This is a genomic window from Streptomyces sp. NPDC046859, assembly GCF_040645135.1.
In the GTDB taxonomy this organism is placed as follows: domain Bacteria; phylum Actinomycetota; class Actinomycetes; order Streptomycetales; family Streptomycetaceae; genus Streptomyces.
This window is the reverse complement of the sequence record NZ_JBEYXR010000017.1, coordinates 115,343-156,042: the sequence shown is the minus strand read 5'-3', so window position 1 is coordinate 156,042 and position 40,700 is coordinate 115,343. Positions and strand designations below refer to the sequence as shown.

At 67.8% G+C, this 40,700-nt stretch carries 40 protein-coding genes and 7 pseudogenes (1 of these 47 cut by a window edge); 19 read left to right on the top strand and 28 right to left on the bottom strand.

All coding sequences use genetic code 11. The annotated features are described in order from the left end of the window. On the top strand, positions 1–382 hold a 382-nt coding region (locus ABZ899_RS24815; RefSeq protein WP_361350035.1), incomplete at its 5' end, for a zinc ribbon domain-containing protein. A gap of 107 nt (positions 383–489) precedes the next feature. On the opposite strand, the gene ABZ899_RS24810 is transcribed toward ABZ899_RS24815, so the two are convergent. Beyond that, positions 490–906, bottom strand: coding sequence for a DUF1232 domain-containing protein (locus tag ABZ899_RS24810; protein ID WP_361350033.1), 417 nt, complete (start codon positions 904–906; stop codon positions 490–492). Between the two features lie 75 nt (positions 907–981). Here ABZ899_RS24810 and ABZ899_RS24805 point away from each other — a divergent pair, with 75 nt between their 5' ends. The 3 genes from ABZ899_RS24805 to ABZ899_RS24795 all read left to right on the top strand — a co-directional run bounded on the left by ABZ899_RS24805 (position 982) and on the right by ABZ899_RS24795 (position 3,892). Next, complete coding sequence (locus tag ABZ899_RS24805) at positions 982–1,482, top strand: PepSY domain-containing protein (RefSeq protein ID WP_361350031.1); 501 nt, start codon at positions 982–984, stop codon at positions 1,480–1,482. A 176-nt stretch (positions 1,483–1,658) separates the two neighbouring features. Next, the gene (locus ABZ899_RS24800; RefSeq protein WP_361350029.1) at positions 1,659–2,435 is read left to right on the top strand and encodes a response regulator transcription factor; all 777 of its coding nucleotides are present in this window, start codon (positions 1,659–1,661) and stop codon (positions 2,433–2,435) included. Next, positions 2,432–3,892 (top strand): HAMP domain-containing sensor histidine kinase, encoded by a 1,461-nt coding sequence (locus ABZ899_RS24795; protein ID WP_361350027.1) that lies wholly within the window; start codon positions 2,432–2,434, stop codon positions 3,890–3,892. The genes ABZ899_RS24800 and ABZ899_RS24795 overlap by 4 nt, the downstream gene beginning before the upstream one ends. 258 nt (positions 3,893–4,150) lie before the next feature. Here the strand turns inward: ABZ899_RS24795 and ABZ899_RS24790 are convergent, their stop codons facing one another. Beyond that, on the bottom strand, positions 4,151–4,615 hold the full coding sequence (locus ABZ899_RS24790; RefSeq protein ID WP_361350025.1) for a hypothetical protein: 465 nt from the start codon (positions 4,613–4,615) through the stop codon (positions 4,151–4,153). Positions 4,616–5,152: 537 nt separating this feature from the next. Here ABZ899_RS24790 and ABZ899_RS24785 point away from each other — a divergent pair. After that, positions 5,153–5,687: pseudogene (locus tag ABZ899_RS24785) on the top strand (AAA family ATPase). A 364-nt stretch (positions 5,688–6,051) separates the two neighbouring features. Continuing rightward, entirely contained in the window at positions 6,052–6,360 is a 309-nt protein-coding gene (locus ABZ899_RS24780; protein WP_361350023.1) for a hypothetical protein, read from the top strand. On the opposite strand, the gene ABZ899_RS24775 is transcribed toward ABZ899_RS24780, so the two are convergent. Next, positions 6,344–6,568, bottom strand: a complete 225-nt coding sequence (locus tag ABZ899_RS24775; RefSeq protein WP_361350021.1) for a hypothetical protein — start codon at positions 6,566–6,568, stop codon at positions 6,344–6,346. The two genes, ABZ899_RS24780 and ABZ899_RS24775, sit on opposite strands and share 17 nt — an antisense overlap. 915 nt (positions 6,569–7,483) lie before the next feature. After that, on the bottom strand, positions 7,484–8,413 hold the full coding sequence (locus tag ABZ899_RS24770; protein WP_361350019.1) for a YafY family protein: 930 nt from the start codon (positions 8,411–8,413) through the stop codon (positions 7,484–7,486). A 105-nt stretch (positions 8,414–8,518) separates the two neighbouring features. Between ABZ899_RS24770 and ABZ899_RS24765 the strand changes: the two genes are divergently transcribed. Continuing rightward, complete coding sequence (locus ABZ899_RS24765; RefSeq protein ID WP_361350017.1) at positions 8,519–9,076, top strand: NIPSNAP family protein; 558 nt, start codon at positions 8,519–8,521, stop codon at positions 9,074–9,076. A gap of 216 nt (positions 9,077–9,292) precedes the next feature. Here ABZ899_RS24765 and ABZ899_RS24760 read toward each other — a convergent pair. Beyond that, a pseudogene (locus ABZ899_RS24760) lies at positions 9,293–9,394 on the bottom strand (IS5/IS1182 family transposase); the annotation flags it as partial. 241 nt (positions 9,395–9,635) lie between these two features. Here ABZ899_RS24760 and ABZ899_RS24755 point away from each other — a divergent pair. After that, positions 9,636–10,103, top strand: coding sequence for a hypothetical protein (locus ABZ899_RS24755; protein WP_361350015.1), 468 nt, complete (start codon positions 9,636–9,638; stop codon positions 10,101–10,103). 668 nt (positions 10,104–10,771) lie between these two features. Then, on the top strand, positions 10,772–11,617 hold the full coding sequence (locus tag ABZ899_RS24750) for an RNA polymerase sigma factor SigF (protein WP_361350013.1): 846 nt from the start codon (positions 10,772–10,774) through the stop codon (positions 11,615–11,617). 61 nt (positions 11,618–11,678) lie between these two features. On the opposite strand, the gene ABZ899_RS24745 is transcribed toward ABZ899_RS24750, so the two are convergent. From ABZ899_RS24745 to ABZ899_RS24730, 4 genes and pseudogenes are all read right to left on the bottom strand, one after another. Further along, positions 11,679–11,918, bottom strand: a complete 240-nt coding sequence (locus tag ABZ899_RS24745) for a hypothetical protein (RefSeq protein ID WP_361350011.1) — start codon at positions 11,916–11,918, stop codon at positions 11,679–11,681. Between the two features lie 173 nt (positions 11,919–12,091). Then, positions 12,092–12,817 (bottom strand): annotated as a pseudogene (locus ABZ899_RS24740) (TIGR03943 family protein). After that, entirely contained in the window at positions 12,814–13,755 is a 942-nt protein-coding gene (locus tag ABZ899_RS24735) for a permease (protein WP_361350009.1), read from the bottom strand. The pseudogene ABZ899_RS24740 and the gene ABZ899_RS24735 overlap by 4 nt, the downstream one beginning before the upstream one ends. Before the next feature lie 411 nt (positions 13,756–14,166). Continuing rightward, positions 14,167–14,600: pseudogene (locus ABZ899_RS24730) on the bottom strand (GTP-binding protein); the annotation flags it as partial. A gap of 945 nt (positions 14,601–15,545) precedes the next feature. Here ABZ899_RS24730 and ABZ899_RS24725 point away from each other — a divergent pair. The 6 genes from ABZ899_RS24725 (at position 15,546) to ABZ899_RS24700 (ending at position 20,955) form a co-directional block, all read left to right on the top strand. Continuing rightward, the gene (locus ABZ899_RS24725) at positions 15,546–16,175 is read left to right on the top strand and encodes a hypothetical protein (protein WP_361350007.1); all 630 of its coding nucleotides are present in this window, start codon (positions 15,546–15,548) and stop codon (positions 16,173–16,175) included. Next, on the top strand, positions 16,168–17,115 hold the full coding sequence (locus ABZ899_RS24720; RefSeq protein WP_361350005.1) for a hypothetical protein: 948 nt from the start codon (positions 16,168–16,170) through the stop codon (positions 17,113–17,115). The genes ABZ899_RS24725 and ABZ899_RS24720 overlap by 8 nt, the downstream gene beginning before the upstream one ends. Further along, on the top strand, positions 17,112–18,860 hold the full coding sequence (locus ABZ899_RS24715) for an AAA family ATPase (RefSeq protein ID WP_361350003.1): 1,749 nt from the start codon (positions 17,112–17,114) through the stop codon (positions 18,858–18,860). Before ABZ899_RS24720 ends, ABZ899_RS24715 begins: the two co-directional genes overlap by 4 nt. 95 nt (positions 18,861–18,955) lie before the next feature. Continuing rightward, the gene (locus tag ABZ899_RS24710) at positions 18,956–19,216 is read left to right on the top strand and encodes a multiubiquitin domain-containing protein (RefSeq protein ID WP_361350001.1); all 261 of its coding nucleotides are present in this window, start codon (positions 18,956–18,958) and stop codon (positions 19,214–19,216) included. A 4-nt stretch (positions 19,217–19,220) separates the two neighbouring features. Further along, on the top strand, positions 19,221–19,628 hold the full coding sequence (locus ABZ899_RS24705) for an E2/UBC family protein (protein ID WP_361349999.1): 408 nt from the start codon (positions 19,221–19,223) through the stop codon (positions 19,626–19,628). A 4-nt stretch (positions 19,629–19,632) separates the two neighbouring features. Next, entirely contained in the window at positions 19,633–20,955 is a 1,323-nt protein-coding gene (locus ABZ899_RS24700) for a ThiF family adenylyltransferase (protein ID WP_361349997.1), read from the top strand. 447 nt (positions 20,956–21,402) lie between these two features. Here the strand turns inward: ABZ899_RS24700 and tyrS are convergent, their stop codons facing one another. The 10 genes from tyrS to ABZ899_RS24650 form a co-directional block, all read right to left on the bottom strand. Continuing rightward, the gene (gene tyrS, locus ABZ899_RS24695) at positions 21,403–22,806 is read right to left on the bottom strand and encodes a tyrosine--tRNA ligase (RefSeq protein WP_361349995.1); all 1,404 of its coding nucleotides are present in this window, start codon (positions 22,804–22,806) and stop codon (positions 21,403–21,405) included. A 98-nt stretch (positions 22,807–22,904) separates the two neighbouring features. Continuing rightward, positions 22,905–23,816: a glycosyltransferase family 2 protein gene (locus tag ABZ899_RS24690; protein WP_361349993.1), complete on the bottom strand. Its 912-nt coding sequence runs from the start codon at positions 23,814–23,816 to the stop codon at positions 22,905–22,907. Next, positions 23,813–24,904 (bottom strand): hypothetical protein, encoded by a 1,092-nt coding sequence (locus ABZ899_RS24685; protein WP_361349991.1) that lies wholly within the window; start codon positions 24,902–24,904, stop codon positions 23,813–23,815. Before ABZ899_RS24685 ends, ABZ899_RS24690 begins: the two co-directional genes overlap by 4 nt. Continuing rightward, the gene (locus ABZ899_RS24680; protein WP_361349989.1) at positions 24,901–25,611 is read right to left on the bottom strand and encodes a methyltransferase domain-containing protein; all 711 of its coding nucleotides are present in this window, start codon (positions 25,609–25,611) and stop codon (positions 24,901–24,903) included. Before ABZ899_RS24680 ends, ABZ899_RS24685 begins: the two co-directional genes overlap by 4 nt. Positions 25,612–25,625: 14 nt before the next feature. Beyond that, positions 25,626–26,642 carry a hypothetical protein gene (locus ABZ899_RS24675; RefSeq protein ID WP_361349987.1) on the bottom strand — a complete coding sequence of 339 codons (1,017 nt, stop codon included), beginning with the start codon at positions 26,640–26,642 and terminating at the stop codon, positions 25,626–25,628. Beyond that, a complete protein-coding gene (locus ABZ899_RS24670) occupies positions 26,639–27,535 on the bottom strand; it encodes a radical SAM protein (RefSeq protein WP_361349985.1) in 897 nt (298 codons plus the stop codon). Before ABZ899_RS24670 ends, ABZ899_RS24675 begins: the two co-directional genes overlap by 4 nt. Next, positions 27,529–28,680 carry a hypothetical protein gene (locus ABZ899_RS24665; RefSeq protein WP_361349983.1) on the bottom strand — a complete coding sequence of 384 codons (1,152 nt, stop codon included), beginning with the start codon at positions 28,678–28,680 and terminating at the stop codon, positions 27,529–27,531. Before ABZ899_RS24665 ends, ABZ899_RS24670 begins: the two co-directional genes overlap by 7 nt. 18 nt (positions 28,681–28,698) lie before the next feature. Beyond that, positions 28,699–29,700, bottom strand: a complete 1,002-nt coding sequence (locus ABZ899_RS24660) for an alcohol dehydrogenase catalytic domain-containing protein (RefSeq protein WP_361349981.1) — start codon at positions 29,698–29,700, stop codon at positions 28,699–28,701. After that, the gene (locus ABZ899_RS24655) at positions 29,697–30,506 is read right to left on the bottom strand and encodes an HAD family hydrolase (protein WP_361349980.1); all 810 of its coding nucleotides are present in this window, start codon (positions 30,504–30,506) and stop codon (positions 29,697–29,699) included. The genes ABZ899_RS24660 and ABZ899_RS24655 overlap by 4 nt, the downstream gene beginning before the upstream one ends. A 179-nt stretch (positions 30,507–30,685) precedes the next feature. Further along, positions 30,686–30,883 (bottom strand): hypothetical protein, encoded by a 198-nt coding sequence (locus tag ABZ899_RS24650; protein ID WP_361349978.1) that lies wholly within the window; start codon positions 30,881–30,883, stop codon positions 30,686–30,688. Positions 30,884–31,094: 211 nt separating this feature from the next. Between ABZ899_RS24650 and ABZ899_RS24645 the strand changes: the two genes are divergently transcribed. Next, complete coding sequence (locus tag ABZ899_RS24645) at positions 31,095–32,135, top strand: AAA family ATPase (RefSeq protein WP_361349976.1); 1,041 nt, start codon at positions 31,095–31,097, stop codon at positions 32,133–32,135. Further along, positions 32,132–32,692, top strand: a complete 561-nt coding sequence (locus ABZ899_RS24640; protein WP_361349974.1) for a guanylate kinase — start codon at positions 32,132–32,134, stop codon at positions 32,690–32,692. The genes ABZ899_RS24645 and ABZ899_RS24640 overlap by 4 nt, the downstream gene beginning before the upstream one ends. A 37-nt stretch (positions 32,693–32,729) precedes the next feature. On the opposite strand, the gene ABZ899_RS24635 is transcribed toward ABZ899_RS24640, so the two are convergent. From ABZ899_RS24635 to ABZ899_RS24605, 7 genes and pseudogenes are all read right to left on the bottom strand, one after another. Beyond that, a complete protein-coding gene (locus ABZ899_RS24635; protein WP_361349972.1) occupies positions 32,730–33,587 on the bottom strand; it encodes a DUF1932 domain-containing protein in 858 nt (285 codons plus the stop codon). Beyond that, on the bottom strand, positions 33,584–34,261 hold the full coding sequence (locus ABZ899_RS24630; protein ID WP_361349970.1) for an HAD-IA family hydrolase: 678 nt from the start codon (positions 34,259–34,261) through the stop codon (positions 33,584–33,586). Before ABZ899_RS24630 ends, ABZ899_RS24635 begins: the two co-directional genes overlap by 4 nt. A gap of 130 nt (positions 34,262–34,391) precedes the next feature. Next, positions 34,392–34,997 (bottom strand): hypothetical protein, encoded by a 606-nt coding sequence (locus ABZ899_RS24625; protein ID WP_361349969.1) that lies wholly within the window; start codon positions 34,995–34,997, stop codon positions 34,392–34,394. Continuing rightward, positions 34,994–35,938: pseudogene (locus tag ABZ899_RS24620) on the bottom strand (DUF6545 domain-containing protein). The gene ABZ899_RS24625 and the pseudogene ABZ899_RS24620 overlap by 4 nt, the downstream one beginning before the upstream one ends. A gap of 27 nt (positions 35,939–35,965) precedes the next feature. Then, a complete protein-coding gene (locus ABZ899_RS24615) occupies positions 35,966–36,418 on the bottom strand; it encodes a DUF6238 family protein (RefSeq protein ID WP_361349967.1) in 453 nt (150 codons plus the stop codon). Positions 36,419–36,452: 34 nt separating this feature from the next. Further along, positions 36,453–36,698: pseudogene (locus tag ABZ899_RS24610) on the bottom strand (SCO6880 family protein); the annotation flags it as partial. Positions 36,699–36,713: 15 nt separating this feature from the next. Beyond that, entirely contained in the window at positions 36,714–37,325 is a 612-nt protein-coding gene (locus ABZ899_RS24605; RefSeq protein WP_361350049.1) for an IS5 family transposase, read from the bottom strand. A 375-nt stretch (positions 37,326–37,700) separates the two neighbouring features. Between ABZ899_RS24605 and ABZ899_RS24600 the strand changes: the two are divergent. Further along, positions 37,701–38,238 (top strand): annotated as a pseudogene (locus ABZ899_RS24600) (GNAT family N-acetyltransferase). Positions 38,239–38,295: 57 nt separating this feature from the next. Further along, complete coding sequence (locus ABZ899_RS24595; RefSeq protein WP_361349965.1) at positions 38,296–39,027, top strand: A24 family peptidase; 732 nt, start codon at positions 38,296–38,298, stop codon at positions 39,025–39,027. Positions 39,028–39,042: 15 nt separating this feature from the next. Here the strand turns inward: ABZ899_RS24595 and ABZ899_RS24590 are convergent, their stop codons facing one another. Then, entirely contained in the window at positions 39,043–39,702 is a 660-nt protein-coding gene (locus ABZ899_RS24590; protein ID WP_361349963.1) for an HNH endonuclease family protein, read from the bottom strand. Positions 39,703–40,027: 325 nt separating this feature from the next. Then, on the bottom strand, positions 40,028–40,700 hold the 3' portion of the coding sequence (locus ABZ899_RS24585; RefSeq protein ID WP_361349961.1) for a tetratricopeptide repeat protein. 1,880 nt of this gene lie beyond the right edge of the window; only the last 673 of its 2,553 coding nucleotides appear in the window; its start codon lies off the right edge, out of view; the stop codon is at positions 40,028–40,030.

Genomic DNA, 40,700 nt, shown 5'->3' with positions numbered 1-40,700 from the left:
CCTCTCGGTGGCGGGACTGGCCCGCACCAGGCTGGCCAAGTCCGTGCACGACGCCGGATGGTCATCCTTCATCAGCATGCTGGAGTACAAAGCCGTCCGGTACGGCCGCATCCTGGTCAAGATCGGCCGGTTCGCACCGACCTCCCAGACCTGCCACGCCTGCGGCACCGTCGACGGGCCCAAACCCCTCAACGTCCGGGAATGGACCTGTAGCGCCTGCGGCACCGTCCACGACCGGGACACCAACGCCGCGATCAACATCAAACAGGCCGCCGGACTGGCGGTATCAGCCTGCGGAGCGCCGGTAAGATCAGGAGCAATCCCGGCACAGCGCGAAGAAACAGGAAGCCACGGAATCCCCACCGGAAACCGTGCCGCATAGCGGCACAGCAACCGGTCAGGAAGGCCAGAATCCCCGGGCTTCAGCCCGAGGTGCAAGTCAATCGTAGCTATTGCTGTCTGGCGTTGGTGCCGGTTCAAATGCTGCTGTCAGTCCGTGGCGGCGGGTAGTCCGGCGAGTCGCCGCACGGCAGAGAGCCCGTCTTCTGTGCCGGGCCAATGGCTGTCCAGGGCGTCAGTTCCGGCATGGCGAACGACGGAGCGTAGGACGACGGCGACGACGATGACGTCGTCGGCGTACCCGAGGACGGGGATGAAGTCCGGCACAAGGTCGAAAGGCAGCGCCAGGTAGCCCAGCAACAGCCACAGCTGGATACGTATCCGCTGAGGCAGAGCCCGGTCGCGGGCGAGACGGGGGATGAGTCGCAGCAGGTCGGGCAGCAGCCGGATCGACTCGACCAGCAGGTTCCCGCGCGGACGGACAAGCGCCAGGCAGACAAGGACGAGCAGCCACAGCATGAGCAGTCCGCCGATCACGGACAGCACGAAGGGCCACCAGGTGTTCATGCTCGGAATTCTCCCACGGCTGAAGGTTGGGCGTTTCTTATCGGTTTCCTGGCTGCTCTCTGGCTTCTTGCTTGAGTGCCTGATTCTAGGGTCGTTGACGTCCCCGAAACGGCCCGGACCTCCGGTGTTCTGCTGCTGTCCGGCCGTCTGTACGTCCCCGACCTCTTGGAGAACCTCGACATGAACGCTCCCCAGCGCGCCCTGGCCGCCGCTGCGATCACCGCCGCCCTGCTGGCCGGACTGGCCGCCTGCGGCGGCTCGGACTCCGGTGATTCCGCTTCGTCCTCGAACAGCGCTGCGGCCGGCCAGGCTGCGGACGGCAGTGCGCAGGCCGAGGGTGAGGAGAGCGGCGACCCGGTGGAGACCCCGTTGACCGGTGAAGTCAAGCAGAAGGCGGAGGCCGCGGCGGTGGCAGCCTTCCCCGGAACGGTGGTCAAGTCCGAGGAGGACGCCGAGAACCCCGGTATGTACGCGGTGGAGATCAAGAAGGCTGACGGCAGCGAGGTGGAGGTCTACCTCGACCCAAAGACCTACAAGGTCGTCAAGACCAAGGACGAGGCCGGCGACGACGACTGACCCGCCTCACGGCGGGCCCGGCTCCGTCGGCCGCGGAGCAGGTGCCCGCAGCCGACGAGCTCGGCTGTCTTCGTTGAGCGGATGCGTCCCCGAACGCGTAACAGAGACTGTCCGGACGACCGGGACGGGCTGGTGTGATCATGACCGCTCAGCAGTGGGGGTGTGAGCCTGACGCCATGAAGGTGCTGCTCATCGAAGACGACGAACGGATCGCCGGCCCACTGGCCGAGGGCCTGGCCCGCTACGGGTACACCGTGGAGCGGGCGCGCACCGGCTCGGCGGCGCTGGCCGCGCCTGAGCCGGAGATGGTGCTGCTCGACCTGGGCCTGCCGGACATGGACGGCCTCGATGTCTGCCGTGCCCTGCGTCGGCGCTCGGACGTACCGATCATCATGATCACCGCCCGGGGCGAGGAGATCGATCGGGTCCTGGGCCTCGAGCTGGGTGCCGACGACTATATGGCCAAGCCATTCGGCGTCCGCGAACTGGTCGCCCGCATCCGCGCCGTCACCCGCCGCATCCGCCCACAGGCCATGACAGGCGTCGGCACCTCCGGCGGCGCGGCCGACCCGGGCCGCCCCGTCCCCACGCCCGCCCCCGATCCCGCGCCGGCGGACGCACCGCAGGCGGTGGGACCGCTGGTCATCGACCGCCGCACCCGCCAGGTCCGCCTCCACGGCGTCCCCCTCACCCTGGCCCCGAAAGAGTTCGACCTGCTGGCCTACCTCGCTCTGGACCCGGGCGCGGTCTGCTCGCGCCAGCAGATCGTCGACCAGGTGTGGGATCCACACTTCTTCGGCCCCACCAAGACGCTGGACGTGCACGTGGCCGCCCTGCGCCGCAAACTGGGCGATCCCGCCTGGGTCGAGAACGTCCGCCGGGTCGGCTTCCGCCTCCACGCCCCTGAGGCCGCAGCACCGCCTCACAGCGCAAGACAGGAGGCACGGACATGACCCGGCGTCTGTTGGCCAGCTATCTCGGACTCGTCCTGCTCGTCCTGCTCGGTCTGGAGATCCCTTTCGGTCTCCTGTTCGCCCGCGCTGAAACGTCCCGCCTGTCCAACAGCATCGAACGGGACGCCGGAATGCTGGCCGAACTCGCCGAGGAACACATTGAGGAGGGCAGAACCGACCAACTGCCCGAGCTGGCAGCCGACTACGCGGAGCGGACGGGAGCCCGGCTGGTCGTCGTGGACCGCACTGGAGCCGTCCTGACCGACTCCGCCTCCACCACCCCCGTCGGCACCGACCTGTCCGCACAGCCTGACATCGCCACCGCCCTGCGCAACCAGACCACCCTCGGCATCGGGCCCGACGCGGACAGCGGCATCGGGACCCGCTACGTCACCGTCCCCGGCTCCTCCGGCGAGACCATCCGCGGCGCCCTGCGCCTCAGCTATTCCACCGACGTCCTGGACGGCCGGGTCCGCGACATCTGGCTCACCCTCGCCCTGACCGGCCTGGGCGTCCTGGCAGCCACGACACTGATCGCCCTGGCGCTGGCCCGCTGGATCATCCGCCCCGTCCGTGCCCTGGAACGAGCCACCACCCAGCTAGCCGACGGCACCCTCACCAACCCGCCCGCCACCGACCTCGGTCCGCCCGAACTACGCCGTCTGGCCGCCTCTTTCACCCACACCGCGACCCGTCTGCAACACCTCCTCGCCTCTCAGCGCGCCTTCGCCGCCGAAGCCTCCCACCAGCTCAAAACCCCCCTGACGGCGTTGCGGATCCGGCTGGAGAACTTCGAGCCCCACCTCGACCCGGCCGCCCACGACAGCCTGGACGAAGCAATCGGTGAGACCGAACGCCTCGGACGCATGATCCAGGGGCTGCTTTCCCTGGCCCGCCTCGAATCCGCCGCCACCACCCCGGAAGCCGTCGACCTCGGCACCGTCGTCGCTGACCGGGCCGCCACTTGGGCTCCCTTCGCCGCCGAACACGACGTTCGTATCGCCACCACCGGGCGACCGGTCGGCCAGGTGTGGGCCATCCCCGGCGCGCTGGAACAGATCATCGACAACCTGCTAGCCAACGCCCTTCGCGTCTCACCCCCCGGCGGCACCATCACCCTGGCGGTCCACCACGTGCCCCACGGTATCGAGTTGCACGTCATCGACCAGGGCCCCGGCATGAGCGAAGCAGAACGCCAACGTGCCTTCGACCGCTTTTGGCGCGCCTCCGACACCCACCATGACGGCACCGGTCTCGGCCTGCCCATCGTTCGCCACCTCGTCGACACCTCTGGGGGGACCGTCACCCTCCATCCCGCCCCCGACACCGGCCTCGACGCCCGCGTACGGCTGCGGCCCGTCACAACCCCCCTGGCACGGGACCCTCACGCAGCGGCCGGCGACGTGAGCGCATCTTGGAGCCTCGACCGCTGGCCCCAGACAACCGGACGGCGTTGAAGGTCCTGTATCCACGCACCAGGGCGGGTGGCTTTCCCAGAACCTGTGGCTCATCCTTATCAGGTCGATCACAGGGGACCGTCGACGTCGGTCAACCCCGCCTGCGCCTCGGCCGATCTTCCACTGAGGTCCGCCGCCGAACGCTGCTGTTCGTGCTTGTTGGTGTCAGCCGCTGGTGTCAGTCACCGCACCCAGCCGTGACTAGCACGGCCATTCTCTCGGGCTTGGACGTGTGTCGGGCTCTGTGCTCTCGCCGCCTCAATCCCCGTTTGCCTCCTGATTTGGGCGAACGCTGCCGAGGTCCACCGTCTCGGCGACGATCACGGCAAGGGCGTCTTGGAGTCGGCGGACGGCATCCTCCGCCTCTGTGTATTCCTCAGGCCTGGGGAGGAGAGTGCCAAAGCTGCCGCCATGGTCGGCTGGCATGGCGCGCCAGCGCAGGACCGGTTCGAGGGCGTTGAGAGCGCCGGAGAGAAACCAGGCCAGACGGCCGTGAGTACGTGCGAGGGAGATGGCCAGGACGGCGAGAGTTTCCCGCAGGTGTTCGAGCCGCTTGATCTGCGGCAAGTCCTCTTGGACGTTCGGCGGGCCGACAGCGTCGCGCAGGCCGGCTTCGGTATCAAGGGCGAGTGCGCGGTCGCTCGGGTCCAGTCTCCACACCTGGCCGTGGATCTGCTGTTCAGCTTCCTCGGCCAGCACTGCGACGATCCTGCGCATGTCCATGCAGATCATGTTAGAAGCACGGGCTTGAAACCGTCGCGGCGGCGACGTCACCGTGGCTTCAAATCCCACACCCACCGCAGGCGAAGGGCCCCTGACCAGGAACATCGGTCGGGGGCCTTCGCCGTCGCCGCCTTCACAGTGACGTCTGTAGGAGTGCCGCAGAACGAAGGACGCGTCCCTCCTCCCATGAGGCCAGCATTCCCGGCTTGGCCCGCCGTCGCTTTATAAAAATGCTCGCGCCGCCTTCCGACGATCGCAAACCGCCGTTGCGGGACCCAGCGTGTCTCAGGGGTGCGACAGTTCTTGATCTTTGACCGGTTCATGCCGGCCGGGACCTTCCGAAGAGCACGTCCTCGAGGAAGCTGCCACCTGATCATGAGCGTTTGCGGAGACTACACGGGCCCCGGCCACCGATCCGGCTGAAGCCGCGATCACACCTGGGCCGGCCCGATCACCACCCCTCGACCACGCGCTATAACTGATCGGCTCGGAACACCCCCGGCGCTGTGACCGGTCGTCGGTAGCGTGATTGCCGTGATGGTGGGTTCCGAAGAAACCCGGCTGGTCGTGCTCCGCGGCAACAGCGCCTTCGGGGAAGTCGTCCGTCGCGGCCGGCCTGCGTGAGCGGTTCGGGCGCGGCCTGGCCCTGGTCGGCCAGGACAACCTCCGCCGCATCGTGCTGCGGGAGCGCGACCGGCCGGGAGCGGCGAACATCGGCCTGATCGACCTGACCGCCCGCTATGCCCTGGACGCCGGATTCCATGTCGTGGTCGAAGGCATCCTCTACGCCGACCGCTACGGTGACATGCTTGCGCAACTGCGTGCCGACCACCGCGGCCCGACCCACGGCTACTACCTGGACGTGCCGTTCGGTGAAACCCTCGCCCGCCACGCCACCAAGCCGATCGCAGACGACGTCAACGAGACGCAACTGCGCGACTGGTACCGGGCGCGCGATCTGCTGCCCGACGGTATCGAGACCGTCATCGGCGCCGACAGCGCCCTGCACGAGACCGTCGACCGCATCATGAACGACACCGGCCTGGCCCACCTACCCGCGGTTGACCGCTGAGTCGCGTGGCCCCGCCCCGACCACGAGGCCCACCACGGGTGCGGCCGCGCCGTACCCCACTCCGACCATGAGGTGGGTCGCGTCGCTCTCACCCCCAACCACAGCAAGCAAGCCTGTGCTGTTTGCGCCGGAGATGGATTCCGCTCACGCGGTGCTCGGCTTCGATGTCGACGCGGACCGTGTGGTGCTTCTCGCTGACCCGCGCTTCACGAGGTCGTAGCAGTCCTGGTGGCGTCGCCCTTGTCGTTGCCCGAAGTCCGGAGGGCTGGCGGAGTCGGGAACTACGTAGGCTGCAGCAGTGATTGTCCGATGCGTCAAAATCATCCAGCCTGGGACCTCGACGGTCGTCAGCGAGCATCCGGGCGTGCGGATCGGTGAGGAGTACCCGGTCCTCGAAGTGCTCACTGCCCGGCCGCGGACCCTGTTTCGCCTCCCTGACCGCAGTGCGCGGCGGGACGAGATCGACTCGCCCGGACTGTGGGACGCCGACATGTTCGAGATCGTCTCGGATCGGATGCCGACCTGTTGGGTCACCGGACTGGACGACGGCCGACTGACCCTGGCGCCCCGGGAGTGGCAGCGGCCGGGTTTCTGGGACGACTACTTCGATCATGAGCCGGACGCCGTTGTCGAATACGAACGGCTGAAGGCCCGGATCATCGCGGAGGCATGATCGCCCAACCAAGAGCGGCGACGCCGTCCTCCCCTTGGTCGGTTTCGGCCTGCTGCCTCTTGTCGGCGATGTGCCGCAGGCTCTCCCGCAGACCGGCGACCTCACCTGTCCACTGCCTTCGTTGAGCCTCTCCAAGACGTTGCCGGGTGTTGGCCTCGATCTCCAGCAGCCGGGACTCCTGGGCCAGGTCGAGGCGGAGCATAGGCACTGCTGCAGGCTTCTCTGAACCTGCCGGGTGGGGCCCCTGGACCGCCTCCGGGGACTCGACAGAGTCGGGGTGATGACTGGGGACCGAGACCGTTGGCCGAAAATCGATGAGGAATGCGGTGTCGAGGACGTAACGCTTCTGATTTTGGAGTGGTTGGGCGAGCAGGGTGTGAACGCCATGATCAGGATGGACGCCGAGAGACTGGCTGGCAACGCGCCAACGTGGACGTTCGCCGCCAGCGGTGGCCCGTTGGCGCATGGGATGCGAGCCGACGGCAGGACTGTTCAGCAGTGCATGTCCGTTGCTCTGGCCCGCCCGCGCGACTCCGGTCTGTCGGTTCCGTTCTGATCTTCGTCCGCCTTCATTAAAGCTCGCCTTGAAGAACTCAGTTGAAGCGATCCGATTGCTGGAGGGCAAGGCAGGAGCGGTCGGGCTGCGGTCCAGGTGACGAGTCGGTCGCGGACCGGGCCGGGTGCCAGGTAGCCGACCACGCTTTCCACGCACCCGATTAGACCGACACCCAGGTGAACCCGGCAGTTGCAGCTGTTCGCCGGGGCTGGGTCAACGTCCAGTAGACATCGGGCGGTTGACGCGGGTGCCGGCGGCGGCCGGGTTCGAGCGCCTGGAGCGTGCCGATGAGCGCGCACGATGGTGGGGTCGACCGCGTTGTCCCATGCCCATATGACGCCTGAGTGCGAGCAGTCACCCGTTCGGCCGGACACGTCCTGACCTCGCGCTTTCACGAGCGTGGTTGGCCGACGCTTGACCAAAGAAATGAGGAGTACCGCTGACCTGGCGCGATGGGATTTGTTCAGCGTCTTGGTGCGGTCAGGACCTCAGGTGACGGGGCACATCGAGTCCTCTACGCGTGTGCGGGTGGCCGGTGCCCGGTTCGGGAAAGACTTCTGCCCAAGGTCACCGTTCGTAGCGGTTGGCTAGGGTTCGTGCCGTCTCGGCAATGCGGTTGCGTAGTTCGGCCGGTGCCAGGACCTCGACATCGGCGCCCAGTCGCAGGAACTCTCGGTGAGCGTGGTCGATCGACTCGATGGGCACGCGGGACTCCGTCCATCCCTGACCCGTGGGTGTCACGCCGAGGCGGCGTGCGCCCTCCGCGGTGAGCCGCACTAGGGCCTCCGATGTGTGCAGTCGTGCTCGGAAGTCGGCCAGATAGCCACTCCAGTACCCGCCCAGGTCGAACCCCTCCGGAATGACGAACTCTTCTTCCAGCGGCCGGATTTCGAGGATCTGGTCGACTCGGTAGGTGCGGATCCCGGACGGCCCGTTGGCGACCAGGTACCAGCGGCCGGCCTTGAGGACGAGCCCGTACGGCTCCACCCGTCGCTCGATCTCCTCCGGCGCCCGCCAGCGCCGGTACCGCAGTACCACCTCCCGCCGCGCCCACACCGCGGCGGCGACCGCGGCTAGGTGAGGCACCTGCTCGGCGTCGCCGTACCAGCCGGGTGCGTCGAGCAGGAAGTGTTTCTGGATCCGCTCGGCGTGCTCGCGCAGCTCGGTCGAAAGGGCGGCTCGCAGCTTGAGCTGGGCGGTGGCGAGCGCATCGCCGAGGCCGAGTTCGGCGGCGGTTCCGGGGAGTGCGGCGAGGAACGCGGCCTGCGCCTCTTTCGCGGTCAGCCCGGTGAGCCGGGTCCGGTAGCCGTCGACCAGCCGGTAGCCGCCGGCGTGGCCGGCGGCGCCGTACAGCGGGATACCGGCGGCACCGAGCGCCTCGACGTCCCGGTAAACCGTCCGGACGGAGACCTCGAGTTCGTCGGCCAACTGCCGGGCCGTCATCCGGCCCCGGTTCTGGAGCAGCAGAAGCAGAGTGACCAGCCGACTCGCACGCATGCTGTCAGTATCCACTGACAGCAGATGTCAGCAGACCGGCCCTAGCCTGCGGCGCATGGACGACAACTGGACCATGGACTTCACGCGCACTAGGCAGGCCACCGCATGAGCATCGTTGAATTCCGGCAGTACACCCTGCATCCCGGCGCCCGGGAGACGCTGATCGAGCTGTTCGAGCGCGAGTTCGTGACCGGTCAGCAGGCGGTCGGCATCACCGTCGGTGGCCGGTTCCGCGACCTGGACGACCCGGACCGCTTCGTCTGGCTGCGCGCGTTCCCCGACATGGCGCACCGCCGGCGCGCACTGGAGGCGTTCTACACCGGCCCGGTTTGGCGGGAGCACCGCGAGACCGCCAACGCCACCATGATCGATAGCGACGACGTCCTGTTGCTGCGCGGCCCGGGCTTCACGCCGGAGCCGGGTGCGAGGCAGGTGTCCGCGACTGTCTGCCACCCCACGGACCCGGCCGATTTCGAGGCGTATGCCGCCCGGAACCTGGGCCCGGGCCACGCGCTGCACCGCACGGAGCACGCTGACAACGACTTTCCCCGCTTGCCCGTCCGCACGGGGGAGGACGTCCGGATCTGGTTCGGCCAGGCCGAGCCGGCGCCTTGGCCGACCCGACGGCTGCGGCTGGAGCCAGTGAAGCCTTGGAATTCCTGACCACGCGCTCGTGAAACGTGTTGTCCGGCGGGTGCTCAGGCAAGCGAAAGCGCCTCTGGCCAGCGAGAATGGGGATTTTTTCGTGGTCCCTGTTCTCCCCCTGTCGGAGTCACTTCCCAGGTGAAGCAGCCTATCGGCTCCTACCCGCGTGTCCGCATCGAGAGAGGTGCAACCCACCGGCACGTCTGGAGGCTTTGCCAGGTTCTGTCTCTTTGGTCGGTGTCGGGTCCGGATGAGGATGCCAGCAAGGCATAGCGCGGCCTGGTAAGCAATGGCGAGCTTGTCGGTTCGTGTGGAAAGGCCGCGCCACTGCTTGAGTCAGATCCGTGACGCGGGACCACAACCGAAGCACCTCCGCGTGGGAGTGATTCAGTCCGCGCACCGCGTGACCGTCCGATCGCGAGGTAGGCCGGCTCACCGGCCTGGCCGCCTGCCGCGGGCCCTGGCATCTGATCTGTCTGCTTCGCTTCGAAGTTGTGGCACTGACATCACGCAAAGCCTCGTACGCTGCATCTGGCCCTGGTGTGAACGGCACAACCCCTGAGGCTAACGTGAACGGGTGAATCAGTTCTGGGCGTCGTTGATCGGTGTCGTACTCGGCGGGGGCATGTCCTTCCTGGCACAGCTCATCACCACCCGACAGGCCACCCGTACCGAGGACAAGCGCCAGGTCACGCAGCTTGCAGAGGCCCGCCGCGTCGAACGGCTCGAAGTGATAAGGGAGTTCATCCAGCTCACGCAGCAGGGAATACGCCTCGCCGAGGAACGCTATGAAGCACCCGACTGGTCCTCCGGTCGCACGCCGGAGTGGGCCGCAGCCGAGCGGCTTCTCATCGAACGTCTCTGGATCTGCGAACGGATGATCTTGGTCCTCATCGGTCCAGAGCTGTACCAGGTTGCCTGGAACTACGCGGGCGCGGTGCACCACGTCCTGTGGGAGGACCTCGGCGGCTCCGAAGCCGCATGGGACCACCTGCGCAGCCCCATGAACATCTTCCTCAACGCGGCCCACGAGAAGCTGGGCTGACCGCGTCCCAGAAGCTGTCACGGGCCGTAAACGCTACTACCGGGCCACCCGATCCCTCATCGAACCGGACACGCAGAGAATGGACGGAGCCTTGGGCGGCGTCAAGGTGGCGACGCAGCCTTCCTACGGGCGCTTCCGGCCGAGTCGGAGTGCGCCTCGCGGTAGCGGAGGGACCGGACGCGGTGGAGCGTGGCCAGGTCGTGCAGCATGGCGAGGTGAAGCGGGTTCGGCCGCGTCACCGTCGGGTTGGTGTGATGGGAACAGCAGGGCCGTCGGCGGATCGCGGTTCCCGTCCATGAGCGGGGCGGCTGAAAGGTCACCGGTCTCCTTCGCAACGGCACATCACCGAGGTGACGCTCCGCGACTGCTCCCCAAGATCTGTGCCAGAACCTACACCTGAGGGAAAGCCGAGAAGGCCGATAACCCGGCCAAGGGCCGCCGCCCCGGTCCGCTCGCCCGCCAAGGCCTCAACCTGGCCCATACCGTTCGCGGCCACCCCCTCTCCGCCCGGGCTGGCGTGCCCCCGTCGGATGTCCTGCGGGCTGCGGTCCGCTCGAGCAGGAGCCCTTCTTCGTTCGGAACCCAGGTGTTAATACAGGAGGAGGGGGTATCCGCGCATCGGCGGCGGCCGGATGCGGCTGACTCTGGGGATGTGGGAGGGACATGTGATGGCGTTCATGAGCGCGACGGCTTCGGACCTGCAGTCGGTGGAGCTGCCGGAGATCGCCGATCCCTCCAGCGTGGCGCCGCGCGACGCCCGCGCACTGTCGAAGCTCTTCTTCGGGCAGCTGGCGGTGCTGGAGGAGGGTACGCCCGCCTACAGCTACGCCCGCAACACACTGATCGAGATGAACATGTCCCTGGTCCGCTACGCGGCCGGCCGGTTCCGCAGCCGGGGGCCGGAGGAGATGGAGGACATCGTCCAGGTCGGCATGATCGGCCTGATCAAGGCCATCGACCGGTTCGAGCTCTCGCGGGAGGCGGAGTTCACCTCCTTCGCCATCCCCTACATCGTCGGCGAGATCAAGCGGTTCTTCCGCGACACCACCTGGGCCGTCCACGTGCCCCGCCGCCTGCAGGAGGCCCGCACCCAGCTCGCCAAGGCAAGCGAAGAGCTCAGCAGCCGGCTGGGCCGCACCCCCACCACCAAGGAGCTCTCCGAGCTGATGTCCCTGCCCGAGGAGGAGGTACGCGAGGCCCGTCTGGCTGCCAACGGCTACACCTCCTCTTCTCTGGACGCCGCCGTCAGCGCGAGTGCTGACGGCGAGGCGGTGCTGCAGGACTTCATCGGCGCCGAGGATGCGGCGCTGGGGTTGGTGGAGGATTTCCAAGCCTTGGCTCCACTGATCGCCGACCTCGACGAACGTGATCGGCAGATCATCCACATGCGGTTCGTGGAAGAACTCACACAGGGCCAGATCGGTGAGCGCCTCGGCGTCTCGCAGATGCACGTCTCCCGGCTGCTCTCACGCTGCCTGGCCCGTCTGCGCGACGGCCTGCTCACCACCCGCTGAGCGGGCACGCGCCGACAGCGGTCGCTGACGCGCCCTCGTCTGCTCCCGGATGGGGTGCCGCTTAGCCGGATGTCTCCCAGGCGGTGGTGAACAGCGCGCATTCACACGGAGTGATGTGCGCCCGCCGGCCGGGCGTGTACCGGATCATGTGCGCGCCGGGTGCGTCCGCGTATGCAGCCGCATTCGTCTCCCACCAGCGGTCCAGCGCCCGTACAACGGGACCGGGCAGCAGGCGTGCGGCCATCTCGCGGTCCACCGCGTCCGCACGGTCCTGGCGGCCCCGTCCGTCCTGTCCGTTCACGAGCCGCTCCCTGCCCGACGTGCCGCTGAGCCGGGGGAAGAGGTGGTGGATTCCTTCGGGTCGGACTGCTTCGGTACGCCCCCGCCCGGCACAAGGAGACCGCCACCTCCTACGGAGCAGCGGACACACTCACGTCATTCCTGCTCCGGGCAAGATCCGTTTGAAGACGGACCCTAGTTCGGGAGTTCGTCATACGGATCGCGCGGCGCCGGTACTAGTCTCGCCTCGGTGACGCGCAGGTACGGGACCGGGCGTCCGTTCACCGGGTCCTTGATCTGCTGCGGGGTGTACACGCCGGTGACCCGCAGCCAGGTGTCCGGTCGCAGGACCGGCGGGACGTCGCCCGTCAGGGCCAGCTTCACCGGCTGGGCGTCCGCGGCGCAGCAGTTCAGCGTCATGCGGACCAGATACGGCGCTCCGCGCGCGTCCAGCGCGACGAAGCCGGTGATCCGCACCCTCCGGTGGTCCAGCGACCGGCCGTGGTCGTACACCGCGCGGCCCGCGTAGTCGGCCAGGCCGATCGGGAGCGGGTCCGAGGCCGGCAGCCTCGCGTAGCCGTAGGGCTGCTGCAGCGCCGTACCCGCGCGCATCGCGCTGTAGGAGCCCGGCGCCGGCGGCGCCACGAGGATCAGGGCGAGGAGGGGGATCAGCAGCAGTCACGAGACACGTGGTTCGCGGTGCCCGTGGACATGGTCGTGGTCGTCGTCGGGGCGGTGACCGCGCCGCTTCAAGCCGTACCACACCGGCGCCAGCGCTCCGGCGATCAGCACCGCTCCGGCCGCCAGCAGCAGCGGCCGCAGTCCCGCCTTCAGGTACCGCAGATACAGATCCGTGGCCCCGGCGTGCAGGAGGACCGCGCCGACGAGCAACATGATGACCACCTGGGCCTGCCGGTTCACCAGAGCACCGCCCCGGTCAGGACCGCTGCCGCGATCGCCAGCACGAACGTGGCCGGGGCGAAGCGGAGAGCGAAGCCGCGGCCGAAGGTACCGGCCTGCATCGCGAACAGCTTCAGGTCGACCATCGGACCGACCACCAGAAACGCCAGCTTCGCCGTCAGAGAGAACTCCGTCAGCGAGGCCGCCACGAAGGCGTCCGCCTCGGAACAGATCGACAGCAGCACGGCCAGGACCGCCAGTGCCCCCACGGCCGCCAGGGGACTGCCAGCCACGGTGCCCAGCCAGTCCGCCGGGACCACCGCCTTAAGCGTCGCGGCCGCCATCGCGCCCAGCACCAGGAATCCGCCCGCGTGCATCACGTCGTGCCGGACGGAGTCCCAGAACGCAGCGCCCCTGCTCTGCCCCGCCTGCCGCACGCGGGCCGGTGGACGCAGCCAGTCGGTACGGCCGAACCGTTGCCACAACCAGCCCATCGCGCACGCGACGAGCAGGCTGGCCGCGAACCGGGCCGGAACCATCTCCGGATGACGGGGGAACGCCACCGCTGTCGCCGTCAGTACGACCGGGTTGATCGCCGGCGCGGACAGCAGGAACGCGATGGCCGCCGCAGGCGCCACACCGCGCCGCATGAGCGCCCCCGCCACCGGGACCGACGCGCACTCGCAGCCCGGCAGCACCGCACCCGCCATCCCCGCGACCGGCACGGCGAGCCCCGGCCGGCGGGGCAGCGCGCGGGCGAAGAACGAGGAGGGAACGAAGACCGCGAGCGCCGCGGACAGCAAGACGCCCAGCACCAGGAACGGCAGCGCCTGGAGCACCACCGCCACGAACACCGTCATCCAGCTCTGCGCCACCGGAGCGGCGAGCGCCTCGCGGATCGGATCCTGCGCCATGACGGCCCCGAGCAGGACTATGATCATCAGCAGGGAGGAGTCCACGCGCCGGCCTTCACCGGCGCCACGGTCCCCGCGAGCGTGTTCCGGCGCGGTGTCCGCCGGTCCCGGGGCGACGTCCCGCGCCGTTGTCCCCGTGTTCCGGTCGTCCGTCCCTGCGGTGAGGGCTGGTCTCGTGGTGGTCACGGGTGGGACTCCTCCGGCGGCCGTGCTGGATCGGTAGAGCTCCTATGACTACGGCGGCCGCGCGTCGGCCGTTCATCAGGCCGGAGATCGGGTGCGGCGTCCTTCCGCCGCATCCCCGGCCCAACGGCCGCTGTCGCGGACGAATTCAGCCACGGTAGGCTCTGGCGGCCCCACCGCGTACGCGCTCCCGCCACGGTCCTGAGTGCCTGAACGGTCACGGCCCCGCGCATGCCGTGAGTGTGCGAGAGATGTGGGCCGACCGACGAGCGTGGCGTCGGTGAGCAGGCAGGAGTCGAGCATTGTGCGAGCCTGTCGCGGTCGAGGCCGGGAGAGGTGAAGGCGAGGTGCTGGCAGCGGTCGCCGTGCTCTGGATGTCAGTCCAGGGCGGCCGCGGCCCGGCGTACGGGCGGGACCAGGTCCCAGGCGGCGTCGGGCAGTACAGCCAGCCAGGGGCCGGCGCTCTCCACGCACAGGGCTCCGCCGGTGGCGTCCCCGGAGAGGAGGGTGTCGGGGCGATCGGCGAGCCAGAACCGTCCGCGGCTGCGGGCCGCGGCGCAGCAGAGATCCTCCAGTGCCTCGTAGAGGCGCTCCGGGTGGAACGGACGGTGGAGGTGCCAGACGAAGGTGGTGACTCCGGCTTCGTCCGCGTCCTGGGGGAGCAGGGCGCAGGCCGGGTGCTGGGCGGCAGCGGCCGCCTCCACGTCCAGGTCGGCGATGGCCAGTTCAGGTAGGCGACGCTGAGCGCAGACCTCCTGAGTCCTGCTGGTCAGATGTCCGAACTCCTATACGACGCATCTGACCTGCGCAAACGAATCGTTCGAAGATCATCTTGCATGGGCGCTGCACAAGCCGATCAGCCGCAGGAGTCACGCGGCCCTCGTCAAGCGGTGAATAGCGCGACCTGATCGGCCAAGATTGGTTGGTGCCCTTGTCCTTGGTCGGGCGACAGAACCCGGCGTACAGCCCGACTCGTCTGCTGCCACCTGCGGCTTTGCCTGAGAAAGGGCCTCTGACCTGCGTCGGAGGCCCTTTCCGATCTCTCGGGGGCTTGCCGCGTTAGGCGGCAGAAAGTCCCTCGGAAGTCCCTCAGACAGGGCTGAAAGTCCCTGAAAAGTCCCTGGAGCGGAGGTGCGGGCTGGGCCTCTGGGCTGGGCGTTTGCGACAGCCGTCGGAGCAGGACGCTGGAGCCGCAGGAGACTGGGGGTGATTCTTGAGGCGGTGGGATTACGCGGCCTTCGGCGTTGGCCGTCGTGTCGGTCCGCGCGGCCCAAGCGGCGCGGGCTGCGGTGAGCCGGGGGTGTATCGCGCGAAGCTCGTCCAACTGTCCGGCCCCCGTTTCCACCGGGTGGTGTAAGTGTCGGCGGCCACTTCGACCAGAACGTGCGGGACTCGGCCAGCTCCTGACCATCGCCGCGCCCCGGACCAGCCCCTGGTTCCGCCCCCTACCGCCCAACGAACCGGACGGCGGCCAGCTGCGACGAGACCCTTCTTGTCAACTCGCGTCTACCCGCTGCGTTCTGGCTTCGCAACTTCTGGTTCGCATGGGAACCCACTGGGGCAGAGTGGTACCGCGCGCAGGAACGATGCGCGGCCAAAAAAATCTTCAGGGTGGGGGTTGCGGTCGGCGCCTTCCGGTCGACGTACGAGTGATGGACGAGCCTGGGACGGACACCGAAGCTGAAAAGCTGCTACTTGGATGGCGACAGGGGCGGCTCGACGGACTTGAGCTCTATGCGGCGGTCCGCGGCGCCATGTACCAGGCCGCCCGGCTTGGGATTCGCTCGATCACCTCTTCCATTCCAGATCCCCACGACGTCCAGGATGCCGTCTGCGAGGCGTTCGAGCAGTTGCGTATTAAAGATCCCGCTGATGTGTCATCGGTCACCGGGCTGGCGAAGATGATCGCTTACCGACGGGGGCAGGACATCGGCAGGGGAGTCGTGCGTGAGCGCGAAGGGATCAAGAAGTTCCTTGCCGACCGGGTAACTACCGCGGCGGTGGAGTTCCATGACGACGACGTGCGAGCCGCCGAGGAAGACGAACGAGTGGTCGCCCTGGCCGAAAGATGTTTCGGGTTTCTGACCGATGAGCAACGCGATCTCGTCGTAGAGACGATCATGGGAGAGGAGCTCTTGTCCGACTGGGCGTTCCGCAAGGGCAAAACGCACCAAGCAGCGAGTCGGCAGCGAAAGCGCGCCATCGAGGCGATCAGACGCTGCGTCGAATCGAAGCGCAGCGAAGCAGAGGAACCACGGGACGGGAGGTGGCACAGTGACTGACAACGAGGAACTGGATAACCTGAACGACGCGCTTATCGAGGAGTACCTACTGTTCCTACGCGGCCTCGGCCCTCAGCCGGACCTGTCGGATCTACCGCCGAGCCGTCGAGAGACGATCACGGGGCAGTTCGAGATCGTGAAGGCGTTGGCCGATCGACACCCGGAACTCCCACCTCTCGAGCAGGACCCCGTCGCTCGGCGATTGGGCCTGGTGGCGGATGTGTCGTCCGCTCCGTTGCTCATGGCCGCCCAGTCGGCTCTGCGTGCCTCGGGCGGAGAAGTGGACGAACCGCTCAAGGCCTCGCTTGAGGACGTGGCCTTTCGGTTTCGAGGCCGCATCTCGGTGGAATTCTCCCCCGCATGGTCGCCGGATGTACCCGAGGGTATGCGGGCGTTTGCGCAGTGTGCTGTGCTGGCGGAAGCGGTAGCCGTCCTCGTGGGTGATACCGACACGTGGTCGAGCGCACCGGAAGGATTCGGGCGGTTCTTTAACATGTACGCCGATATCTCGGCGATTTGTGTCACTTCTGCTGACGCCGCGCGGGCTGTTGTTCTCTCGCCTGCCGATGTGACGCGTTCCATCAGTCCGGTGCTGGGCTGGCTCGACCCTCACAGCTCGATGTTGCCGGAGCCTCTGGGGCTCGCCATGGGGCGGTTCTTCGAGCGGCGCCTGCCGCGCTGGGACCGGGTCCCCGATTTCGACGTGCTTCCGGATACAGCAGCTCTCGACACCGTGGCGAGGGAGGTGAGTGGGGCACAGATCGCGCAGGCTCTTCGTGCGAAGCCTCGGCTCGAGTACAAGAAGGAAGGCCAGCTTGCACTCGGCAACGTCGACGAGGCGGAACTCGCCGCCCTCGTAGTGAGCGTGCAAACGGGCGGCCTGATGCCAGATGACTTCGTAGATCATCTGGCAGAGATGGCGGAGGCTGCCGCATCGTGATCCGACGCATTCGCTTGAGCCATTGGCGGGCCTACGAAACTTTGAATCTGGAGCTCAGCCGTCCGGTGACTTTCTTCGTCGCTCCGAACGGCGTCGGCAAGACGTCGCTGGTCGAGGCCGTCCGATGGGGTCTGCTCGGCGCGCCCCCGGCTCGCCGGCTCGGCCAGGCGGTCCGCGTCGGCCACGAATCGGCGACGGTGTGCCTGGACTTGGTGCTGGCGGACACCGAGGTGCAGCTGACCAGGTCGATCAAGCGCAGCGGCACCGCTCGCTTCGCTGCGAAGGCCAACGGCATGGCGATCGACGAAGAGGCCTACGCGGAACTCCTGCGCCGTGCTTGGGGTGCTGATCCGGGACTTCTCGACGCGCTGATCTTCGGCGTCGGGGCGAAAGGGGAGGCCACCGGCTTTCCGATCAAGGATCACCTCGCCGATATTTTCGGCATCACACCTATGCTGCAGGCCGCCAAAGCGATCAATACGCGGAGGTCCGAGCTTGCGGCGAAGATCAAGACTCTGCGCGATGACTTGAGCGGGACCGACGAGGCCATCGCATCGATGACCGAGACCGTCTCACGGTTGGATGCGGAACTGTCCGGGATCGCGGATCAGCGACAGGCCGCGGTCGCTCTAGCGCACCGGCTGGAACCGGCAGCAACTTTCGCGCGGGCCTGGAGCGACTACCGGCAGAACGCCCATGCCTTCGACGAGCAGGTAAGGCGACTCGTCGCACGCATGGCCGGTTCCGTCGATCTCGGCGATCAGGATCCGAGGGCTGCGATCGCCAGTAGCGAGCGTGCAGCCTCGAGCGAGCTCGAGTCCAGCCTGGCGGCCACGTCGGCGGCGGAGGTTCGAGCAGCGCGTGCAGCGTCGGCTGCTGAGATCCTTGCGTCCGCCACGGATCAGTGTCCGACCTGCCTTCGCCCACTGACGCCGGCCGAACGTGAGGCTGCGGCCTCCGTGCACGGCGGTGTGGACCACGCCGCGCACGCCGAGATCGAACAGCGTGTGCGCGACACTGCGCGGGCTCGTGGGCGGCTGAGCGCGATTGCCGGGCTCCGCGACGCGCTCAATACGCTACACACGCCGACGGAACCGGTCGGCGACGATCCTGGCGCAGAAGCAGTCACCGAGCTGGCAGAAGCACGTCAACGCGTCGCAGATCTCGCTGAACGCCACGGTGATGCGGCGGCTCGACTCGAAGCGGCTAGGAGCGAGCTGGCGAGACTACGGCAAGCCGCACGAGATCAGTCGACCCTCATCGCGGCCGCGCGTGAAGACATGGTCATGGAGGTCACCGAGAAGACCATCCACCGGCTGGCCGACCGCTACCTGACCGACTACATCGAACCGATCGCGCACGAGGTCGGCCGCCGCTGGAAGCTCGTGTTCGGCACCGACGGTCTGCATTTCAGCGCCGATGGAAACCTCACCATCCCCCACGGGGACGCCACGCTGATGGTGGGCGACCTGAGCGGCGGAGAACGGTCCACCGCTCTGCTCGTGACGCGACTGCTGCTGGCGAGTTCGGTTGCACGTGCCTCGACCGTGTGTTTCGACGAACCGCTCGAGCACCTTGATCCGCGCCGCCGCGCCGCAGTCGCCCAGACCTTGGTGTCGGCCGTCCAAGCGGGCACCGTAGGGCAAATCCTCATCACCACCTACGAAGAACGGCTGGCACGCCGTCTGGCCAGCGCCGCACCGGACGTCGTGGAGTTGACCTACGCCACCACAGATTCGGCCTGAAATCCTCTTGCGTGAAGGGGTTGCGGACGGCCTGCCGCCAACGACTAGGAGGTGAAAGCCCGCATCCGACGGGTCGAACCTTGGAGGCCCCCGAAATGGCAGCCGCAGACAGTCAGACCGAGACAGACCAGACCAAGCACGCCACATTCGTCTTCGAGGTTGACGGCGTGGAATACACCCACGACAAGCCGACAATCACCGGTGCGCAGATCATGGCGATAGCTGGCATCAACCCGGCCGACGGCCTGGTTCAGATCCTGCCGGACGGAACCCGCACCACGATCACGCCCGACGAGACAGTCCACCTCGTGCCCGGCGCACAGTTCAAGCGCCGTCCTCGCTTCAAGCGAGGCTGATCGCATGTCCGTGTCCGACAGGCTCGCCGAACGCCTGGCGCGGGAGGAGGAGCTCCTGCGCCAGGCGTTCCCGAACGCCACCATCGACGCTGAAGCCCTCGTCGTCGCGCTGCGAGACCACCCGCTTCCCGCAGGCTGGTCCCACACCGACACCGACGTCCTGTTCGCCGTCCCCGTGAACTATCCCGCTGGTCAGCCGGACAACATCTGTGCGCGCCCGGACCTGACCCTTGCTGACGGCGCAACGCCCGGCAACAGCCAGGGCATACAGCAGTACGCCGGACGCTCCTGGCTGCAGTTCTCCTACCACATCGACCCGAGCGACTGGCAGCCCCACGTGGACCCCGCACTGGGCAGCAACCTCACGGACTACCTGGCCGGCGCTCTCTCCCGCTTCGAGGAGGCGAGCTGAACCGATGAGCACTCTGAAGTTCACGCGGCCCGAGCATTGGGACCGCATCGAGCAGCATCTGGCCGAAGCGCACGGCGAGCGATTCGCCTTTGCCTTCACCAGGCTGCTGCACAACGGCGAGAGCGGTCCCGTCCTTGAGGTCGTCGATATCGCGCTCATCGGCGACGAGGAGATCGAGCCGAACCACGACGGCTGGTGCTTGGCCGATGTGGCGCTCGATCGCATCCACAACCAGGCGGTCGCCACCGGACAGGGCCTCGTCGAATTCCACAACCACCGGCTGGAGCCACCAAGATTCTCGCCCGTCGATGAGCGCGCGCTCGCCGAAATGTCGCCATACGCGGTCGACCTGCTGAACGGGAGGCCCTACGCAGCCGCCGTGTGGGCGCGAGGAATGGTCCGCGCCGACTGGTGGCGCCCCGGCGCCGAAGCTGACGCCGAGCTCGAACGTAAGCCGTTCGACACGGTCACCGTGCTCGACGACAACATCAAGGTGCTTAACGCGCCAGCTACCACCGATACCCGGTTCGCCCGCCAGACCCCGCTCCTCGGGCCCCGAGCACAAGCGGCCGTCGCCGCCTTGCGCGTGGCGGTCGTCGGCGCCGGAGGCACCGGATCACACGTCGTGCTCGGGCTCGCTTACCTCGGCTTCCGTAATGTCATCGTCCTCGACGACGACCTCGTCGAGACAACCAACCTGAACCGGCTCGTCACTGCCGACCAAGCAGATGTTGGCAGCCCAAAGACGATCGTCACGCGCCGCCGTATGCGCGCGATCGACCCGAGCATCGAGGTTCAGATCTTCCCCGGGCTCACACCCGCTGGCGAACATCCCGAACTGCACGACGTCGACCTGCTCATCTGCTGCGTTGACCACGACGGTCCGCGGCACCGCCTCAACCAGATCGCCATCGACACGCGTACCCCGTTTCTCGACATCGCCACCGGCATCGATGACCATCAGCAGCCTGTCGCGCTCGGCGGCCATGTCTTCTTCAGACTGCCCGGCGCCGCGTGCCTGACCTGCCTGAACGAACTCGACTCGGCAGAGATCTCACGCTGGGCCAAACCGGACCACCAGCAAGCCGTCGACCGCCTGCACGGGTACGGAACCGGCGTCGCCAACCCCTCGGTTGTCTACCTGAACGGGCTGACCGTCCATGCAGCGCTCGCCGAGCTCGGCGCATGGATCTCCGGTGCCCGCGAGCCAGCACGATGGCTCGATATCGACCTGTTCGGGACTCTGAAGTCTCCAGGCACACAGGTCGGACCTCGCCGGATTCCAGAGCGTGTCCCCGGCTGCATCGACTGCGGGTACGACAAGTGAGGGGGCCTCGCGATGGGGGCGAGCAGGGTTTCGTCGCAGTCGGCCGCTGACCGGTTCGTGACGGTGCGATAGGCGGTTGGGGAGCGGAACCAGGACAGGTACGAATTTCCAAGATCATGGCGGTTTCGACGTCCCGTGACCTGCCTGGAACAGCTTCCGGTGCTTAGTGCCGTAGCTCTGCTGCATCGAGCTCCCTCGCGCCCCGTTGCTCGCAGCCTTGTGTCCTGTGCGGTGGTTCGATCAGGCATAGTGCTATTGGCGTGCGTGCACCGCTCTGCAACTGCCGTGAGGCAAGGACGTGCCCAGCCGTCGGGGTCGGCCACCCAGAACTGGCCGCGTCAGAGGCTAGGCCGCAGAAACTCAACCCATGCACGCGTCAGTTCCATCGCTGGAGACGGCAACAGAACGGCGCCGACTCACGCAGGTGAGTCGGCGCCGCACTTGATCTCAGAGATCGATGCGGGCGACCTTGCGGCCCACCTTGAGGTACAGCTCGGCACCTTCAAGTACCCCGACCTCGCTCACGACTGCGCCGAGCGTCTGCTGGACAGAAGCCTCCGTGAGCGCCGTCGGCTGCTGGTCCCCGTTCGACTCGCGGATCAGGCGGAGGCCCTTCTGCTGAGCCACGCGGCGCACGGCGGAGATGCTGGGAGCGAAGTCCAGCGTGCGGCTGACCAGCACCCCGATCGTGTCGTCGGCGTGATCCTTCAGGGCGACGACGGGGAGGTTCTGGGTGTCCCCGAAGGACCGCTTGGAGAAGCGAGCCGTGAACTCCGCACGGGCGGCGGCAGCCGCGTCCAGGCCGTGAAGGGCGGCCACCACCTCGCCGGCGAGGATGCGCTTGACCGCCATCGGGTGCGCAGTTCCCTCCTCCAAGCGCTTGGTGATTACGCGAATCTCGTCGTCCGTCCACTCGGTGAGCAGCTGGAGGTACGACTCGGTCAGGTGGTCGGGGATGGACATCAGCCGGCCGTATACGTCATCGGGCGACGCCGTCAGGCCCACGTAGTTGCCCTTGCTCTTGCTCATCTTGGTGCCCGTGCCGTCGGTGCCCTCGATGAGCGGGGTGGTGATGACGACCTCGGGGGTCTGGTCCGAGATCTCCATGACCTTGCGGCACATCTGGAGGTTCAGCAGCTGGTCCACGCCGCCGAGTTCGACGTCGGCGTCGATGGCCACCGAGTCCCACGCCATGACGACGGAGTAGACGAACTCGGCGACGGACAGTCCGTGGCCCTCGGCGAGCCGGGTGCGGAAGTCCTCGCGCTGGAGCGACATGGAGACCGGCACCCGGGCGAGGACCCCGACGAGCTCCGGCAGGGTGACCTTGTTCAGCCATTCGCCGTTGAAGCGCAGGCTGGCACGCTCGAAGTCGATGAACGGCGTGACCTGCTGCTGGTAGCCGCTCAGGTTGCGGGCGATGTCGTCGTCGGTGAGGGGCGGTCGCTCCGAGGAGCGTCCCGAAGGGTCGCCGATCTTGGCCGTGACGTCACCGATGATGAAGACGACGTGGTGGCCCATCCGCTGGAACCGGCTGGCGATGATGATCGGTACCGCGTGTCCGAGGTGGACATCGGGCGAGGTCGGGTCGATGCCGTACTTCACGACGAACGGCCGTCCCGCCGCCTGCGCGGCCTCGATCTTCTCGGCGAGCACCGCGGCCGAGGGGATCAGGTGATTCGCGCGCCCCTCGACCAGGGCCGCCTGCTCCTGGGGAGAGAGGTCGGAGAGGTCGAGGGAGCGCCTCGTTGTTGTCTCGCCGAGCAGCTGCGCGACCGTATAGTCCGCGCCCAGGTCCGCTCCATCGAGGATGTGCATGACACGGGTGACGGACTCACTCAAACGGCTCATGGCGCCTGTACGCTCCTGGGTCGGACAACTGGCCTGACCAGTAAGGGATTGGAAGCGGCGATTTTAGCATCGCCACCCCCGCCTCATCGTCGGAATGATCACGAATGAGCCTGCCGTTCCTGGTTCGCTGTCAGCCGCACCAGCGGCCGTCCCGCGATCGTGCTGGATAGGGACCTGAGCCACGGCGCTATCGGGCCATGTGCCCGGAGCGTGCCGATGATCATGCCCGGAATCAGGAGCATCGCGGACACGCGCTCCTCTCGCTGCATGGCGGATTCCACCCTGTGGCCGGAAGCGAGCGCCCGGAAATGCCAGGAGATCCTTCTCAGCTGGCGTGTACTCGCCCATGCAGGAGGAATTGCGTACATCGCGCGTAGGCGATCCGAGAGCGCGATGCACACGTCAGCTCGATAGTCCTGCGACACGCCGGGGGTGCTGCGGTCGGTCATGCTGTGGGGGTGGACCCGATAGAAGGTCAATGGGTCGCGGAGCGCAATGCCTCGGCCGGCCTCACGCAACGCGTGGAAGAAGATCTCGTTGTTCGCCGGCAGGAGGCTGAGGGCGGCATCGCGGTGGATCACCAGGGTGCTCGTGTTTCCGCCCGGATGCGGTTCCTTAAGTATTGGGTTCCCGCCGGAGTCGACCACGTTTTCCCAGTGCTCGATGAACAGCGTCCCACCTGTCATCGCCTCGGCGCATGTGCGCAGTTTCGACGGGTGGAACCAGTCGTCGGCGTCGAGCGGGGCCACCCAGTCGCCGGTACTGAGGAGAAAGGCGTCGGTCAGGGACTGACCGAAACCCTGCTGGTTTCTCCGAATGACCTTGACATCGCCTTCGTGACGCAGGCACACCTCCTCAGTTTCGTCACTGGAGCCGTCATCGATGACGATGACTTCGTGAAGGACGAAGTTTCCGGGCTCCTGTTCCAGGCAGCTCGTTATGGCCCGGTCGAGATATCGGCCGTAGTTGTGGCACAGGATCACGCATGAAATGCGCGGAAGGGCGCTCACCGGTCGCCTCCGTACACGCGGGCGTATTGGTCGAGGATCGTCCGGTGCTCGTGAGCCCTGTAGCCGAGGAACTCACGGTCGAGGCGGCGGGGCCTGGAGCCGAGCCGCGCTGCCGCGTTCTCCAGCGAGGTCAGGAACTTCTCTCCGAAGAGACTGGGGTGCCCCTGCGACCAGTCGAACCATTCGGGTTCTTCGACGAGTCCCTTGTGCCGCTCGTACTGCTCGGGCAGGTGACCCGTGAGGGAGCAGATCGGAAGCAGGTTCAGGTCGAAGGCCAGCTCCAGCTGCCCGGAGTGGCTGCCCCAGAGGTACGGCAGCAGCACTGAGTCCGCAGCCAGACCGGCTCTGACCACTTCCTCGTCAGTGGGATACGGGCGCATGGTGAGGCGGATACGGGGATCGCGCCGGGCCGTCTCCAAGAGCAGCGGAGCACGGCCCCCGTCGGTGAAGTCGGCAGGACTGAACGCGCGCAGAAGGATGTGGAGGGTACTGTGCGGATCCGTGATCCCCAAGCTCCAGTTGGCCATGGTGGACAGCTGGTCCCGGCTGGCCCGTGAAGCGCCGAACATGAGGTACCGGACCGCCGAGCTGGTCGCTTCGCGCTCCAGGCTGGCCAGCGACTCTGGGTCTGCTACGTACCCGTGAGGAATGACCGTCGCCGGGGGACGCTCGCCGAGAACCTCGGCGAGCGCTGTGACAGAGCCTTCGGTGAGACAGACCCAGCTGACCTCGGCGGAGTGGAGCATTCGCAGCCGTGCGGTGAAGTCCTCGGCGTTGCCGATCATGGGGCGAGTGTCGTGCGCCGTGAAAACCACGTTGACTCCGTGGTTCAGGCACTCGTCGAGCAGGCGCTCCAGGGTGGAGAGGTCCTCGAAGTCGATGTGGTGCAGGTGGAGGACGTCGAGCCATGTGAGAGGGCCGTGCTTGAGGAGCCAGGCGGCGTCGACCGCTGATGGCACCGCGTCGCCGCTGGGGATCTCGGTCCCGTTCAGGATGTGGAAGTCACGGCTCTGCAGCTTCCACGCGTACGGGGTTCGAGCCGGGAGGTGGACGACACGCATGCCTTCGGACCGGGGAGCCGCTGTCACCGCTGTTCCCTCTCCGTCTTTCCCACTCCGACGAGGAGCAGTTGGGTGGACAGGCCGTTGGAGGCGTCGTCGCTGCGAGTGAGCCCGGCGTAGTGGATCTCGAACCCGGACGCCTTCAGCAGTGCCTGGAACTCGTCGCTCGCCCACTCCCGGACATGGCTGGGGTTGCGGGGCGGACCGGGAGCGTCGTAACCGCTGCGGCACTCGCGCGCCGGCGTGGACAGTACGGCGGCGGCGCTGCCTTCCAGAAGGAGGCCACGGATCAGGGACAGGGTCGGCATCGGATTCACCACATGCTCGATCATGTCGGAGCAGACCACGATGGACCGGCGCACGAGGGCGGGAGCGATGGGCAGCCGCTCGGCCGACTCCAGATCGACTTCGATCCACTCCCCGAAGGGGTGATTGTCACGGCACCACACGAGGTTGTCCCCGAAGTCCACGCCGATGTAGGACCAGGCCGGGTACTCGTCCGCCAGCGAAGCCAGTTTGCCCGCCCGTCCGCAGCCGATGTCGATCACGACGTCGCGGCCGAGTTCCTTGACCTGGGCGGCGGTGTACGGATAGACGTCGGGCTGCCATGTCACGGTGTCGTCCGTCTCGTCGAGGAAGTACTCGACCCGGTCCCGGCTGCGGTAGCCGCTCCTGATGAAGTAGGACTCGGCGCCGCCGATGGGCTGGCGGGAGGTCGCGGTGTTTACGTGCACGAGAGACTCCTTGCTTACTTCGGCCAGTGGGAGAACAGCGAGAGCATCCGCTCGACCAACTGCTCGCGTACGGCGTGCCATTCGGGAAGTCCGGCGCGGCGTGCGGCGGAGACCCGGTCGTACTCCCGACCGTCGACCTCGGGCAGACACGCGTACATCTGGAGCAGCGCCGAGCCGTCGTCGGTGGGCGCGGTGTCGGTGTCCGCCTTGAGCAGGGCTCGGATGTCCTCGGCGCACATGGAGGCGTCGATCCCGGATCCGGGGATGCTCTTGCTCATCTTCGGGAGGCCGCCGAGGCCCGGAATCATCTTGGTGTAGATACCGGAGAGGCGTTCCGTGGGCAGGCCCCAGCGTTCCGCTCCGCGCCGGGCGAGGGCGACGTACTTGTGCTCGTCGACCCCGAGGGAGACGAGGACGTGACGCCCTTCGCGGAGGAGGTGTACGAAGTCCGCGGCCATGAGCAGGGTGGCCTGCTTCATGCCGTAGTTGAGGCGGTCGAAGACCCCGTGGTTGCGGTAGAGACCGGCGAGGTCCTCCTCCGCCCAGTGGAAGTCGTCGTCGTCCAAGTGGCGCGACAGCAGGAACGCGGTGGCCAGGACGTCGGTCTCGCCCTCCTGTCGGCGCAGCACGCCGCGCTCGGCGTCGAACCCGAGGCCCAGGACGAACTCCTCGTACTGGTCGGCAAGTTTCCGCACGGAGTCCAGGGGCGTGCGGCGGGCGTTGTAGGAGTCGAGGTCGCCCAGCACGATCTGGACGTCGAGGCCGCACTGCTGCAGCTTGATCGCGCGTAGCAACTGAAAGAGGGTGCCGGCGTGGGGCGGTCCTCCGAGACCGACCCCGGTGGTGACGATCGCGGGCTGCCCGTCCGCGACCGCCTCCGCGAACCCACGCGCTGCCGCGTGGCACACCCACTTCGTTCGCAGGTCGTCGGGGCTCAACCCCGCGAGGGCGAAGTCGATGGCGCCGAGCCCCAGGCGTTCGTAGCGGTGCTGGTCGATGACGCTCTCGTAGTACGCGGTGTCGAACTTCATGCGATTCCTTCCAACTGTGTCTGCTCGCGGAGGGCGAAGGCCCGGCGGACCAGTGGCTCGAAGCCGTCAACCAGGAGGTCGCCGAGCACCTCGTTACGGGGAGCCGCGACGCTGCCGAGGTCTGCGGTGACCGTTCCGTCGGCGAGGACCCAGACCCGGAACGGGTACTGGTCCTCCGGGGCACGTGTGGGCTGGGCGTAGATCTTCACCCCGTCGACCATGTCGCGTACGTCTTCCACGGCCCGTACGAAGTCGTCCCGATCGAATCCGTAGATCTCCGCCTTGCGCGTGTTCGCGCGGCCGATCGGGCGGTACTGGGAGATCAGCCAGTACTCGACGTCCGTTTGCTGGGTCACTCCGGCGATGAACTGCGCGAGGCGCGGCAGCTCTTTCACGGAGCCGGCCGTGGTGAACGTGTTGAACGCGAGCCGTCGCTGGTCGGCGGTGAGGAACTCGATGTTGGACAGGAACCGTTCGAAGTACCCCTGTCCGCGGAACCAGTTGGCTGTCTCGGCGTTCGGGCCGTCGACTGCCAGGGAATAGATGGTCACGTTGTCGCGGAGGCCGGCGTAACGGTCGCTCAGAAGCAGCCCGTTGGTGTGGAGGTTGGTCTCGAAGCCGACTTCGGTGGCGTGCTGGAGGGCGACTTCCAGGTGGTTGTCGTACGGCATTACGGGGTCGCCGCCGGTGAAGACGCACCGGTGAGCCTCGGACTCGGAACGGACCCGGTCGATGACACGGCGGACCGTGTCCGCATCGGTGCTGACCCTGTTGCGCTCGCGGTAGCAGAAGCGGCACACGCCCGGTGAGGTGCTGGTCGGTGCGAGATCCCAGGCGTTGCAGTCGGTGTTGAGGACCAGGTGGACGATCGCGAGTTCGTCGTGCGTCAGCATGGTGCCTTCTCCTCGATGCCGGTGCTGATCAGGAGGGCTGTCGGGGATACAGGGCGCAGGAGCGAGTTGAGCTGGTGCGGGGCGCCGCCCGTGAGCCGTACGAACTGCTGGAGCGTGTCCAGACCCGCGCCCGCGTCGATGATGGTGAGGGCCTTGTCGATGCCGGACTGGATGGTGGGGACCACCTCGGACATCACCATGAGCAGGGCCGCGTTGAGGGCGACGGCGCTCCGCGCCTGACTGGTGTCCCGGCCGGCCAGCACGAGGATCGCGGCGGCGACGTTTTCCCGAGGGTCCTCGCACTGGGTGACGGACGTGAGGTCCTGCGGCATCGAGGCCGCGCCCTTGCGTACCTCGTCGTTGAACGCCAGGTCCTCCTCGCCCGCCCTGATGCGGCAGGCCCGCACGGTGCTTCCGGGGATCAGCTCGTCGACCTGGACCGTCTGGCCGACGCTGGAGTTGATGACCGCCACGTCCGGCAGGCCGAGGCGGGAGAGCAGCCGGGCGGAAGCGCCGACCGCGGGGTGCGAGAGGCCGTACACATAGGCGGGGCATCTGACCGGGCTGAGGAGGGCGGGGAACGCCAGGCTGAGGGCGTGCACGGCCTGGAACCTGCCTCCGTAGCGGCGGTCGAACTCCGGCACGCGGTTCTCGATGGAGAAGAACCCGAAGCCGACCTCCGCCGTGATGTCGACCATCTCCTGGTGCGGCACCGTGTCGCTCGTCGCCCCCACGAGGTCGATGAAGTCGCGGGATCCGGTCTTCGACGACGCACTGCGGGATCCGAGTTTCGCGACGTGTGCTCCCCCGGTGGCCGCCACCAGCGCGGCGGCGGTACTCAGGTTGATCGTCTTGAAGGTCTTCTTCCCGCTGCCCGTGTAGCCGACGAACCGCATGCCCTCCGGCGGCTGGTGAAAGTCCCAGCTGCTGCGGTCCAAGGCCGTCGCGGCTCGGACCGCGGCCTCGACCTCCTCCAGTCTCGGTCCCCGCAGGAGCAGTCCCGTCAGGACGCTCCCCAGCATCACGTCGCGAGTGTGACCTTCCGGTAAGGCGAGGATGCGCGCGATTCCCTCCTGGACGTCCTGGGGTGAGATGTCGGCCGGCGAGTTGATCTTTTGGGCCAGCAATGGCGTTGCGAAACCCACGGCGTGGGCTCCTTTCCATCAGGTGTCGGAAGTGAGTAGGACCTTGAAGGGGCGGTGGCGGGCTCCGTTGTTCAGGGCAGCCAGTCCCTGTGGCAGTTCGCTGAGGGGGAATCGGTCCCGGGTCATCAGGGAGGCCCAGTCGCCGCCCTTTGCGATGAGGTCGATGGCGTCCCGAAAGTCGTCGTGGCCGTCAGCGCGGCAGTACGAGAAGGAGCCGCGCAGCGTGATTGAGCGGCGGAAGACATCCCGTAGGGGGACCGAGAGGACGACGCGGGGCGCGTAGGCGTTCTGGACGAGGACCGTTCCGCCGTCACGAACGGCCTTGAGGGCCTGGCGTATCGGGGCGTCACTGTGACCAGACGCGGCGTCCACGACGACGTCGCATGCTGGCAGCTCCGCGGAGTGGAGTGTGATGTGCTGGTCGAGGACGTACCGGAGCTGCTGCGACCGTGAGGGTTCCCTGACCATCACGTGGACGTCCCACCCGGCCCGCGCAGCGCAGACAGCCGTGCATACGGCAAGCACGCCGCCCCCGATGATGCCGAGCCGCCCGAGAGGCACCGGGAGCCCACAGCGGACTCCGTGCAAAGCCACCGCCATCGGATCGGAAAGGACTCCATGCGCGGGATCGTGCAGGTGAGGAAGGGGGATGATGCTGTCGCGTGGCACCCTCACGGAGCTGGCAAGACCTCCGGGAAGATCCCACCCGATACGCCGGAGGCTTGAGCAGAGGTGCACGTGGCCGCGGTCGCAGTAGTGGCACGAGCGGCAGGAGACCAGCGGGTCGATCGCGACCCAGCCGCCCGTCTCCATGTCGACGCCGACGATCTCGTGACCGGGGTACCACGGTTCCGGCAATCGCCCTTGCCACGGGTGATTGAGCTTCGCGACGTCGCTTCCGCACAATCCCGTGTAGCGCGTCTCGATGAGCGTCGTGTCGAGCGCCGGGGGCATGCCGACCGGAGCGGGGAGTCGGCCGAGGACGCCGTTCTCAACTGCCCATGCGTACGGGCCGCTCATCGCTTCCCCCAGTCGTCCAGCAAGGAGGGGAGAGCTTCCACGTCGGGTATCGCCCTGCCGGACCAAGCGGTCTCGCCGAACACGAGGCTGCTCGGCCCGCCCCGACGCTCCACGCGCACCGCACGCATCCCGGCCCGCTCCGCGCCGGCCAGCTCGTCACCGCCGCCATCGCCGCAGTAGAGGGCCTGACGAGGGGCGACACCGACTTCTCGGAGGACTGCCTGGAAGAGCTGGCTGTCGGGCTTTGTCGCACCTGCCCGGCAGCTGAACACGACAGCCTCGAAGTGGGGCGCGAGATCGCTGCGGCTCCACGCCTCGGCGATGTCCGGGGACGCGTCGCTGAGGATGGCCAGCTTGGCACCACCGCGCCGAAGCTGCTCCAACGCCTGCAGAAGGGTTGAGTCGGCCTGGAGACGGACGTGGGCGAGCCGCGCCAGGACCATCTCCAGCTCATTCACACAGGCCGCGGAGGCATCGCAGCGGGTGACGAGGTGAGCCGCGACCTCGGCAGTGGACGCCAACTGCCCGTTGTGCCTCGCCTGCCAACTGTCGGCCAGCTCCGACTCGGCCACTGCCGGGGATACGCGCAGGATCGCGGCGAGTTGGACAGCGGCAGCCCTCCGTTCGACGATGCTCGGGGCTGCGACGAGCGTGCCGAAGAGATCGAGTACCACCGCGGCCGGGCGCGGTGCCCGAACAGCCGAACTCCGCTGGGTTGAAGTGCCAAGCAGCACGTCGCCCACTGGGTGTGTGGCGGTCGAGGACAGACTCGTCGACAAGGAGGTGCACGTCGGCGGATAGCGCATGGGGAGGCTCCATCATTAGATCGGTGCTCTCGTGCAGAGCCGGTCTCTCCGGCCGGCTGGACACCTACGAGACGACGACGCCTTGTCGCGTGGTCGATAGACGAGGAAGAAGGGTTTGACTGCCACCAGGCCGAGCAAGCCATGCCAGGCCTCGGGGGCCGGCGATGCCGCCAGCGAACTCACAGCCTCAGCCCCGACAGCAGGCCCGCAACCGATGCCGTGACGTCCTTCACGAACGGGCCGATGTTCTGCGTCCCGGCGAGATACAGGCCGAAGACCGAACACACCACGGCATGACCCACCTTGAGCCCGCCTCCGCGGCACAAGAAGACGATCACAATGCCGAGGATCAGCAGGACAGCAACATCGACAGTCACCGCGGAGACCCCTCCGATCTCGTACGGACTCTGGAGACCGAAGCGGGTATGCGACGACCGCGTCGGTGTGACCATGACAGCGGTACGGAGGGGCGCGGAGTATCACGTGCTGTTGCCGGGACTGCTCATCATCGGCTCATGGCCGGTTGGTCTGACTTTTCAACATCCGCTTACACACGCGCTCATGAGAGGCTGGCCTAGGCTCCGGATCATGACCAGGGATGGGCAGGCGGTAGGCGCAGTGGGCAAGAGTCGCCAGGGATGGCGCCCGGACAGGTTGAGACAGCAACGCGAAGCCCACGGCCTGACGCTTGAGGGCGCGGGCGAGCAACTGCGTGAGGTGGCCCGCGCCGCGGGGCTCGCGGTGCCGGCCGCCAACTTCCAGACGCTGTGGCAGCACGAGCAGGGTGAGGTCTATCCCGGACCGCACTACCGTCGCGCGTATTGCCTGCTGTACCGCGCCACCGAGCCTGAGCTCGGCTTTCGCAACGCTCTGCCCGACGAGGCCAGGAAGCTCCAGTTCACCGCGTCGAGCGAACCGCACAACGGAGCCCACGTGCTGGCTGTGGAGCGCGCGTTGCTCCAACTCGCGCCCGGCACGGAGGACACGGATGGGCAGGGCGTACAGCAGCGAATCCTCGACGCCTGGAAACGCCGTCACACCGGCGGCGACCCGAACAAGCCGACCCTGATGATGGTCGGAGGCTACGCGGGCAGCGGGAAATCAGAGTTCGCCCGCTTCATATCGCAGCTCACTGGCTGGCCCGTCCTCGACAAGGACCCGATCACGCGCCCCCTCGTTGAGCGCCTCCTCGTAGAGATGGGCAGCGAACCGAACGACCGGCACACCGACCTCTACCGGGAGAAAGTCCGTCCGCTGGAGTACCAGTGCCTGCTGGAGACCGCATACGCGAACATCGACTGCGCGATCAGCACCGTACTCTCCGCGCCGTTCATCGCCGAGGCCACAGATCGTCGGTGGATGAGGCGCCTGATCAACCGTTGCGAAGCGCGTGGCGTAACCGTCACTGTCGTCTGGATCCAGTGCGACCTCGACACGATGCATGAGTACATCAGTTTCCGGTCCGCCGCCAGGGACAGCTGGAAACTCCAGAATTGGGACGTGTACGCCGCCGGGATCGATCTCGAACTGCGGCCCGTCGTACCGTACTTGGTTGTCGACAATCGGCTCGGCGCCGCGATTTCACTCACGGATCAGGTACGTCAGGTCTTCGGGACGGTGTTCCCGTGAGGCATGGCATCCTGCTGTACGGGCCGCCGGCGGCAGGCAAGGACACGATCACGGCGGCACTCACCGAACTCGACGGGCGGTATGTGCCGTTTACCCGGCTGAAGATCGGGAGCGGGAAGACCAAGGGCTACCGGATGGGCACGCCTGTGCAGCTGGCCGCTCTGGAGGCACGCGGCGACGTCATCTACCGCAACGACCGGTACGGCAACGTTTACGTCGTCGACCGGCCCGGCCTCGAACAGGCCATGGAAGGCGGCAGAATCCCCGTCGTCCACCTCGGTCAGATGGTGGGGATGGAGCAGGTTGCCGCCGTCTTCCCGGCGCACTGGGTACGCGTTCTGCTGTGGTGCTCCAAGGAGACCACCGCCCTGCGCTCACCGCAGCGGGGCGACACCGACACGGCGGCTCGGCTGGCCGCGTGGGACGCCACCCAGGCCGACCTTGCGGTACGCCCGCGGGCTCAGTGGGAGCTGCGCGTGGACACGGATATGACGGCAGCCAGTGAAGCCGCAAGGAAGATCGACGACATCGTCCGCACCGCATCACCTCGCCCCTGACGGCCAGGACGTCAGCGATCCAGCGGATGCAACCTGCTCAAGTCTGGTCGTCCAGGACTCGCTCACCGCGCAGGGCTTCAAGTGCCCCGGCGATACCCAGTCGCTCGTCTCTGTTGCCGTCCCACCGGGCGAGCGTCGTGGCAGCGGCATGCATGAGGGAGTCCGGCAGCCCCGCGTCGGCGAGAAGTGCCGCCGCGTCCTCAAGCTCTGGTCCCCAACGCCAGGCGCGAGCAGCCGTCTTGGGGATGTAGTCCGTCTCCACGAGGTAGCTACGGGTGCGCTTCGCTGCGATCACCAGCAGCTCGTCCTCGACACCGTACGACTCGGCCGCTCCGTACGCCACGGCGGCCAGTACGCGGGAGACCTTCTGGTAACTGGAGTACGCGAGCTTGAGTGCGGAGGCTTGCCCGATTTTGCCGCCCAGGACGTGGGTCCGCACATCGGTTCCGGCGAAGAGTTCGACGATCCGGTCGACCTGCTTGCCGGGGCCGGACAGATAGAGCACCGGAATCTTGCCGCCCACTGGAGGAGATCCGACCACCGCGGCATCGATGACCGTCATCGGGGCCAAACGGTCGGCGATGCGCTGCACACGCGACGGCGTGACGGCGTTCGCTTCGACATAGATCGTTCCCGTGCCAACCACGCCGAGCTCGGCCACCTGACCGGCAGTCTCCTCCGCGGCGGCCGGTGGGCACAGGGAGAGCAGCACGTCGGAGCGGGAGACGAGCTCGGGCAGTGCCTCGGGTTCGAGGCCCACGCGCTCGGCCCGGCGGCGGGTTGCGTCACTGCGTCCGTCGGGGCACCACAGCACGATGTGGCCGCGGGCGCGCAGTTGCGCGCCGAAGGCGGATCCCATGCTGCCGGGGTGCAGCAACCCGATGGTGTCCGTCATGCCGTGGTCCTCGCGTGGTCGGCGGCGGCGTGCAGAAGAAGGAAATCGATGGCGGCGCGGGCATGCGGCACCATGTGGTCCGGCCCGGGATCGTCCGCTGGCCAAGAGCCGTCGCTACCGATCCAGATGGTGCGCAGCCCTGCTGAGCGTCCGCCGCCGATGTCGTTGACCGGGTTGTCGCCGACCATCCAGCCGCCGTCACCTAGTACGCTGCCGCAACGGGCTGCGGCCAAGGCGAAGTGCCGGGGCTGCGGCTTGCGCGCGTCGGCCTCCTCGGAGACGAAGACGCCGTCCACACGCTCGGAGATACCGGTGGCCCGCAGCTTGGCGCGCTGGACGTCGATCGCACCGTTGGTCGCCACGCCCACTCGCCAGCCCGCCGCACGCAGCTCGTCCAAGCCGTCGAGGACCTCGGCCGGGCACGACACCATGTCCGCAATGTCTGCGCAGTACGCGCCCCACAGCTCCACGGTCGACATGGACAGCCGGTACCGGGTGCGGATCGAGTCAAAGGTGGACGGATAGGCCCGCTCGGCCACCATGCCTAGCACGTACGCCTGCTCCTTGCCCTCCAGACCGTGCCGGGTGGTGAACTCGGCGGCCCAGTCGGCGAGGGTTCCCCGCCGGTCCACGAGTGTGTTGTCGAGGTCGAAGAGAACAAGAGGGCGCTGCACATCCCGCAGCCTAATGCGCGGGCTCGCCGTAAGGCCGGACGGCCTCGTCGACCATGAGCCGGATGCGGCCGCCCGGCCCGCCGGCGCATCCTCTCGGTCCGCTGGTCCGCGGGGAACCTGCGCGAACGGGTCAGCGCAGTCCCGCGAACACCACGGCTGCCGCCGTGCCGCCCAGGATGGTGCCCAAGATCACCTGTGCCGTCGTGTGGTCGCGCAGCGAGACCCGGGACCAGCCGACGGCGGCGACGCCGAGGAAGAGGAGGGCGGCCCACCAGCCGTAGGCGACGGTGGTGACGACGGCGACGCCTGAGGCGACGGCGGTGTGGACGCTGACCTTCCACCAGACGGTGACCGCCATGGTCAGCACCAGGCCGGCGACCAGGGCGACGACCTCGCGGGGCGCGTCGAGCGCTAGGAGCAGGCTTGTGCCGACGAGGACAGAACCAAGGGTGACGAAGAGCGGTATCCACCTCTGGGAGCGGACCTTGAGATGCTTGTCCGTCCAGCGGCCACGGCGGACGCCGGCGACGATGTAGGCGATCGGCAGGCCGCCGCAGAAGGCGCCGGCCAGCAGGCCCCAACCGACACCCGCGAGGGAGTTGGTGGAGTGCCAGCCGATGACCAGCAGAACGCCGACGACCAGGTTGGCGGGCGCCAGGACCTCGGTGACTAGGCGGGCCGAGCGCCGCTCGGCAGGAACAGCGGCAGTGGGCGGAAGCTGCGTGGTCGTGGTCATGCCGGTGTCTCCTCAAGGTGGGCGCGGAGGAAGTCCTGCGTGGCGCGGGAGCGGTAGGCGGTGCTGAGCGTGGTGAGGGCGCGGATCTCGGTGGCGAGGTCGCGGCCTCCGCTAGCGGGGGGCATGGGATCGCCGGAGCCGGTGGCCGCGCCGCGGAGCCGCTCCTCGCGGGCGACGGCGAGCCAGCAGGCCTCGGTGGTGATGTCGGCGTGGGCGCCGATGAAGCCGAGGGAGGTGGCGTGGTCGTAGGCGCGGCCGCGCAGTTCCGCCGGTGCGTGGTCGGCGAGAGTGAGGCTCGAGTCGCGGATCTCGATGGTGCGCCGGTACAGCCGGTCGTGCGTACGCAGCGGGTTGGTGACGTCGGCGGCGCGGCTCGGCGGGGCGTCGAGCCGGATCCCCGGGACGGCGTCGGTGAGGGTGCGCCACATGGGGTCGCAGGGCACGTAGACCCGGTAGCCGTGGGCGATCGCCCGGGTGGCGATGGACTTGGCCAGCGCGGACTTGCCCATGCCGATGGTCCCGGCCAGGACCGCGTTGGGGTTGGTGAAGCCCTCGATCCGGCTGCTGCTGTACAGCGAGAACGGGGTCGTAGCAGAACGCGGCCTCCGCGTGGACGTCGCGGCCGATGAAGATGGCCTCCGCGCCCAGTCCGCCCTCGGCGAGGAAGGGATAGGCCCCGGACACGGTGCGGTGGTCATCCGGTGGGCGGGAAGGTTGAGCTTGCCACGCCGTGTCGAGGCCGGGCCGGGGCGTCCGGACGGCGGATAGGTCGGCCGCAGCTCCGGGTCGAGGGTCGCCTCGTCGCGACGCTTGGGCGGGGCTCCGGCGAGGCGGGCCTGGCGCCGGGCCTCGGCGATACCGGCGCGGGCGGCGCGGTGCTCGGCCTGCGACGCCTTGCGGGGGACGATTAGGTGGGAGGCGCTGGCGCGGGTACGGGGCATGAGCGATTCTCCAGACGGAAGGCAGGGTCAGTGGCGGACGAGGCCGGTGAACGGAGTGTGGAGGTCGGCCGGGGTGGTACGGCGTCGGACCAGGTGCGCGGTGGGCTGGTGGCGCTGGCGGATGGTCAGCTCCGGTGCGTCTTCTGGCAGGTTGGCCTGGCACGCCTCGCGGTCGGGGACCTCACCGGAGCCGGGCCGGGGGGCCGCGTGGTAGGCGGCGTGGACGTGGTCGGCGGCCTGCCAGATCCGGGTGCGGGCGGCGCTGAGCTGGTCGCCCTCGATCGCTACGAGCTGGCCTGTGCGGGTGGCGTGGGCATCGAGCAGGCTGTGCAGCGAGATGAGGTGGGCGTGCAGGACGTCCAGTTCGGCGCGGGTGGTGACGAGAGGACCGCCTGGCACGTTGAGCGCGCGGTGGAAGTCGAGCGCGGCGGTGGCGATGGGCACGAAGTCCTGCGCGGTCGGGTTGGTGGTGCGGGACATGGGGGTGCTCTTTCGGAAGGGAGGAGGGGCGGCATCAGACGGTGAGGGCGAGCGGCATGGCGGCGGCGGTGAACGCCTCGGCCTGCTGCCAGGTGAGCGGCCGGAGGTCGAGCTGGGCGCCGACCGCCGCGGTATCCACGACCGCGCAGGCGGAACGAAGTTCCTCCTCGGAGTCGGCCGAGACGGTCAGCAGGCCGGTCAGGGCGAAATCCGCGTGGCCGGCGATGAGCTGGCGCTCACGGGACTTGATGTCCTGGTACTCGATGGAGTCCGCTTCGGAGCTCTCTAAGAGGTCCTAACAAAGGCGTTGGACGTGGCGGTGGGTGATGAGGCGGGTGGCGAGGCCGAGGAAGGCTTCGTGGATGTCGTCTCGTCTCTCCCAGCGGATGCGCAGGCGGCGGAAGCCGTGCAGCCAGGAGATGGTGCGTTCGACGACCCAGCGGAAGATGCCCAGACCGGAGCCGTGCGGCTGGCCGCGTTCGGCGATCACGGGACGGATACCTCGCTGCCACAGCAGCCGCCGGTACTTGTCGTGGTCGTAGCCCCGGTCCGCGAAGAGCATGTCCGGTCGTCGCCGTGGCCTGCCGACGACACCGGCGACCGGTGGGACCTTGTCCAGCAGGGGCAGGAGCTGAGTGACGTCGTTGCGGTTCCCGCCGGTCAGCGACACCGCGAGCGGGATGCCCTGGCCGTCGGTGATGATGTGGTGCTTGCTGCCCGGTCGTGCGCGGTCGACCGGGCTGGGACCGCTTTTGGGCCCCTGCGGGCCGCCCGGACGTGGGAGGAGTCGATCACCGCCCGCGACCAGTCCAGCTGCTTCGCCGACCGCAGCTTCTTCAGCAGCACCAGGTGCAGCTTCTCCCACACGCCGGCCTCGTTCCAGGCGGCCGCGCCGCCAGCAGGTCATCCCTGAGCCGAAGCCCAACTCCTGCGGCAGGTACTCCCACTGGATGCCGGTGTGCAGCACATCCCGCACAGGGCCTGCCGGTCCGGCACCCGTGGCTGGCCCGCCACCAGCTTCGGTCCCGGCTCGGGCAGCAACGGCTCGATGAGCGACCACAGTTCGTCCGACACGATCCATGGCCGCGACTGACGCTTTCCCACGGCTTGACCAACGAGCAGACGAACCGACGGTCACTTGATCAACAACTTCTGTTAGGACCTCTAAGCCGCTACGGAGGGCGGGCTTGGAGCATCCCGCCCAGCGAACTACGCGGTGACCCGCGCAATGGGCAGCGGCGAGGCCAGGGCCCGCAGCACCGTGCGCCGGGCGAGTTCGCCTTTGGTGGCGAACTCCCGCTCGTCGGGGACCTTCACCGCGCTCGACTGCGTCCGCGGTGAAGGTCCCCGACGTGTACGCCGATGTACGCGCCCCACTCCTTCACCTGCCGAACTACGCCGTCACGGCGTTCGGTGAGCGCCTTGACCGGCACGGCACCGAGCCGGGGTTCACGGCCGTCCCCGCGTATGCGGACGGGTATCCGGTCGGCTACGCCTACGGCAACACCATCGAGTATGGCGATCGGTACTGGCAGCGCACCAGTCCGACGCCGGCCCAGAAGTACACCGAGCGTCCGGCTGTGGCTCTGAAGGAGATCGGCGTCCGTCCGACCTGGCGGAAAACTGGTACCGCCCGCCGTATCCACGACGCTCTTCTTGCCATGCGGAACGAGCGGTACGTGACGCTTATGGTCAACTCGGCTGCAGCGGACGGGAAGGTTCACGCGCTGTACAAGTCATGGGGGTATGAGGGCATCGGGCAGAGCCAGCCGTCACCGGCCTCGCCGGTTCTGACTGTGATGATCCGCGGTGTTCGCTGACGCGGGAGGCGGTACAAGGCTCTGTAATTCGCGCGGGGTGTATCTAGGCTGCGTCGGGTGGAGGGGTTTCTGATCACCGTGGCCGGGGTGTTGTGGGGTTGTGTCACGGGTGTGCTCATACCTCGCCCGGCTTACCGGTTGTCGGTGCCTGTCGGGGGTTGCTGGCGGTCGGTGTGTCCGGCAGGTCATCGACTCGTCGGTGTGGGTGGCGGGTGGTTTGGGCGTGCTCGTTGTTCGGTGGGGGACCGGTATGGCCCGAGCAGTCTGCTGGTCGCCTGTGTCACGGCCGGGGTCTGCGGTCTGCTCGCGGCCGCTACAGGAGCCCGCCCGGAACTGGTGGTGTGGCTGCTGCTCGCTCCGGTCTGCGTGCTGCTCGCCATGGTCGATGCGTCGGCTCACCGGCTGCCCGACGTGTTGACCCTGCCACTCGCCGTGGCGGCGTGTGTGCTGCTCGGTGGTGCGTCGTTGCTGCCGGGTGTCGGCGGCAGCTGGCTGTCCACGCTGTTCGGCTCCCTTCTGTTGGGGGCCTGCTTCTTCGTGCTCTTCCTGGTCGGCGGGGGTTTGGGGTTCGGTGATGTGAAGCTTGCCCTGGTGCTGGGTGCGGTGTTGGGTTGGTACGGCTGGCCGGTCGTGCTGGTCGGGGTGTTCGCCGGGTGTCTGTTCGGTGCGCTGTACGGCATCGGTCTCCTGATTACGGGTCGGGCCGGAGCGCGCTCCACGATTGCGTTCGGTCCGTTCCTCCTCGCGGGAGCTCTTGCGGGAGTGCTGCTGGGCGCCTCTCTGTCCTGAGACCGGGCGCCTGCTTTACGGGGCGGGCTCGTAGGTCACCGTCTGCCCGGGACAGTCGGCCGCCGCGTTCTGCAGGGCGGTGAGTTCCGTGTCGTCGACGGTCAGGGCCCAGCGGAGTTTGGTGGCGACCCAGTCGCCGACATAGCGGCAGTGCACATCGGTGGCGGGTGGCAGCCATTGTGCGGGGTCCTGGTCGGCTTTGCTGCGGTTGGAGCGTGCGGTGACCGCGACGAGCGAGGCTTCGGCGCCCTGGTCGTTGGCGTAGGCTTCGCGTCTTTGTGGGGTCCATTCGGATGCTCCGCTGTCCCAGGCTTCGGCGAGGGGAACCATGTGATCGATATCCAGGCTTCCGGCGGCCGTCACCATGGTGGTGTCGTAGTAGGAGTACCAGCTGCCGCCGGTCAGTCGGCATCCGGCACCCACGGCGGGCGGCTCGATTGCCTCGTGGAGGAGGACTTCGGCACGGGTGTTGCAGCCGTCGGTCGGGTCGTCGCCGGTGTTCCAGTGCCGGAACTTGCTGCGGTCGTAGCCGTCGCGGGACTCGAGGGCAACCGGCAGGCCAGCGACGGCTTCGGCCAGAGGCAGGGTCTCGGCGGCCTGTGCTGGTGTGGGGGTGAGGGCAGGGATGACGGCGAGGGCTGCGGCAACGAGGCCGCGAACAACAGCGTTGACCATGCCCCCTTGCTATCCGCCCAGCGCATGAGGTGATCCCCGGAGGTCCGAGTGCCGCTCGTGTGGGTGGAAAGGTCATACCGGAGAAACGAATCGGCGTGCCTCGCTGCGCGCCCCTGTGCGGTGGGTGGGACGGTGCTGCGGGGGCGGACGGGCACGGCAATTCTGTTCCCCGTGCATGGTGATGGCCCGCGGGGCCTGGAAGTCACGCGGGAGGCGGCGTGTCGCGAGAGGGTTACGTGGTTGGCGCCACGAGGTCGTGGGCGGCGGGTGCTGGCAGTTGCCGCCTGCCTGCGGCCTGCCATGTCGCGCGTTGGTCTCGTTGCTGTCAGGCGGGCATCAGCGATTCGATGATGGTGTGCCAGCGCTGGTCGGCCACGGAGGGTGCCTCCGTGGTGGTGATCTGCCGGGTCTGGTAGCGGGCAGGGTGGCCGGCGAAGACGAAGAGGTGATCCAGGACTTGGTAGTTCGGGCTCCATTGTCTGTCTGTTGCCAGCCATGTCCGATGCAGTTCGGCTGTCGTGGCGCGATCGTCGTGGTAGAGGGCGACGATGAGCTGGCCGGTCCACTCGCGGTAGCCGATTTTGTGTCTTTGCGTGTTGACGAGGCGCTGTGCTTCGGTGAGGAACTGCAGCGCTGTCAGGCGGTCGCGTCGCAGGGTGATCGCCTTGGCGGTCAGGGCGGTTCGCATGGATAGCGTCTCGCCGAAGTGATCGGCGTCCGCCAGCACGGTGTCGCACGCTGCGGGTGTGCTGCTGCCGTGCAAGGCCCGGCGCCACAGAGCGGCGGTCTCGTTCTCCAGGGCGATACGGTGCTGCCCAGCCGCCCGGAGGGCTTGGGCTCTGGTGGCCGATCCGGCGATGGCCTCTTGGAGGAGTCCGCGGTCGAAGGCGAGATCGCTGCTGATGCGTAGGGAAGTCGTCGGATCCTGCAGTGGATGGCGGCTCAGGTGCCGTTCCAGGTCTTCATACGCTCCTTGCGCACGCAGTGTGCGAGCCACC

Coding starts and splice junctions, on each gene's coding strand:
- ABZ899_RS24810 (WP_361350033.1), bottom strand. CDS start 906: ATGAACACCTGGTGGCCCTTCGTGCTGTCCGTGATCGGCGGACTGCTC.
- ABZ899_RS24800 (WP_361350029.1), top strand. CDS start 1,659: ATGAAGGTGCTGCTCATCGAAGACGACGAACGGATCGCCGGCCCACTG.
- ABZ899_RS24795 (WP_361350027.1), top strand. CDS start 2,432: ATGACCCGGCGTCTGTTGGCCAGCTATCTCGGACTCGTCCTGCTCGTC.
- ABZ899_RS24790 (WP_361350025.1), bottom strand. CDS start 4,615: ATGGACATGCGCAGGATCGTCGCAGTGCTGGCCGAGGAAGCTGAACAG.
- ABZ899_RS24770 (WP_361350019.1), bottom strand. CDS start 8,413: ATGCGTGCGAGTCGGCTGGTCACTCTGCTTCTGCTGCTCCAGAACCGG.
- ABZ899_RS24765 (WP_361350017.1), top strand. CDS start 8,519: ATGAGCATCGTTGAATTCCGGCAGTACACCCTGCATCCCGGCGCCCGG.
- ABZ899_RS24750 (WP_361350013.1), top strand. CDS start 10,772: ATGGCGTTCATGAGCGCGACGGCTTCGGACCTGCAGTCGGTGGAGCTG.
- ABZ899_RS24725 (WP_361350007.1), top strand. CDS start 15,546: ATGGACGAGCCTGGGACGGACACCGAAGCTGAAAAGCTGCTACTTGGA.
- ABZ899_RS24710 (WP_361350001.1), top strand. CDS start 18,956: ATGGCAGCCGCAGACAGTCAGACCGAGACAGACCAGACCAAGCACGCC.
- ABZ899_RS24705 (WP_361349999.1), top strand. CDS start 19,221: ATGTCCGTGTCCGACAGGCTCGCCGAACGCCTGGCGCGGGAGGAGGAG.
- ABZ899_RS24700 (WP_361349997.1), top strand. CDS start 19,633: ATGAGCACTCTGAAGTTCACGCGGCCCGAGCATTGGGACCGCATCGAG.
- tyrS (WP_361349995.1), bottom strand. CDS start 22,806: ATGAGCCGTTTGAGTGAGTCCGTCACCCGTGTCATGCACATCCTCGAT.
- ABZ899_RS24675 (WP_361349987.1), bottom strand. CDS start 26,642: ATGAAGTTCGACACCGCGTACTACGAGAGCGTCATCGACCAGCACCGC.
- ABZ899_RS24670 (WP_361349985.1), bottom strand. CDS start 27,535: ATGCTGACGCACGACGAACTCGCGATCGTCCACCTGGTCCTCAACACC.
- ABZ899_RS24660 (WP_361349981.1), bottom strand. CDS start 29,700: ATGAGCGGCCCGTACGCATGGGCAGTTGAGAACGGCGTCCTCGGCCGA.
- ABZ899_RS24655 (WP_361349980.1), bottom strand. CDS start 30,506: ATGCGCTATCCGCCGACGTGCACCTCCTTGTCGACGAGTCTGTCCTCG.
- ABZ899_RS24645 (WP_361349976.1), top strand. CDS start 31,095: ATGACCAGGGATGGGCAGGCGGTAGGCGCAGTGGGCAAGAGTCGCCAG.
- ABZ899_RS24635 (WP_361349972.1), bottom strand. CDS start 33,587: ATGACGGACACCATCGGGTTGCTGCACCCCGGCAGCATGGGATCCGCC.
- ABZ899_RS24625 (WP_361349969.1), bottom strand. CDS start 34,997: ATGACCACGACCACGCAGCTTCCGCCCACTGCCGCTGTTCCTGCCGAG.
- ABZ899_RS24615 (WP_361349967.1), bottom strand. CDS start 36,418: ATGTCCCGCACCACCAACCCGACCGCGCAGGACTTCGTGCCCATCGCC.
- ABZ899_RS24605 (WP_361350049.1), bottom strand. CDS start 37,325: ATGACCTGCTGGCGGCGCGGCCGCCTGGAACGAGGCCGGCGTGTGGGA.
- ABZ899_RS24590 (WP_361349963.1), bottom strand. CDS start 39,702: ATGGTCAACGCTGTTGTTCGCGGCCTCGTTGCCGCAGCCCTCGCCGTC.